The sequence below is a fragment of the Candidatus Allofournierella merdavium genome, assembly GCF_944382735.1.
GTDB classification, from domain to species: Bacteria; Bacillota; Clostridia; order Oscillospirales; family Ruminococcaceae; genus Allofournierella_A; species Allofournierella_A merdavium.
In genome coordinates this window covers 56556-97863 of record NZ_CALWND010000011.1, presented here as the reverse complement: position 1 = coordinate 97863, position 41308 = coordinate 56556, and the positions used below count along the sequence as shown (strand labels likewise).

The window sequence follows — 41308 nt, the reverse complement described above, 5'->3', positions numbered from 1 at the left end:
TGCACTCACTGCGTCCGGTCCCTCCGCACCGCACGCGACATCTCGGACATTTTCCACGACGAAGAAAAGTGTCCGTTCTGGGGCAAACGAAGGATGGCTCTCCCTGGCTGCCGGGCAGGGGGCAGGAGGGCCGGGCTTCGCCTCAGTCCGGTGGTGGCGGACAGTAAGCCGGTACCTGCCGCTTTGTTTGCGTTCGCCGAGGGCGGTGCCCCCGGCATGCCCGGTGAGGCCGGGGGCTGCGGACGGTACCCCGACATCCCCGCGCCGGGCTGAAACACGCCCCTCCCCGGCCTTTGTCCCCCTTCTCATTTTTCGCTGCCCATGTTATACTGTGGTCAAGATCACAGCATAAGGAGGCAACCTATGAACATCCGTGTCCGCACCCTGTGGCGGGTGTCTGTGTTCAGTCTTTTGGCAAGCCTGCTCTGTTACTGGCTGACGATTTTTCCAGGCTATCTGTTTTATGTAAAGCGGACGGAACTTGGGGACGGTTCCGTTGAAGTCTCCACCGACCCCCTGCGCACCCTGCTGTTTGAGGGCGTGCTGTTTCTTCTGGTGCTGCTGGTTGGCGGACTGTGGGCCTTTCGCCCGATGACGCGGCGGGAAATTGCCTGTTCGGCCGCGCTGCTGGTGCTGCCGCTGCTGGCCGTGGTGCTGGCGCAGCTTTTGCTTCCCTCCTTTCCGCTGAAGGTCAGCCTGTTTCTTGCCCGGTTTTATACCTGGACCGGCAGCCTTGCCTACCTGTTGACGCGGTGTTCCCTTCCCCTGCCCGCGGCGACGGTTGCCGCCCAGTTCGCGCCGCTGCTGTTCATCCCCTTTGGCCGGCGGCAGGCCTGACCGCCCGCGCTGAGAATACTTTTTTCTTCTTCGCCCCGGAGTTCGCCCCAGGGCTTTTTCATTGTTCCACATGGAACATTGGCAGAGAAAAACCCGGGGCCCCCGGCCGATGGAACGGTCAGAGGCCCCGGGAATGTTAAGGGCAATGATGATGAGAGCGGGCAAGGCCCGTTGCGGCAGCCGACAGTGCGCCTTCAAGAGGCTTAGCCCGGTTCGGGCAACACGTTGGCATCGCCGCGCACGGCGGCGGGCGAAGGCGCCGCCATCCCCTATGGACGGGCCGGGCGCATCCGGCGGAAAGCGGCGTCGCTCCTGCTCAGAGGCGTTTTTGCGTTTTGGGGCCGGCAATCGCCGGCCCTCAGGCGGAGCAGCCGGGCGCGCCCACCGTTGCCGGTTCATTTTGCCCCGCCGGGGCGGCCACCCCGCGGACGGCATCTTTCCGGGCCACAGAGGCGGTGGGGATGTGGACGGTGTACTCCACATACCCCTCCCCTTCCCGCCTGGTGGCGCTGGCGGGCACCCCCGCGTCCACCATCAGGCGCACCGCCTTGTTGATGGTGTTCACAAAGATGCGCACGTCCCTCACCATGGGCACCGCGCGGCGGCGGGCGGGCTTCTTCTGCAGGCAGCGCTCCACATACTCGTCCGCCTGGCGGGCGTTCATCCGTTTTGCCGCGAACTGCGCCAGCGCCCGGCTGCGCTGTTCGGCCTCCGGCAGGCGCAGCACCGCCCGGGCGTGCCGCTCGGTGAGGCCGTGGTCGACACAATAGGCCTGCTGTTCGTCGGTAAGGGCCAGCAGGCGCAGCTTATTGTTCAGGGTGGGCTGGGCGATGCCCAGCCGCCTGGCCGCCTCCTCCTGGGTGCAGCCCCAGAGGGCGATCACCTCCCGGATGCCCCGGGCCTGCTCGAAGGGGTCGAGGCCCTGGCGCTGCATGTTCTCCAACAGGCCCAGCGCCGCCGCCTGGCTCTCGTCCCGCTGGGCCAGGATGGCCGGGATCTCCGCAAGGCCCGCCAGCTTGCAGGCCCGCAGCCGCCGCTCCCCCGCCACCAGTTCGTACTCGCCCTTTTTCTTTCCCGGGCGCACGCTCACCGGCTGCAACAGGCCGTTCTGGGCGATGCTCAGCGCCAGGCGGGCGATCTCCTGCTCGTCAAAATGGGTGCGGGCCTGGTGCGCCGAGGGCACGATCTTGTCCACCGGCAGCAACAGCACCTTTCCCTGTACCTTCGGTCGCGCGTTCAGCATGGGGCATTCTCCTTCCCGGCGGCGGGCGCCTGTCCTCTTTTTTGCAAAAAAATCGGACGCCCGCGGCTCTTTTTCCCTTCCTCGTTCGAAAAGGCGGGCGTCTTCGCCCTCCTTCCCTTGCTGGGAAAAGTATACCACGAACATCCGATATTTTCCAGTATTTTCCATTTACAGAAAATGACACCAGCCGCCAGGGGGCGGGTCACTTCAGGGGAGCTTTTGCGATCTTTCCGCCGTTACGGGGGTAAACGGTCGAAGTGTGCGAAATCTTTTCACACAAAATCAAACACCGCTCGTCGCCGCCGGGCAGGCGCAGGGGCACCGTTTCCCTCCAGGCGCCGCCCAGTTTGGCGATGGCGTTTTTGGCGGCGGCCAGTTCTTCCTCGCCGCCGGAGCCTTTGAGGGAGATGAACACGCCCCCCACCTTTACCAGGGGCAGGCAGTACTCGCTCAGCACCGGCAGGGCGGCCACCGCCCGGGCGCAGGCCACGTCGAAGGCCTCCCGCCACTGCTTGCGGGCGGCTTCCTCCGCCCGCTCCTTGGCGAACTCCACGCCGGCAAGGCCCAGCCGGCCGCAGACCCAGCGCAGAAAATCCACCCGCTTGCCGGTGGGCTCCATCAGGGTGAGGGCCAGGTCGGGCTTGTAAATTTTGGCCACCACGCCGGGGAAGCCCGCGCCGGTGCCCACGTCCACCAGCTTGCCCGCCACCTCGGGCCGGGCGGCGAAGAGCAGGCTGTCCACAAAGTGCTTGTCCTCGATGCCCTCCGGGTCGGTGATGGCGGTGAGGTTCACTTTTTGGTTGTACTCCACCAGGCATTCGGCGTATTGGTCCAGCTTGTCCAGCATATCGCCGGTGAGTTCGATGCCCGCGGCGGCGCACTTTGCCGCCAGGCGCTGCTTGTCGATCATAGGTGGTTCTCCCCTTCCTGTTTTTTTCGGGCGGCGGCCACCGCCACCGACAGCACCGCCAGGTCGGCGGGCGACACGCCGGGGATGCGCCCCGCCGCCGCCAGGTCCGCCGGGCGCAGCTTTTGCAGCTTTTCCCGCGCCTCCAGCCGCAGGCCGGAAAGGGGCGCGTAGTCGAAATCGGCCGGGATGGCAAGGCTCTCCAGCCGCTTTGTCTCCCGGATGGCCCGCTGCTGCCGGGCGATGTAGCCTTCATACTTGATCTCGGTGACGATGCGGCCGGCCATGCGGCCGTCCACCCCCTCGCCGGGGCCGATGACCGCCGCGATGTGGGCGTAGGTGATCTCCGGCCGGCGCAGCAGCTGGGCCGCCGTGCCTCCCTTTTCCACCGGGGCGAGGCCCTCTTTTTCGGTGACGGCGTTCAGCTGCGCCGGGTGGATGGTGGCGGAGGCCAGCCGCTTTTCCTCGGCCGTTTTTATCTCCATGGCCTTCTGGAAGGCGGCCCAGCGCTCGTCGTCCACCAGGCCGAACTTGCGGCCGATGGGGGTGAGGCGCTCGTCGGCGTTGTCTTGCCGAAGGGTGAGGCGGTACTCGCTGCGGCTGGTCATCATCCGGTAGGGGTCCATCACTCCCTTGGTGACCAGGTCATCCACCAGGGTGCCCAGATAGGAGGTGTAGCGGGGCAGGGTCATGGGCTCCTTTCCCAGCACCGCCAGGGCGGCGTTGGCCCCCGCCAGCAGGCCCTGGGCCGCCGCCTCCTCGTAGCCGCTGGTGCCATTGAACTGCCCCGCGCCGTAGAGGCCCGCCACCGCCCGGCTCTCAAGGGTGTGGCGCAAAGCCTGGGGGTCGATGCAGTCGTACTCGATGGCGTAGGCCGGGCGCATGATCTCAAGGTGTTCAAAGCCCCGGATGGTGCGGTACATGGCGATCTGCACGTCCTCGGGCAGGCTGCTGCTCATGCCCTGGAGATACATCTCCTCGGTGTCCGGCCCGCAGGGCTCCACGAAAATTTGATGCCGCTCCTTGTCGGCGAAGCGCACCACCTTGTCCTCGATGCTGGGGCAGTAGCGGGGGCCGATGCCCTCGATGGCCCCGCCGTAGAGGGGCGAGCGGTGGAGATTCTGCCGGATGACCTCGTGGGTGGCGGGATTGGTCCAGGCAATGAAGCAGTCCACCTGGTTCTTCACCCCGCCGGGAGGCGTGAGGAAGCTGAAGGGCTCTGGCGGCTCCTCCCCCGGCTGGCGCTCCAGCACCGAGAAGTCGATGCTGCGCCGGTGCACCCGGGCGGGGGTGCCGGTCTTGAAGCGGCGCATGGGAAGACCCGCCGCCCGCAGGCTCTCGGCCAGCAGGGTGGCGGCGTGCTGGCCGTCGGGGCCGCTGGGCACGCTGGCGTCCCCCACGAAAATCTTGCCGGCCAGGTTGGTGCCGGTGCAGAGCACCACCGCCTTCGCGCCGTAAAAACCGTGGAGGCGGGTGCAGACCCCCTGCACCCGGCCGTTTTCAATCAGAATGTCCACCACCTCGGCCTGTTTGATGGCAAGGCCGGGGATGTGCTCCAGATACTGCTTTGTGAACCGGTGGTAGGCCTGCCGGTCGATCTGCGCCCGCAAAGAGTGCACCGCCGGCCCCTTGCCCCGGTTGAGCATCCGGCTTTGGAGGGTGGTGGCGTCGGCGGCCAGGGCCATCACGCCGCCCAGGGCGTCGATCTCGCGGACAAGGTGCCCCTTGGCGGTGCCTCCGATGCTGGGGTTGCAGGGCATGTTGCCGATGCCGTCCAGCCCCAGGGTGAACAGGCCGGTGGAGGCCCCCAGCCGGGCGGCCGCCGCCGCGGCCTCGATGCCGGCGTGGCCCGCGCCCACAACAATTACGTCAAAATCGCCCAGATGGACCAGGCCCTTTGTGTCGGAAGCCATGGACGGCCCCCCTTTCGGAAAGAAATTAAGTCACGCCGCCGCGGGACGAACCTGCAAACGGGTTTTGTTCAACTCAAAAGCGTGAACGTGAGCCGATAAAACATTCCGCAAACACCGCGGAAGGAACCTGCGGGCAAGTTCTGTTCATCACCGCAGCATGAACGTGAGCCGATAAAACTGCCCATACCCGCCGAGGAACGAACCTGTAAATAAACTATGTTTCGCTCCGGGGTGTGAACGCGAGCCGATAAAACTGCCCGCAAACACCAAGGGAGGAACCTGCAAATAAACTATGTTTCGCTCCGAGGTATGAACGTGTGCCGCTAAAACTTCCCACATTCGCTGCGGAACGAACCTGCGGGCAAGTTTTGTTCATCACCGCGGTGTGAACGTGAACCGATAAAACTTTCCACAATCGCCGAGGAAGGAACCTGCAAATAGGCTTTGTTTCACTCTGTGGTATGAACGTGTGCCGCTAAAACTTTCCACAATCGCCGAGGAATGAACCTGCAAATAAACTATGTTTCGCTCCGAGGTATGAACGTGTGCCGCTAAAACTATTTGCCCACGCAGAAGGTGGAGAACACCTCCTCCACCACGGCGTCGGAGGCGTCCTCGCCGGTGAGGCGGCAGAGGGCGGAGAGGGCGTCGTCCACGCAGACGCTCACCGCGTCCAGGCCGAAGCCGCCGCCGAGGGCGTTTTTCGCCTCGGCCAGCGCGTCCCGCGCCTCGCAGGCGGCGGCGTACTGCCGCCGGCTCACAAGGCAGGGGACGTTGGGGTCCAGACCGGCCACCCCCAGCACCCGGCGCACCGCCTCGCCCAGGGCTTCAGCTCCCTCGCCCCGGCCCGCGGCCAGGGTGACCACTTCGGAGAAGCTGCCGGCAACGGCCGCCGTGTCGAACTGCTGCGGCAGGTCGCTCTTGTTCACGATGGCGACGGCCGGGCGGCCGGCGCAGTCCGCCGCCAGCTGCCGGTCCGCCTCGGTGAGGGGGGCCGAGCCGTCGAACACCGCCAGGATGAGGCCCGCCTCCTCCATGGCGCGGCGGCTGCGGCGGATGCCCTCCGCCTCCACCACGTCGCCGGTGTCCCGCAGGCCGGCGGTGTCCCGCAGGGTGACGCGCACGCCGCCCAGCATCACTGCCTGCTCCACCACGTCCCGGGTGGTGCCGGCGATGGGGGTGACGATGGCCCGGTCGAAGCCCGCCAGCAGGTTGAGCAGGGTGCTCTTGCCCACATTGGGGCTGCCCACAATGGCCGCGTCCACCCCTTCCCGCAGCACCGCCCCCGCGCCGAAGTTTTTGATGAGTTCGGCAAGGCCGGCGGAAACTTCGTCCAGGGTGGCGGCAAGGGCTTCGGGAGCCAGGGCGGGCACGCCCTCCTCGGGGAAGTCCACCCAGGCGGCGATGTGCCCCGCCAGGGCCACCAGCCGCTGCTTGAACTCCTGGATACGCCTTGCCAGCGCGCCGTCCAGCGCCGTGCGGGCCAGTGCCGCGCCCTGCCGCCCCGCCGCGTCGATCAGGCTCATCACCGCCTCCGCCTGGGTCAGGTCGATGCGCCCGTTTACAAAGGCGCGCCGGGTGTACTCCCCCGGCCCCGCCGGGCGTGCCCCCGCGGCGATGCAGGCGTCAATGAGGCTCTGGGCCACCACCGGCCCGCCGTGGCAGCTGAGTTCCGCCACGTCCTCGCCGGTGTAGCTGTGGGGCGCCCGGAAAAAGAGGGCCACCCCGTCGTCCAGTTCCCGGCCATCGGCCATGAATTTGCCGTAGAGGGCGGTGTAGCCCTTCGCGTTTTCCACTTTTTTGGCGGCGTTGTGTGGAAAAAATACCTTCGCCGCCACCGTCAGCGCCGCCTCGCCGGACAGGCGCACCACGGCGATGCCCCCCACCCCCGGCGGGGTGGCCAGCGCCACGATGGTCTCGGCCATGAAAAACGCCTCCCTGAAACGCGGCATAAGGCCGCACAAATTTGGGTATATCCGATTTATTGTAGCACAGCGCCGCCGGCGGGGCAAGGGGGCGGGGCGGCTCTCCCCCTGTTTCGCCCGGACCGTTTGCTCCGCGCGTGGAGCAGCAGCGCACATACTGCGCCCGGTCCCTCCGCACCGCACGCGGCGTCTCGGACATTTTCCACGACGACGGAAAATGTCCGTTCCGATGCGCACTATGTGCGGAGGACCGGGCTTCGCTTCGGCCCGCCGGTCGCGGACAGTGTGCGGCGCCTGCCCCTCTCCCCTCCCCCGCCAAAACAAAAACCGCCCGGCCCAAACCGGGCCGGACGGAAAACCTTTGTTCTGTTTTTACAGCTCGATCTTGCCGTAGAGGGCAAAGCCCTCCGCGTCGTCGATCAGCTGGGTGCGCTTGGGAGCCATGGGCTCGGCGCCCTCGTCGCGGGGGGTGTCGGCAAACTCCCGGGCGGGCACGCTGGAGCGGCGCTCGCCGCCCTTGCGGGGCTTGTCGCCCCGGCCCTTGCCGCCGCGACCGCCCCGGCCGCCGCGGCCGCCCCGGCGCTCCCGCTCAAAGGCGGTGCCGCGGGCCTCGGGGTCGGTGGGGTAGATCACCACGCGGCGGTCGGCGCCCTCGCCCTTGGACTCGCTGCGCAGGCCCTCCATGCCGCTGATGGTGGAGTGGATGATCCGCCGCTCGTAGGGGTTCATGGGGTCCATGGCCCAGCTGCGGCCGGTGCGCAGCACCTTGGCGCCCATCCGCCGGGCCAGGGCCTCCAGGTCCTTCTCCCGCTTGCCCCGGTAGCCGGCCACGTCCAGCCCCAGCTTGATGTACTCGCCGGGCAGCCGGTTGGCCACCAGGCTGGCGAGATAGGACAGGCTCTCCATCGTCTCGCCCCGGTGGCCGATCAGGATGCCCACGTCGTCGCCCTCCACCCGGATGATGCAGGCCTCGCCCTGCCGGTGGGTGGTCATGGTCACCTCGCCCGCGCCCATGGCGGCGAACACCGTTTTCAGGTATTCCACCGCGGCGTCCAGCTTGGCCTGCTGGGCCTCGGTGAGGGACGCGCCCTCCCCCTGGTCAGGGGCGGGCTCTTGCTCCGTTTGCTCCGCCTCTACGGTCTCTTCCGCCGCGGGGGCCTGGGGCTTTTTCTCCGGGGCCTTCGGGGCCTCGGGGGCCTGCCGCTGCTCCGCCTTCGGCGCGGGGGCGGCGGGCTTTTGCGGCACGGCGGGCTGCTGTGCCGCGGGCTCCTCCGTCTCCTCGGCGGTGGCCTTCACCTTGGCGGGGGTGGATTTGAACAGCTTGCGGGTGGGCATCTCCAGGATCTCGATGCTCACTTCCTCCCGGGGCAGGCCCAGCTCCAGGCAGGCCTTCTCGGTGGCTTCTTCCACAGTCTTGCCGGTAACGATCACTTCTCGCATGATTCTTCCTCCCCGGTCTTGGCGTTCAGAGGCGTGGTGCGCTCGTCCTTGTACAGTTCGGCGTCCAGGGCGCGGGCCCGCTCCAGGCGCAGGCGGTTCATCTCCGCCTCGGTCACGTCCTTCAGCGTCTCCTCGCCGGTCTTTTCGTCCACGACCTTGACCTGTTTTTTGGCCTTTTTGGCCTTCTTCTTCTCCTCGATCTCCGCGGCCACCTTGGCCTTCATCTTCTCGGGGTCATACATCTTGCGCAGGACCATGCTGGTGATGAGCATCAGCAGGTTGGACACGGTGTAGTACAGCGAGAAGGCCACGGGCACGGTGAAGGCGATCCAGACGAACATCAGGCTCATCATCCAGGGCATCCACTTCATGCTGCCCTGCAGCTCCTGCCCGGTGGACCTCATCATGATCACGTTGCTCAGGGCCATGGTCACCACGCTGAGGATGGGGAAGATCAGCAGAACATTGAAGGCCAGCTCCGGCTTGACGGTGAGGTCCATGCCCAGGAACATGACGTTGAAGTTCTTGATGCTCTCCAGCTGCTCGGGGGTGAGCAGGGCGCTGGCCTCGGCGGGCAGGGTGCCCGCCTGCACCTGCTGGATGATGGCGGTGTTGGTGGTGTAGTTGTAGGCCATGCCCAGGATGCCGGCGATCTGGGTGAGCACGTCCTTGCTGATGTGCAGGATGTGCTGCAGCGGGTAATACACCGCCTCGATAACGCCGAACATGATGAAGAAGTTCACGAACATGGGCAGGCAGCCGGCGGTGGGGTTGTAGCCGTATTCCTGCTGCAGGCGCATGAGCTCTTCATTCTGCTTGTCCCGGTCTTTGGCGTACTTTTTCTGGATCTCGTCGATCATCGGCTTGTAGGCCGCCATGCGGGCGGTGTTCTTCTGCTGGCCGATCTGCAGCGGGAAGCTGCACAGACGCACCACGATGGTGAAGACGATCAGCGCCCAGCCGTAGCTGCCGAAGAGGTTGTACATCCACTGCAGCACATACCCCAGAGGGGTGCCAAGAAAACCCAAAAATCCCATAGTTGTTCCATTCCGCCCCGTTTGCGCGCCGGGACTGTTTATTTTTTGGTTCGAAGGACTCAAAGCGGGCGCAAACCGCCCGAGTCACAAGAGGCAGAGTAAAGGAGGGGGAAGCGCTTTCAGCGGAAGAGGTTCCGCTTATCGCTTTTCCAGCGGCCCTTTTCGGGCACCGGGTCGTAGCCGCCCTTTCCGAAGGGGTTGCAGCGCAAAATGCGCCAGACGCTCAGCACAAGGCCCTTGGCCGCGCCGTGCACCGCCAGCGCCTCCATGGCGTATTCGCTGCAGGTGGGGCGAAAGCGGCAGTTGTTGCCCAGATGGGGCGAGAGGTATTTTTTGTACCAGCGGATCGGGGCGATGAGCAGCCGGGCGATCATGGCACAAGGCCCGCCTTTTTCAAAAGCTGGGCCGCCGCGGCGGCCACCTCGCCGCTTTTGCAGCGCACCGTCTGGCCCCGGGCCACGAACACCAGGTCATAGGCCCCCACGTTGTAGGGCAGCGTCTGGTACAGCGCCGCCCGCATCACCCGCCTGGCCCGGTTGCGCTGCACCGCGCCGCCGATCTTTTTGGTGGCGGTGAGGCCCACCCGGGTGCGGCCCAGACGGTTTTTGTTCACATACAGCACCAGCTTGGGGTGCACATAGGCCTTGCCCCGGGCGTAGGCCCGGCAGAACTCTTTATTTTTTGTGATGGGCCGGTATCGCATGGTTCCCCCATATGGAAAAAGAAGGCCACCTGATAACCAGTGACCTTCGCGTGTTGCCTTTGTTCACAAGGCGCTATTTCAGGCGGACAGCTTGGCCCGGCCCTTGGCGCGGCGGGCGGCGATGACCTTGCGGCCGTTCTTGGACGCCATTCTCTTCAGAAAACCGTGCACGCCGCTGCGCTGACGCTTCTTGGGCTGGAAAGTTCTTTTCATGATGTATTCCTCCAATGTGTGACCCCGCGCGGCGCGGGGCGGATTTTTCATTTTGCCCGTCCCAGCTTTTAGGGATGGCCCTGCAACATAAAAGTATACTTGAAAAGCGCAAGGTTTGTCAACACTTTCTGAAAAGGTTTTTTGCCTTACAAAGCCCTTTTTGCGCATGAAACGGCCGCTGTTTGCCCATATTCCGCTATAATAGAAATAATATATATAATAGTAATTTAGAATTGTAAAACATAACCTTCTATGATATAATGAATCGGATACCAAATCATCAAATATTGGAGCGTTAAAAACCTATGGATTCTTTCAACGACGTTTTGGCCGCGGCTAAAGAATACTGCAAAGAGCGCCTGGTGGACGCCACCTACAACCTGTACATCGACGGGCTGGAGGCGGTGCGCTTCGAGGCGGGCGGCAAGGTGACGCTGGCGGTGCGCAACGACTTCATCTGCACCATCGTGCGGGACCGGTACACCCCCCTTCTGAAGGAGGCGCTGGCGGCGGTGCTGGGCTTCGACGTGGAGGTGGAGCTGGTGGTGCCCGCGGCGGCCCAGCCGGAGGCCCCCGTGCCCGCCGAGCCGGAACCGGAACCGGACGGCCGCTACGACTTCACCTTTGAAAACTTCATCAAGGGCCCCTCCAACCAGTTCGCCTACGCGGCGGCGCAGGCGGTGGCGTCCAATCCCTCGGGGGCCTACAATCCCCTGTTCATCTACGGGCAGTCGGGCCTGGGCAAGACCCACCTGCTCACCGCCATCGCCACCGAGATCAAGAAGAACCACCCGGAGTTCAACATCGTGTATGTGGACTGCGAGACCTTCACCAACGAGCTGATCAGCGCCATCCAGGCGGGCCGCACCGAGGAGTTCCGCCAGACCTACCGCCCGGCGGACGTATTGCTGGTGGACGACATCCAGTTCATCGCCGGCAAGGAGAGCACCCAGGAGGAGTTTTTCCACACCTTCAACACCCTGCACGCGGCGGGCAAGCAGATCGTGCTGGCCAGCGACCGCCCCGCCAAGGAGATCAAGAGCCTGGAGGAGCGGCTGCGCACCCGGTTCGAGTGGGGCCTCACCGCCGACATCCAGCCGCCGGACTTCGAGACGCGGGTAGCCATCATCCGCCGCAAGGCGGAACTGCTCAACCTGCGGATGCCGGACGACGTGGCCGAGTTCATCGCCAACCACTTAAAGAGCAACATCCGCCAGCTGGAGGGCGCGGTGAAGAAGCTGAACGCCTACTACCTTTTGGAGGGCATCCAGCCGGCCATCGGGGTGGCCCAGAACGCCATCAAGGACATCCTCAACGAGACCCAGCCGGTGCCGGTGACCATCGAGAAGATCATCAGCGAGGTGGCCCGCACCTACAACGTCTCCCCCGCCGAGATCCGGGGCATGCGCCGCACCGCCAACATCTCCGCCGCCCGGCAGACCGCCATCTATATGGTGCGGGAGATCACCGGCATGAGCATGGAGGACATCGGCCGGGAGTTCAGCGGCCGGGACCACTCCACCATCGTCTACTCCCTCAAGGCCATGGAGCAGAACCTGCAAAACGACCGCCGCCTCAAGGAGACGGTGGAGGACATCATCAAAAACGTGCGCACCTGAGCCGCCGGCAAGGGCCGGGTGTGAACGGAATGTGAAATTCAACCTTTTCAACATAGTATTCAACATTCAACATACCTTTTCCACACCCCGGTGTGGAAAAATCCGGGCCCCGCGCGGTTTCAACAAGTTGCTCACAGAGACGAAAAACTTGTCAACAACCCTTCACGCCGCGCCGCCAGAGAGCTCGTCCCCCTTTTTCACAAGATTCACACCCCCTATTACTACGGCTCCATTGAGGTTTGTTATATACGCCTTTTCGCGTTTTGAAAGAAAGGAGCGCAGAATATGAACATCGTCTGCGACAAATCCCTTTTGTCCGCCGCCATCGACGGCGTCAGCCGGGCTGTGACCCTTCGCTCGTCCATCCCGGCGCTGGAGGGCATCCTCCTGAAGGCCGAGGGCTTTCAGCTCACCCTCACCGGCTACGACCTGGAGATGGCCATCACCACCACCATCGAGGCCAACGTGCGGGAGCCGGGGGAGATCGTGCTGTCGGCAAAGCTTTTGGGCGACATGGTGCGTCGGCTGCCGGCGGGGGACATCGACATCACCACCGGCGACGGCGGCCACGCCACCATCAAAGGCGGCGTGGCGGAGTTCGACATCCTGGCCATGAGCGCGGCGGACTACCCCGACCTGCCGAACCCCGGCGCCGACCGCACCCTCAGCCTCAAGGCGGGCACTTTGCGGGACATGATCGACAAGACCCTCTACGCCGTGAGCCAGGACGACAAAAAGCCCGCCCACACCGGCGAACTGTTCGCCATCGAGGAGGACAAGCTCACCGTGGTGGCGCTGGACGGCTACCGCCTGGCCATCGTGGAGCGGCCCATCACCGCCCAAAAGCACATCCGCATCATCATCCCCGCCAAGACCCTCACCGAGGTCAATAAGCTGCTGGGCGACGACGACCAGGACGTGTACATCTCCGCCAACCGGCGGTTCGTGGTGTTCGAGGCGGGCAGCTACGTCATCCTCTCCCGCCTCATCGAGGGCGAGTTCCTCAATTACTCCAACGTCATCCCCTCCGGCTACAAGACGAGGGTCATTCTGGAGACGCGGGACTTCATCGACACCATCGAGCGGGCCAGCCTCATCATCACCGAGCGGCTGAAAAACCCGCTGCGCATCCTCTTTGACAAAAAGGTCACCGTGCGCTGCCAGACGAACCTGGGCAAGGTGGTGGACGAGTTCGACGCGGACATCGAGGGCGAGGCGGTGGAGATCGGCTTCAACAACCGCTACCTGCTGGACGCGCTGCGCAGCGCCCGCTGCGACAAGGTGGCCATGGAGATGACCGGCCCCTTGAGCCCGGTGAAGATCCTGCCGGCGGACGACAGCAACGACTTCATCTATCTGGTGCTGCCGGTGCGCTTCAAAAACGACTAAAAGAGAGCGAATATGGAAAAGATTCTGATTCACACCGAATACATCAAGCTGGACAGCCTGCTCAAGCTGGCGGGCCTGGTGGAGACGGGCGGCGAGGCAAAGCTGCTCATCCAGGACGGCCAGGTCCAGGTGAACGGCGAAGTGTGCACCATGCGGGGCAAGAAGCTGCGGGCCGGCGACACCGTCACCCTGGACGGCCGCACCGTGGCCATCGGCGAAGGGCGCTGAACGCCATGCGGCTGAAACGTCTCATCATGGCCAACTACCGCAACATCGCCAGCGCCGACTTCAGGCCCGGCGAGGAGCTCACGGTCATCACCGGGGCCAACGGCCAGGGCAAGACGAATTTGCTGGAGGCGGTGTGGCTGCTCACCGGGGCCAAGAGTTTCCGGGGTGCCAAGGACGCCCAGCTCATCCGCCAGGGCCAGCCCTTCGCGGTGATGGAGGGCCCCATCCTGCGGGAGGACAAAGGCGAGGTGTGGGTGCGCGTGGCGGTGGGCGCCAAGGACAGCCCCCGCCCCGGGCGCACCTGCAAGATCAACGGGGTGGAGTCCGGCCGGGCGTCGGAACTGGCGGGGCTGTTCACCGCGGTGGTGTTCGAGCCGGGCGACCTGGAACTGGTCAAGGGCAGCCCCCAGCGCCGCCGCCGCTTCATGGACGCGGCGCTGTGCCAGCTGTACCCCGGGTACCTGGCCACCCTGCGGCGCTACGCCCGGCTGGTGGCCCAGAAAAACAGCCTGTTAAAGTTCTGGGAGCGCACCCCCGGCGCGGCGGAAATGTGCGACGCCTTCGACGCCGACCTGGCCGTACAGGGGGAGGAGATCCGCCGCCGGCGGGCGGCGTGGATGGCGCGCCTTGCGCCCCTGGCCCAAAAGAATTACGCCGAGATCAGCAGCGGCAGCGAGGCGTTGAGCCTCTGCTACCGCTGCGGGTTTTCGCCGGGGGGGCTGGCCGCCGCCCTGGCCGACAGCCGCCTGGCCGACCGGCGGGCGGGCTTTTGCACCGCGGGCCCCCACCGGGACGACCTGGAACTGGTGCTGGACGGCCAGCCCGCCAAAAATTTTGCCAGCCAGGGCCAGCAGCGCAGCGCGGTGCTCAGCGTCAAGCTGGCGGAGGCGGCGGTGGCCGCCGACGTCACCGGCGAGCATCCGGTGATGCTGCTGGACGACGTGCTCAGCGAACTGGACCCCACCCGGCAGGAGTACCTGCTCACCCGGGTGCGGGAGAAACAGACCATCGTCACCGCCTGCGATTCCAGCCTCTTTCACAAGGCGGCGGGGGTCATGCTCCGGATGGAGGGCGGCCGGCTTTTGGAGGGATAGCATGTATCTTCATCTCGGGCAGGACTATGTGGTCCACACCAGGGACATCATCGGCATCTTTGACATCGACTCCAGTTCGGTGGCCAAGAACACCCGGCAGTTTCTGCGCCGGGCCGAAGAGGAGGGGGCGGTGGTCACCGTTTCCGGGGAGTTGCCCAAAAGCTTTGTGGTGACCGATTTCCCGGTGCAGACGGTGTTCGTCAGCCCCATCTCCGCCCGCACGCTGCAGCGGCGGTGCGAGCGGCTGGACAATCTGGACCAATACCAGCGCGGCAGCGCGCTTTGAAACACGGATAAGGAGAACGAGAGAATGGCAGACGAGTTGAACAAGCAGACAGTGGGCCAGGCCGAGGACTACGACGGCAGCCAGATTCAGGTGCTGGAAGGCCTGGAGGCGGTGCGCAAGCGGCCGGGCATGTACATCGGTTCCACCGGCCCCCGGGGCCTGCATCACCTGGTGTACGAGATCGTCGATAACTCCATCGACGAGGCGCTGGCCGGCTTCTGCGACCACATCGAGGTCACCATCAAAAAGGGCGACATCATCGAGGTCACCGACAACGGCCGCGGCATCCCCGTGGACATCCAGCCCAAGCTGGGCATCCCGGCGGTGACGGTGGTGTTTACCGTGCTCCACGCCGGCGGCAAGTTCGGCGGCGAAAATTCCGGCTACAAGGTGGCCGGCGGCCTGCACGGCGTGGGCGCCAGCGTGGTGAACGCCCTCTCCGAGTGGCTGGAGGTGAGCGTGCGCCGGGGCGGCCACGAGTACCGCCAGTCCTTTAGGCGCGGCATCGCCGACGGCGATCTGAAGATCGTGGGCCCCGCCGCCTCCAGCGGCACCACCGTGCGCTTCAAGCCCGACCCGGTGATGTTCACCGAGTCCACCGTCTACGACTACGACACCCTTCTCACCCGCCTGCGGGAGGAGAGTTTTCTCAACGCCGGCGTGCGCATCACCCTCACCGACGAGCGGGGCGAGGAGGTCAAGCGGGAGAGCATGTGCTACGAGGGCGGCATCCGCAGCTTCGTGGAGTACATCCACGAGAAGCGGCAGATGACCGTGCTCCACCCCACCCCCATCTACTTCAAGGGACAGCAGAACGACATCATCGCCGAGGTGGCCCTGCAATACAACGACAGCTTCAACGAGCTGATGCTGAGTTTTGCCAACAACGTCCACACCCCGGACGGCGGCACCCACGAGGAGGGCTTCAAGACCGCCCTTACCCGGGTCATCAACGACTTCGGCCGGGAGAAGGGTTATCTGAAGGAGAAGGACGACAACCTCTCCGGCACCGACGTGCGGGAGGGCCTCACCGCCATCATCAGCGTCAAGCTCACCGACGCCCAGTTCGAGGGCCAGACCAAGGCAAAGCTGGGCAACACCGAGGTGCGCAGCCTGGTGTCCGGCCTTGTGTACGACAAGCTGAAGGAATTTTTGGAAGAGAACCCCGGCGTGGCCAAGGCCATCTACGAGAAGGCCACCCAGGCCGCCCGCGCCCGGGAGGCCGCCCGCAAGGCCCGCGATTTAGTCCGCCGCAAGAGCGCGCTGGAGACCAGCCGCATGCCCGGCAAGCTGGCGGACTGCCGCGAAAAAGACCCCTCCAAGACCGAAATTTACATCGTCGAGGGCGATTCCGCCGGCGGCAGCGCCAAGATGGGCCGGGATTCCAACATCCAGGCCATCCTGCCGCTGTGGGGCAAGATGCTCAACGTGGAGAAGGCCCGGCTGGATAAAGTGTACGGCAACGAGAAGCTGATGCCGGTGGTCACCGCTCTCGGGTGCGGCATCGGCGAGGAGTTCGACATCTCGAAACTGCGCTACCACAAGGTGTTCATCATGGCCGATGCCGACGTGGACGGCAGCCACATCTGCACCCTGATGCTCACCTTCTTCTTCCGGTTCATGCGGCCGCTCATCGAGGGAGGCTATGTCTACATCGCCCAGCCGCCCCTCTTCAAGCTGGCCAAGGGCAAGGACGTGCGCTACGCCTACAACGAGGCGGAGATGAGCAAGCTGTCCGCCGAGATGGGCCAGGGCGTGAAGATCAACCGCTACAAAGGCCTGGGCGAGATGAACCCCGAGCAGCTGTGGGAGACCACCATGGACCCCAACAACCGGGTCATCGTGCAAATTTCCATCGAGGACGCGGTGAAGGCGGACGAGGCCTTCACCATCCTGATGGGCGACAAGGTGGAGCCCCGCCGGGAGTTCATCGAAAAGAACGCCCTGTACGCCACGCTGGACGTGTGAGAAGCCCAAATCAGAAAGAGACAGGTGAACACCATTGAACGAAGATTTTGTGATGATCCCCGGCACCGGCACCAAACTCATCGTGCGGGACGTGAAGGACGAGATTGAGAGCGCCTTTCTGGACTACTCCATGTCCGTCATCGTCTCCCGCGCCCTGCCCGACGTGCGGGACGGCCTGAAGCCGGTGCACCGGCGCATCCTCTACACCATGCACGAGCGGGGCAACGACCCCCAGCATCCCTACCGCAAGAGCGCGGACACCGTGGGCGCGGTGCTGGGCAGCTACCACCCCCACGGCGACGCTTCCGTTTACGACGCCATGGTGCGTCTTGCCCAGGATTTCTCCATGCGCTATCCCCTGGTGGACGGCCAGGGCAACTTCGGCAGCGTGGACGGCGACCCCCCGGCTGCCTACCGTTACACCGAGGCCCGGATGAGCAAGATGGCCATGGAGCTGCTCACCGACATCGACAAGGACACGGTGGACTTCGGCCCCAACTTCGACGAGACCAAAAAGGAGCCCAGCGTGCTGCCCAGCCGGTTCCCGAACCTCCTGGTCAACGGCTCCACCGGCATCGCCGTGGGCATGGCCACCAACATCCCGCCCCACAACCTCTGCGAGGTCATCGACGGGGCGGTGGCCCTCATCGACGAGCCGGACATCGACCTGGCCGGCCTGATGGAGCACATCAAGGGCCCCGACTTCCCCACCGGCGGCGTCATCATGGGCCGCAGCGGCATCCGGGCGGCCTACGCCACCGGCCGCGGCAAGATCACCCTGCGGGGCCGCGCCGAAATTGAGGAGAAGAAGAACGGCCGGTTCCAGATCATCGTCACCGAAATTCCCTATATGGTGAACAAGGCCCGCCTGATCGAGAGCATCGCGGACCTTGTGAAGGACAAGCGCATCGAGGGCATCAGCGATTTGAACGACGAGTCCAACCGGCACGGCATGCGCATCGTCATCGAGCTGAAGAAGGAGGCCAACCCTCAGGTGGTCTTAAACCAGCTCTACCGCTATACCCAGCTGCAGGACACGGTGGGCGTCATCCTGCTGGCGCTGGACGGCGGCGTGCCCAAGGTGATGACCCTCAAGACCATGCTGGAGCGGTATGTCCAGTTCCAGGACCAGGTCATCCGCCGGCGCACCCAGTACGACCTGAACAAGGCCAGGGAGCGGGCGCACATCCTGGAGGGCCTCGCCCGCGCCGTGGACATCGTGGACGACGTCATCTACACCATCCGCCACTGCGGCGGCGGCCAGGCGGAGGCGAAGGCCGCCATCATGGCCAAGTTCGGCTTTGACGACCCCCAGGCGGACGCCATCTGCAAGTTCCCCCTGGGCCGGTTGGCGGGTCTGGAGATCCTCAAGATCGAGAACGAGTTGAAGGAACTGAACGAGAAGATCGCCGACTGGACGGCCATCCTGGCGGACGACGCCCGGGTGCTGGCCATCGTCAAGGAGGAACTGCTGGCGCTGAAGGAGAAGTACGGCGACGAGCGCCGCACCGAAATTGCCCACGTCAGCGGCGAGGTGGACATCGAGGACCTGATCCCGGTGGAGGAGTGCGTCTTCACCCTCACCCACGCGGGGTATATCAAGCGCCAGTCCAAGGACACCTACCAGGTGCAAAAGCGGGGCGGCCGGGGCATCTCGGGCCTTAGCCACAAGGACGAGGACTTCGTGGAGGAGCTGTTCATCGGCTCCAGCCACGACTATGTGCTCTTTGTCACCGACCAGGGCCGGGTCTACCGGCTCAAGGGCTACCAGATTTACGAGGGCAGCCGCACCAGCAAGGGCACCAACATCGTGAACCTGCTGCCCCTGCAGAACGAGGAGAAGGTCATCCGCATGGTGTGCATGCCCGCCAGCGAGGCCAAGGGCTTTTTGACCATGGTGACGAAACGCGGCCTCATCAAGCGCACCCCCATCGAGGCCTACTCCAACATCCGCAAGAGCGGCCTTCTGGCGGTGAGCCTCTACGAGGGCGACTCCCTGGCCTGGTGCCGCATCACCAGCGGCAGTGACGAGCTGCTGCTGGCCACCCGGAACGGCATGGCCATCCGCTTTGACGAGCGGGGCGCGCGGCAGATGGGCCGCATGGGCCACGGCGTGCGCGCCGTGCGGCTGGCCGAAGGCGACGAGGTGGTGGGCGTGGGCATCCTGCGCCCGGGCGCCACGGTGTTCACCGTCACCGAGAACGGCAAGGGCCGCCGCAGCCGGGTGGACGACTACCGCCTGCAGAGCCGGGGCGGCAAGGGCATCCGCAACTACGCCAAGGGCGGCGTGGCCGGCATCAAGATCCTGGACGAGGAGGACGACGTCATCCTCATCAGCCAGGAGGGCATCATCATCCGGATGCACGCCGAGGACATCAACGTCCAGAGCCGCTACGGCAGCGGCGTGCGGGTCATGCGCCTGGCGGAGGGCGACCGTGTGGTGACGGTGGCCCGCACCGAGCGCAGCGACGAGGAGCCGGTGGAAAAGCCGGAGGACGAGCCGGAGGAGGCCCTCACCGACGAGGAGCTGGCGGCGCTGGCCGCCGAGGACGCGGCGGCGGACGAGGAGCCCGCCGACGACGAGGGCGACGAGGAGTAAGAAAAAACAGGGAGCCGTTCGGCTCCCTGTTTTTTCTTTTATCTGCCAAGGGGAATGATTGAAAAATGCGTATATGAATGATATGGTATAAGCAAACAAACTGCAATTGATGAATGGAGAAGAGCAATGGGATTTTGGGTCTATATGTTGGTTATGAATTTGCTGATTCCATTTACAATGATCGGGTTCGGAAGATATTTCGAAAAGGGAGGCCCGAAGGAGATCAATGGAGTGTTTGGCTATCGAACTCCTATGTCCATGAAAAATAAAAATACCTGGGAGTTTGCTCATAAGCATTGCGGCAGGATATGGTATATTTGCGGATGGATCTCTTTGGCGGCAACCGTGGTATGTCTGCTTTTGTTGCTCGGAAAAGATGAGGATGTTGTGGGAACAGCAAGCTCGATCCTGGTGGGAGCGCAACTGGCTGTCATAATCGCTTCTGTTTTGCCAACAGAGAGAGCGTTGAGAAAAGAATTTGATAAAAATGGGAACAGACGATAAAATCCCAGACCGGGCAAAGGTCTGAGATTTTCCAAAACCAATGAAAAAACCGACGGGGATACCGTCGGTTTTTTTTAGTGCGAGAGCACGGCGTTCACCCGGTCGGCCATGTCCTGGGCGGCGTGGGCCGCCCAGGCCGCGTCGCTGCCGGTGGCCAGCATCGCCGCCAGGGCGCTCTCGGCTTTTGCCGCCGCCGCCGCGCCCGCCTTCTGGGCCACCACACCGCTCTGGCACAGCAGCACCGCCAGCGCCGCCTCCCGGGGGGTGGGGCCGCTCTCGCCGCACAGGTGCACAAGCAGCCGCTCCAGCCGCCGGCCGGCCTCCCCCGCCGCCGGCAGGTAGAACACCCGCCCCGCCAGCGAGCGCTGGGGGCTGGCCAGCTTTGCGTCGTGCAGGCTCTCCCCCACCGCCTCCGCCAGTTCCTCCTGTTTGGGCCCGTCGGGGGCGAAGTCCCGCAGCACCATGGCCAGCGGCGCCGGCCGGGGCCGGTCGATGAAGTCATACAGCGGCTTCAGACACCGCAGCGCCGCGGGCAGCGGCCCGGCCAGCCCCACCCGCTCGCCGGAAAAGAGCACGCAGCCCGCCCCCTCCAGTTCCAGCAGCGCCGCCGCCACCAGGCAGATGGGCTGCTGGGGGTTCAGGGGCGAAAAGCGGCCCCGGTCGTTCACCGCCAGAAGAAGATATTCCTGTGTGATGGTCAGTTCAGTCATAAGCAATTCTTCCTGTTCCAAAATTTGCGGGGCAAGGGGGTCACTCCCCCTCCTCCATGGCGTGCAGCTCAAACACCACCGGGCGGATGCCGTCGGTGCAGCACACGATGGTCTGGCCTTCCCGGTTGTTCCAGGGCGCGTAGCTTGCGCCGGCGGCCAGGGCGCTGACGCTGTTGTAAATGTCCACCCATGCCCAGGGGCAAAAGCCCTGGGGCATCTGCGCGCCGCCCTCGAACACAAAGGTGTCGCCCACCTCCAGCATGGGGCAGGGGCCTACCTCCCGCCCCTCGGTGAGGTAGGCGTCGGCGTATTCCGGATAAAATTCCTTGCGCAGCACGGTGATCTTCACCCGCTTCATGGGGCATCCCGCCTTTCCTCTCCCATTATGCCACGCCGCCGGCCCGAGCGCAAGGGTGGTGCCGCCAATATGGGGGCCTGCCTGCCTTCCCCACCCGGCCCGGCAGCGCGGGGGAACCACCCTTCGTTTGCCTCAGAACGGACACTTTTCTTCGTCGTGAAAAGTGTCCGAGATGCCGCGTGCGAGGGTGGTGCCCCCGTGCGGACGCAAAAAGAGCGGGGTGCGGGAATTTTTTGGCGCGGAGGCATCGCCCTCCGGCGCATGCAAAAGGAGCGGCAGGCACCGGCACGCTGTCCGCCACCAGCGGGCTGTGGCGAAGCCCGGTCCTCCGCACATAGTGCGCATCGGAACGGACATTTTCCTTCGCCGTGGAAAATGTCCGAGACGCCGCGTGCGGTGCGGAGGGACCGGGCGCAGTATGTGGGCACGCGGCACGAAAGAAGCGAACGGTCCGGGGCGCGGGAGGGTATTTCGGTTTGGCGCGGGGGTGGCGCGTTGTTGTCCGCCGCCGCACGCTGTGATCCGGACACTTTGTCCTGGCGGCCAAAGTGTTCGTCTCAGGCGCACTACGCGGCGGCAGCGCCCCGCCCGGCACAGCCGGCGGCGAAGGGCTGGCCGGGCAAAACAGGCGGGCCGCGCCCCTGGCGGGGATGCTGTCCTGTACCGCCCGGCCCGGCAGCCGGGGGGCGCCACCCTTGTGCCCGCCCTCCCCCGCCGCCGCAATATCTTGTGGTGTTATCGCATTGGAACAAAAATTTATCGAAAAACGATAAAAAACACTTGAAATTCGATATACCCCGTGGTATACTGACCTCAAAGAGCGGGGCGGCTGGCCGCGCCGCGGACGGCCGGGCCGGGCGGAGCGTTTCTTCCTCCGCCGCCCGCGGCGGAAAAAACGGGGGGCCTTCGGCCCGTCGAAAGAAAGGTGGAGCGGTATGCTCACTGCCATCCTCTCTCTCAGCCAGATACGGGGCGCCGGTCTCTGGCTGGTGTTCTGGTTCGCCCTGGCGGCGCTGTATTTTGTTCTGCTGCTGGGTGTTCGCCCCCTGCGAAAAAAGGCGGGGGTCAAAAATACCCTGCTGGCCTTTGTGGCGGCGGAGGTGCTCACCGACCTCATCTGGGCGGGAGTCTACGGCTACCACCCGGTCTACCGCAACTACGGGATCGCCGCGGTCTACGGCCTGGCCCTCTGGCCGGTGGCGCTGGCGGCGGCGGGGGCCGCCGCCCTGGTCTGGGGCAGACGAAAGGCCTCAAACAAGGAGAAGACCCCCCTGTGGAACGAGCAGAACAGCCTCTCCCTCTCCAAGCTGGCGGTGCTGCTGTTCACCGGCGCGGTGGCGGTGTGCGACGCGGCCGGCTGGTGGCTGGTGAACTGGTTTCTGCGCACCAGCCGCTACGAGGGCATCAACGACACCGCCCATCTGGTGTGGGGCCTCATCACCCTCTATGCGGCCAGCGCCGCGGCCTATGTGCTGCTGTATAACCTGTTTCGCCTGCTGGCCAACATCGAGGCGGAACAGGTGTTCGTGCCCGCCAACGTCCGCCATCTGCGGGCGGCCAGCTGGTGCTGCATGGCGGTGGCGGCCCTCTGCCTCGCCGGCGCGGCGTTCTACCTGCCCATGGTGCTGGTTGCGGCGGCGGCGGCCTTCATGGGGCTCATCGTGCGCATCATCAAAAACGTGTTCCAGCGGGCCATCGGCATGAAGGCCGAGCTGGACCTGACGATATAAAGGGGGCGGTGGAATGCCCATCATCATCAACCTGGACGTGGTCATGGCCCGCCGCAAGATCGGCGCGGGAGAACTGGCCGAGAAGATCGGCATCACCCCGGCCAACCTCTCCATTTTGAAGAACAACAAGGCCAAGGCGGTGCGCTTTTCCACCCTGGCCGCCCTCTGCCGCGCGCTGGACTGCCAGCCCGCCGACCTGCTGGAGTATGTGCCCGGCGAGGACGAGGAGAAAGGAGACGAGCCGTGAAACAGAGGATCTTGTGTATCGCCGCGGCGCTGCTGGCGGCGCTGGCCCTGGCGGGCTGCGGCGAAGCGGGCAGGCCGGGCATCGGCGCGAGCGCGAAGGAGAAAGCCGCCTATGCCCTCGGGGTTTTGGGCCTGGAGGAGGAGGCGGTCACCAGCATCAACACCCAGACCGACCGGGGCGGCTTCCACGGCGACGGCACGCTGTTTATGGAGTTCACCTTTGTGGACGACGGCATGGAAGAGCAGATCGCCGCCGACCCGGCCTGGCAGCCCCTGCCGCCGGACGACACGGTGCAGGCCCTTGTCTGGGGGCTGGAGACGGCGGCGGGCAGCAACGGCCCCTTTCTGACCGATGAAGAGGGCGCGCCGCTGGTGCCGCCGGTGAAAAAGGGATATTACCGCCTCATCGACCGCCAGGAGCAGACCGATACCCCCCTGCTGGAACGGGGCTCCTTCAACTTCACGGTGGCGGTCTACGACGCCGAGGCCCGCGTGCTCTACTTCGGAGAACTGGACACCTGAACGAAGCACGCCATGGAACGCAAAAAATTTTCCCTGTCCGCGCTGTGCGCGTTGTAAAAAGGAGGCCGCCCATGGGACGCACCCTTTGGACATTGCTGCTGGCGGCGCTGCTGCTGTTTGCCGGCGCCTGCTCCCCCCTGGCCGAACCCCTCACCCTGCCCGACGCCCACGAGGTGAGCGAAGTGCGGCTGGAATACGAGGGCGAGAGCGCCGTTCGCACCGGCCCCGGCTGGATCGGGCTGCTGCTGGAGGACATGGCCACCGCCGCGCCCACTCGCAAGGCCACCGTACAGGATGTGCCGGACAAGGCGGACATGGCCTCGGTACACTTTGTGCTGGAGGACGGCAGCGAGCAGACGATTTTCGTCTACCCCGAAAAAGGCAAATGGTACATCGAACGCCCCTACCAGGGGGTGTATGAGACAAATGAACTTCTGTGGGGGATGGTCACCGACCTGAGCCAGTGACCGCCGCCCGAAAACTGAAAAGGAGGGTTTTGTGATGGACCCCAACAAAATGGAGGGCGGCGCCCGCCCCCCTTTCTTTGACGCACCCAAAACGCAGGGCGGGGAGGCCGCCGCGAATGCGGTCCCCCTGTCCGCCCGCACCGGCCCGCAGGCTCCCGCCGCGGCCAAAACCGTCCCGGAGCCTGCCCAGCCGCCGGTGAGCGGCGAAAAAACGCCCCTCACCTGCACACAACAGGCCGCCCCGACGGCAGAAGGCTGCGAAAAGACCGCCCCCGCCTACGGCCCGCAGCCGGCACAGGCGGAACGCGCCCCCGGCCCGCAGGCCGCCCCTTCCCCCGCTCCGGCAAAGGACGCCCCCCCGCCGGCATACGCCGGCCCGCGGCCCGCCTCCGCCACGGAAGTTCCCGGCCCCGCCCCGGTTGCGCCCGCTCCCGCCCGGCCCGTCTGGGCCAAATGGATGGCGCCGGCGGCGCTGCTCAGCTGGCTGTGGGGCTGGGCCTACGTCCGGGGCTGGCTGCTGGGCTTTGAGAACGGCCCGCTGTTCCGGGTGCTGTTCTGCGCCCTGTTTTTGGCGGGGGTGGAGTGGATGTGCCGCGCGGCGGGCCGCCCCGCCTCCAAAGAGAGCCGGCTGTGGCTGGCCTTGTGGGTGGCGCTGACGGCGGACTACACCTTCAAAACCGCCAGCCTTTTCTACAACGAGGCGGTGATGATGTGGGAGTTTGCCGCCCTGCACCTGGCGGCCGCCTACTGGGTGCTGGCCCGCGCCGGCGTGCTCACCGAGCAGCGCACCGGGCCCTTTTTGCCGCTGGACGTGCTGCGGGCGATGATCGCCGTGCCCTTCGGCAACTTCTTTCTGCGCGTCCGGGTGCTGGCGCGGGCGCTGGGCGATTTTCTGCAAAGCCTCGCCCACCGCAAAAAGGGAAACCTTTGGGCCGGGCTGGTCACCCTCTGCGCCGCGGCGGTGGTGGTGCTGCTGGCGGCCCGGCTGCTGGCGAGCGCCGACGACGCCTTCGGCGCGGCGCTGGAAGCCTTCTTCCGCTGGTTCACCCTGCCCGAGGCGATGGTCACCGAACTGGTGTATTTTCTGTTGGGCCTGCCGGTGGGGGCCTATCTCTTCGGGCTGGCGGCAGGGGCGCTGAAAACCGTCCCCGACCCCGCCCGGGGCCCGGCCCTGCGGGCCGGGGCGGAAAAGCTGCGCCTGGCCCCCGCCGGGGCCCTGGGCCTTTCCATGGCGCTGCTGCTGGCCCTCTACGCCGCCTTCTTCGCGGTGCAGCTGAACTACCTCACCGGCGGCTTTTTCGGCAGCCTGCCCGCCGGCTTCACCGCCGCCGAGTACGCCCGCCGGGGCTTTTTCGAACTGTGCGCCGTGGTGGTGCTGAACTTCTCGGTGCTCACCGCCGCCGCCAAGGCCAGCCGCATCCCCCTGCGCCAAAGCCCCGCCCTGAAAGGGCTGGCCGCGCTGCTGTGCCTTTCCAACCTGCTCTTCGCCGCGGTGGGCGCCTCCAAGATGTTCCTTTATATCCGCCGCTTCGGCTTCACCCCAAAGCGCATCGTCTCCGGCTGGTTCATCCTGGTGCTGGCCCTGCTCACGGTGCTGGCCCTGATCACCCTCTTCCGCCCCTTCCCGGTGGTGCGGGTCGCCGCCGCGGTGTTCTGCGGCCTGTTCCTGGCCCTCTGCCTCTCCCAGCCGGACCTCTGGCTGCGGGCCGCCAACCGGCAGCTGGTGGCCGCCGGCGTGCTGGATGAGGAGGACGTGGGCGACCGGCTGCTGTACGCCCGCCCGCAGTATTCCACCTGGGATTGAACACCGTGTGGAAAACCCGCTCCGAAAATTTCACAAATGCGCCGGGGCGGCGGGGGTTGTGTCCCCCGTCGCCCTCTGGTATGATAAAAGCAGGGAGAGATCCCTGCTTTTTTTCTCCGGGCACTAACTGTCTGGTTAGTAAATTTTTGGGAGGTGGCCGTTATGGAGGCCCGCAACTATTCCCCCCGCGCGCTGGAATTTCTGGAGAGATGCTTTGACGTGTTCTGCGAATACGGGCTGGAAAACACCACCATGAAGATGCTGTCGGAGGCCTGCGGGGTGACCAACGCGGCGCTGGTGTATTATTTCGGCACCAAGGACCGCATCGTCATTGAGGCGACGGCTCATTGCATGGCCAAAGTGGAGGACGACTTCATGGCCCTGGCGCCCCAAAACGCGCCGGACATCGAGCGCTTTCTGCGCCAGATGCCCCGCGTCACCGCCGAGATGCACGGCGCGAAATACCGATTCATGTATCAGGTGTATGCCAGCCCGAAATACCGCCAAAGCGGCAGGGAATTTTTCGAGGGCGTGAACCGGCGCTATGGGGAGTATGCCCGGCAGCTTTCCGGCAAGCTGGGCATGCCGGCGGACTACATCCAGGGCATGACCTATTCCTTTGTGCGGGCCTGTGTCCACTACGCCCTGTTTGAGGACGAGGAATATCTGAACTTGCAGCTGAACGCCATCCGCGCCTCGCTGCGCGCGGTGCTGGCGGCAAAAAACAACGCCCTGCCCGCCGGAAACGGCGGAACGGCGGCAGAAAGGGAGGAACCCACATGAAAAAGTCATCCATTCGCGCCGCGCTGCTGCGGGGCCTGGTGTGCCTCGCGGCGCTGGCCCTTGTGCTGCCCGGGGCGGTGTTTGCCGCCGACCACGGCGGCCACACCGATAGAGCATGGGGCGAGGTCAATGGCCCAGGCGAGTATAGCAACGGCACAAAATTTTATCTTTCCAACGACGTAACAGTAGAGGGCGCGCTCAAATTCTCAAACAGCGGCACGACATTCTGCCTTGCGGGCAACAAGTTATTGTTAAGAAATGGAAATTCAAGCGGACGAAATTTGCAGGTGGGCGCGTCCCTCGTCATTGAAGACTGCGTGGGCAGCGGATGTATCGAGGCGTCAGACGCAGAAATCACTGTTGAAAAAACCGGCGCGCTGACCCTTCACGGAGTGCGGATCACTGCCCCTGTAACTGTGTACAACACGCTGAACGTGGAAGACGGCAGCACGGTGCAGGGAAACGTCACGGTGAAAGACGGCGCCACGGTCAATGTCAGCGGCGCCTCTACCGTCAACCTCACGGTGGAAGCGGGCGGCACGGTGAACATTGCCGAAGGAGCCACCGTCAGCGGCAGCATCACCCTGAACGGCGGCTCCCTTAAAGCGAACAACGCCACCCTCAGCTGCAAGCTGTCGGTGAACGGCACAAGCATCGCAACCCTCACCGGCACCACCGTCACGGGCAATGACAATACGGTAACGGTGAACGGCGGCACCTGCACCATCAACGGCGGCAAAATTGAAAAGATCAGCAATAACAGCGGCAACGGCGGCGGCGTCTGTGTGAACGGCGGAGAACTCATCGTCAGCGGCGTCACCCAAATCAGCAGCAACACCGCCACTACAAACGGCGGTGGTGTTTATGTGGCCTCCGGCGGCACCTGCACCATCACCGAAGGCAGCGAGATGACCATCACCGGCAACAGGGCAGAAAACGGCGGCGGCCTGTATGTGGACGGCGGCGCACTCATCGTCAACGGCGTCACCAAAATCAGCAGCAACACCGCCAAGACAAACGGCGGCGGCGTGTATGCGGCAGCCGGCAGTGAATGGGCGTTCAACGTCAACACGGAGATCACCGATAACGAGGCAAACAGCGGCAGCGGCGGCGGCGTCTATCTGGCCGGGCCCGCGGCCAATAATGGCCTTTATGATATGAACAAAGCGGCCATCACCTACAACACCGCATGGAACGACGGCGGCGGCGTGTATGTGGGCAAGAACGTGAGATTCACGTGCCAGAAAGGCTCCAAGGACTCGTCGCGCGCGATTTCCTACAACACGGCATTGCACGGCCGCGGCGGCGGCGTGTATGTGGCCGACGGGGCCGTACTGACCGTCGGAGCGGACATCATGAACAACGCCGCCACCGACAGCATCGGCGGCGGCATCTACGGCATCGGAAGCTGCACTATCAACATCAACGGCAGTAGGACAGAAGGAGATTATCCTGTCATCTACTCCAACAGAGACATGAACGGTGAAAACGGCATCCGCATGGATGCGAACCTGAATGGTGTTGGCGCAAAGCAGTGGACGGTCAATTTAAAGGAAGGCTATCTGAACGACGATAGTGTCTTTTACGGCGTGACCGGCGGAGAAAAGGGCACGCTGAACATCATAGACGACGGTAACGACGGAGTGGGCATCGTCGATGCGGAGATGCACAGCGTTGCCATAACGATCAAGGGCGGTTCCGTCAAACCTGACAATGATTTCCTGATGACGGAAAGTACCTGCCAGATCAATGGCGGCTGCTGCAGGATCACCACATTCAAAATAAATGACAATTCGAAGGTTTGGGTCGGCGGCGGCTATTTTAATGTGGACCCAGGCTCTCAGGCAATGGTGTGGATCGACCCTCAGCACGTGGTGCTTCATATCGACCAAAACACCGGCGACCCTGCTTTTAATAAAGACTACTCCTACGCGGTTTACGATGAGAAACAGGGCGTGTCCGGCGCGAAGAACGGCAATCCCGTCTACGACGGCAGCCCGGTGGAAGCGGGGGTCGACTTCACCCTCAACAATGCCGACGGGGCCACGGTGAACTATTTTTACAAAGCCAGGGGGGCGGAAGACAGCGCCTATGTTTCCGGTCTGCCCCAAAACGCCGGCGACTACACCATTCAGGCCAAATGCCTGAACGTGACCGACCCGTCCGGCAAATGGTACGCCGAGACCAGTTTTGACCTGACCATCGGCAAGGCCGCGCCCGCTTACACGGCGCCCGCGCCCCTCACCGGCCTGCACGGGCAGCCCCTTTCCGGGGTGGCCCTGCCCGCCGGCTGGGCCTGGGAGGATGGAACGACCACCCTGGGCGCGGCGGGCGCACAGACCTACCCCGCGACCTTCACCCCCGCGGACACCGCCAATTACAACACCGTGGATGTGCCTCTCACCGTCACCGTGGCCCACGACTGGGGCGGCTGGGTCTCCGGCGGCGACGGCACCCACACCGGCATCTGCCAGCGGCCGGGCTGCGGCGCTCAAGACGCTCCCGCCCCCTGCTCCGGCGGCGACGCCACCTACTTTTTGCAGGCGGTGTGCCGGGTGTGCGGCGGGGCCTACGGCCCGCTGAAGGCGGACGCCACCCCGCCCTCCGGCGAGATCGTTCTGGGCGAAAACCGCTGGAACCAGTTTTTGAACGACGTCACCTTCGGCCTGTTCTTCAATAAGACCCAGACCGTGACCGTCACCGCCTCGGACGACAGCAGCGCCGTGGGCGGCTACACCCCGGAAAAGGCCCCCACAGCGGAGTATTATGTCCACAGCGGCGGCACGGCCCTCACGCTGGAGCAGCTGAAAAGTCTGGCGTTCACCCGGTATACCAGACCCTTCTCCGTCGACCCGCAGGCGCGGCTGGTGGTGTATGCGAAAATCACCGACCACGCGGGCAACGTGACCTACATCAACTCCGAGGGCCTTGTGCTGGACGCCACCGCCCCCGCCCTCACCGGCGTGGAAAACGGCGCGAGCTACTATGTTACGCAGGCGGTGCAGGCCAGCGATGAGAACCTGAACACCGTGACGGTGAACGGCGCGGCCGTCGGCGCGGGCTTCACCCTTGCCGGCGACACCGACGCCGTCTATACCGTGACCGCCGCCGACAAGGCGGGCAGCGTGACCGCCGTCACCGTGACCATGAAGCCCCTTTCCACGTTGGAAAAGGAGATGGAGGGCCTCACGGTGGAAAACGTCACCAGCGCCGCCCGGCCCCGGCTGCAGGCGCTGGAAGCGACCCTGAAGGGAATCGACCTCACCCACGCCACCCAGGCGGAAAAGGACAAGGTGGAAAACATGCTGGCCCGCTGCCGGGCGCTGCTGGCCCGTCTGGATCAGCTGGAGTGGACTCCGTCGCCCACGGCCACCCCCGTGCCCACGGCGGCTCCGGCGCCCACCCTCACCCCCAGACCGGCGGCCACCGCAAGGCCCACCCCGGCCCCCACCGCCACGCCGGAGCCTTCGGCCACGCCCGCCCCCACCGAAAGCCCCGCCCCCACGGCCACCCCTGTGCCCCTTCCCACCGAAAGCCCCGCCCCCACGCAGGGGCAGGAGCCGACCGCGGGCTTCCCCTGGGGCCTGGCCCTGCTGGGGCTGGCGCTGGCGGCGGTCATCGGCCTGGCGGTGACGCTGGTTTTGCGCAAGAGAAACGTGTGAGAAGCACGGGCAGAGCGGAAGGACCTGCCCCGGAAAGGACGGGGAGAAACAGCCCTGACCCGCCCGCCGCCCCGGCAAAAAGCCGGGGCGGCTTTTTTCGCGCCGCGCAAAAACAGCCGGGTCCCGGCCTGCCTTTTCGCGCAACGGTGGCCGCTTACCGCCCCTTCGTGGTATAATAGACCCAAACCCCGTGAAAGGAGGCCCCGCCCATGGCCCACCGCTTTTCCCTCGCCCCCCGCGCCTTCGGCTCCCGCCACGCCCGGGCGCTGGCGGGCAGCCTGGCGCTGCTGGCGCTGGCCCTCCTTTTGTATCACTCGCTGGCGGGGGGCACCCTGCTTGCCCCCAACGTCTACGACAGTTACCTGCTCCAGGCCCAAAACTGGCTGGCCGGCCGGGCGTACATCGACGGCGGCGAAAACTACCCCTGGCTGGAACTGGCCATCTATGAGGGGCGCTATTACCTCTCCTTCCCGCCGGTGCCCTCGGTGGCCGCGCTGCTGCCCGCCGCCCTGGGCCTCGATCTGGGCAACCTGTGGCAGGCGCTGTGGGCCCTGGCCGCCCTGGCGGGGGTCTACCTCTGTTTCTGGCGGGCGGGCCACGCGCCCCGCGCCTGCGCCTTCTGGGCCCTCTTCGCCACCCTTTCCAGCAATCTTTTCTGGCTGGCCTGCAGCGGCGGCGTGTGGTTCCAGGCCCAGGTGCTCAACTTCGCCTTTTCGGTGTGGGGCCTTTTCTTTTGGCTGCAAAAGCGGCGCGGCCCCGCCTTCTTGCTGCTGGCGCTGGCGGTGGGCTGCCGCCCCTTCACCGCCCTCTTCGCCCTCGCCCTCTGGCTGCCCGCCGCCCTGGCCGCGGTCAAAGAACGGCGCTGGGGCCGCCTGCTGACCTTCACCGCCCCCGCCGCCGCAGTGGCCCTGGCCCTGGGCTGGTACAACTTTATCCGCTTCGGCAGCCCCTTGGAGTTCGGCCATTCCTGGCTGCCGGAGTTCGTGCGGGACGGCGGCCAGTTCACCACCGAAAACTTCTGGCAGAACCTGTGGGGGGTGCTGCGCCCCGTCACCCTCACCCCCTCGCTGGACCTCTCCTTCTCCACCTTCAACGGCTTCTGCCTCTTTGTGGCCAGCCCCATCTTTCTCTTATGGGCGGTCGACCTCGCGCGCGCCGCGGTGAAAAGGGACCTCGCCCGCCGGGACCTGCTGGCCCCCGCCCTGGCCCTGGCCACCCTGGCGGGGCTCTGCCTCCACCGCACCATGGGGGGCTGGCAGTTCGGCGCCCGCTATACTGTGGACCTCATCCCCCTGGCCCTCTGGTGGTACCTCACCCGGCCCCGCCGCCCCTTCGGCGGCGGCGCGCTGTGGCTGGCGGGGGCGGGGGCGCTCTTCAATTTTTACGGCGCGGTGTATATGCTGAGCCACTGAAAGGGGGAACAGGCCGTGGGGCAGTTCATCGGCCATTTTGGCGGGGCGCTGATGGTGCTCTTTGTGGCGCTGCTGGCCCTGCGCTGCGCAAAGCGGCTGGGTCTTGTGTTCTGGCCCGCCGCCCCCGCCCGGCCCCTCGCCCCCCGCTGGGCCCCCGGCCCGGCGGCGCTGGCCCTGGCCGCCGGCGGGGTGCTGGCGGCCCAGCTGCTCTTCGCCTTTCTCTGCTGGCGGGACCTGGGCCAGGCGGGGGGGCTGGCCGCCTTCTGGCGGCACTTTCTGGAGCGGTTCACCACCGCCGGCGACAGCCCCCACTACCTGCTGCTGGCCCGCCAGGGCTATGTGAGCGAGGGTGAGGCGGCCAAATACATCGTCTTTTACCCCCTCTATCCCCTGGCCGTGCGGCTGCTCCACGGGGTGCTGGCCCCCTTCGCCGTCAGCCGGGAGGCGGCGGCCCTGGCGGTGAGCTGGCTGTGCTGGGGCGGCGCGGGGGCGGCGATGCTGGCCCTGGCCGGGCAGGACCTGCCTAAAGAGCAGGCCGTCTGCGCGGTGGCCCTGCTGGCCCTTTACCCCTTCGGCTTCTTTGCCCTGGGGGTCTACACCGAGAGCCTTTTCATCCTGCTGAGCATCCTGTGCGTCTTCTTCGGCCGGCGGCGGAACTGGCCCGCCGCCGGAGCCTTCGGGGCGCTGGCCGCCCTCTGCCGCAATCAGGGCCTGGTGCTGCTGCTGCCCCTTTTGTACCTGTGGCTGCGGGCGCGGCGGCAGCAAAAGCAGGGCCCCGCCTCCCTGGCGCTGGCTCTGCCCCTCCTTGGCTGGGGCGGCTACCTCGCCCTCAATTGGCGGCTTTTCGGCGACCCCTTCGCCTTCTTCGATTTCCTCGCCGCCCCGCCCTGGTACCAGACGACCCGATGGATCGGGGCGAATCTCGCCCAGCACTGGCAGATGGCGCTGGACTACCCCGGCCTCGCCCCCTTCATCTACCACGCCCAGCTGGCCCTCTATTTCATCGCCATGGCCCTGCTCTTTTTCGGCCTTTGGAAAAAATGCCCTACCCACTGGCTCATCTGGGGCGGGGCCTACCTGGGCATGTGCTACCTGGCCGGCTGGCTCATCAGCGGCGGGCGCTACCTCTTCGGCTGCCTGCCGCTGTATCTCATCGGGGCCAGCCTGCCCCGCCCCCTGCGCTGGATTCTGGCCGCCGTCAGCGCCTTTTTCCTCTGGAAAATGGGCGTGTGGTACATGCAGGGGCAAGCTATCATGTAGAATGTATTGCAGATAATACTATTTGTATATAAAGAAGGAATTACCGGCGACAGGGCCGACGGAAATGATCCCGCGGGAGGTGGAAGAAGAGCGCCGCCGGGGAGGTGACCGTCGGGGTGCGGGAGGCCATCCGGCAGACGCTGCACGAAAAAAAGCGAGGCGTGAAACGCCTCGCTTTTTTGGTTTGGTCAGGCCGCGCTTCAGCGGGGCAGCTTGCCCTGGCGGCGCAGCGCGTCGATCTTCAAAAGGGTGGCCGCGGTCTTGCCGTCCTTGATGCGGCCGTCCAGCACCATGGCCACCGTCTCGTCCAGGGGCAGCTTTTCCGGGGTGAGGAACTCGTCCTCGTCCAGGTGCATGGCGCAGGGGGAAAGGCCGGTGGCCAGCCAGGTATAGATGATCTCGCTGCAATAGCCCACGGTGGGGTAAAATTCGCCCAGGTCGGTGTAGTGCTGTGCCACCAGGCCGCACTCCTCCGCCAGCTCCCGCTTGGCCGCCTCGAAGGGGTCCTCCCCCTTTTCCAGCTTGCCGGCGGGCAGTTCCAGAACCTCCTGCTGCAGGGCGTAGCGGTACTGGCGCACCAGATAAATTTCGTCCGCGTCGGTCAGCGCCGCGATGCAGGCGCCCCCGTGGTGGTGCACCACCTCCCGGGTGCTCTCGGCCCCGTTCTCCAGCCGCACCCTGTCAAAGGTCACGGTGAACACCCGCCCCTCGAACACGGGGCGGCTGTCCAGCGTCGTCTCACTGTGATTCATGCTTCTTCTCCCTTTCCTTGCCGGCGTCGGCCGCGTCGGGCAGCCGGGTGCACAGCACCCGCTGGATGCGCCGCTCGCCCGCTTTCAGTACCTCAAAGCGCAGGCCGCCCCACTCCACCGCCGCCTTCTCTCCCTCGGCGGGGATGCGGCCCAGCTTGTCAATGATCAGGCCGCCGGGGGTGTCGAACTCCTCGTCCTCCGCGAGGGGCGGGCACTCCATGCCGAAGGCCTCGAACACGTCCGCCAGGTCGATGGCCCCGTCCACGGCGTAGCCGTCCCCCTGGGCCACCAGTTCGGCCTCCTCGTCGTCGTACTCGTCCTGGATGTCGCCCACGATCTCCTCCAGGATGTCCTCCATGCACACCAGGCCCGCCGTGCCGCCGTACTCGTCCACCACGATGGCGATCATGGTGCGCTCCCGGCGGAAGTCCAGCAGCAGCTGGCCCGCCGGCCGGCTCTCGGGCACGAACATCACCTTGCGGGCAAAGCGGCTCACCGGCCCGTCCAGGGCGGCGGGCTCGTCGAACAGGCACAACAGGTCCTTCACATACAAAACGCCCACGATCTCGTCGGCGGTCTTGCGGTAGATGGGCAGCCGGCTGTTGCCGCTTTCCACCGCCGCCGCGATCACCGACCGGCAGCTGGCGTTCTCCTCCACCGCCACCATGTCCATCCGGTGCGTCATGATGTCGCCGGCGGTCACCTCGCCCAGATCGAAGATGTTGGTGATCATCTCCCGCTGGTTCTCGTCGATCAGGTCCTGCTGGTCGGCGTCGTCCACCATCTCGTACAGGTCTTCCTCGGTGACCTGCTCCTCGTTGCCCAGGCCCGCCTTGTCCAGCAGGCGGCTCAGGGGCCCCGGCAGCTGCACCCCACGCTTGGCGGCGGCCCAGCCGCCAGCAAGGCCCGCGGCCAAAACCAGCACCAGCGCCGCCGCGCCCGCGGCGGCCCAGAGGGCGCCTGCCGCGCCCGCCGCCGCGAAAATGATCGCGCTCATACGATCCTCCCGTATCCCGCCCGTGTCCGGGCTGACAATGAATATATATACTCTACATGATACCGACAAACCGCCCCCTTGTCAAACGGGGGGCGAATTTTGCAAAAACGGGCGGGCGGGGCCGCGCCGGGCGGGATCTTTGCCCTTTTTTGCCCCTGGGGGCCAAAAAAGGGGCTGGAAAATGGTTTACTTTATACAGCGCTTTTGTTAAAATAATAGACAGCAGAAGCTGTCCGCGCGGGCGGAGCACCGGCGCTGCCGGTTTTTCGTGCGCGCGGGCGGAAATAACGCGTCCCGTCGGGAGCCTCCGGCGGGCAACGTTAAATCGAATGCTATGGAGGAAGAAAAATGCCAAGAGCAAAACAGTCGATGGATGGCAACACCGCGGCGGCGCATGTAGCCTATGCGTTCACCGAGGTAGCGGCCATCTACCCCATCACCCCGTCCAGCCCCATGGCGGACTATGTGGACCAGTGGTCCGCCGCGGGCCAGAAGAACATCTTCGGCACCCAGGTCAAGGTCATGGAGATGCAGTCTGAGGCGGGCGCCGCGGGCGCGGTGCACGGCAGCCTGGCCGCCGGCGCCATGACCACCACCTTCACCGCCAGCCAGGGCCTGCTGCTGATGATCCCCAACATGTACAAGATCGCCGGCGAGCTGCTGCCCTGCGTGTTCCATGTGTCCGCCCGCACGGTGGCCAGCCACGCGCTGAACATCTTCGGCGACCACAGCGACGTGTACGCCTGCCGCCAGACCGGCTTCGCCATGCTGGCCGAGACCAACCCCCAGGAGGTCATGGATCTGGCCGCGGTGGCCCATCTGGCCTCCATCGAGGGCCGCGTTCCCTTCATCAACTTCTTCGACGGCTTCCGCACCAGCCACGAGATCCAGAAGATCGAGAAGTGGGACTACGCCGACCTGGCCGAGATGGTCAACTGGGACGCCATCCAGCAGTTCCGCGACCACTCCCTGAACCCCGAGACCCCCTCCATGCGGGGCAGCCACGAGAACGGCGACATCTTCTTCCAGCACCGTGAGGCCTGCAACAAGTACTACGACGCTCTGCCCGCCGTGGTGGAGAAGTACATGGCCAAGGTCAACGAAAAGCTGGGCACCGACTACCAGCTGTTCAACTACTACGGCGCGCCCGACGCCGAGCGGGTGATCATCGCCATGGGCTCCATCTGCGACGTGGCCGAGGAGGTCATCGACTACCTCACCGCCCAGGGCGAGAAGGTGGGCCTGGTCAAGGTCCGGCTGTACCGCCCCTTCGTGAGCGAGAAGCTGCTGGCCGCCATCCCCGCCAGCGCCAAGAAGATCGCCGTGCTGGACCGCACCAAGGAGCCCGGCAGCCTGGGCGAGCCTCTGTTCCTGGACGTGGTCACCGCCCTGCGTGAGGGCGGCCGCGACATCGAGGTCATCGGCGGCCGCTACGGCCTGGGCAGCAAGGACACCCCGCCCTCCAGCGTCTTCGCCGTGTACGAGGAGCTGACCAAGGACCAGCCCAAGACCCGCTTCACCATCGGCATCGTGGACGACGTGACCGGCCTGTCCCTGGAGGAGAAGCCCGCGCCCAACACCGCTGCCGAGGGCACCGTGGAGTGCAAGTTCTGGGGCCTGGGCGGCGACGGCACCGTGGGCGCCAACAAGAACAGCACCAAGATCATCGGCGACCACACCGACAAGTATATCCAGGCGTACTTCCAGTACGACTCCAAGAAGACCGGCGGCGTGACCATCAGCCACCTGCGCTTCGGCGACAAGCCCATCCGCGCGCCCTACTACATCAACAAGGCTGACTTTGTGGCCTGCCACAACCCCAGCTACGTTGTGAAGGGCTTCAAGATGGTGCAGGACGTCAAGCCCGGCGGCGTGTTCATGATCAACTGCCAGTGGTCCGACGAGGAGCTGGCCCATCACATGCCCGCCGAGTCCAAGCGCTACATCGCCCAGAACAACATCCAGCTGTACACCATCAACGCCATCGACAAGGCGGTGGAGATCGGCCTGGGCAAGCGCACCAACACCATTCTGCAGTCCGCGTTCTTCGCCCTGGCCGGCGTGCTGCCCCGCGAGGACGCCCTCAAGTATATGAAGCAGGCCGCCGAGAAGACCTTCGCCAAGAAGGGCCAGGCCATCGTTGAGATGAACTGGAAGGCCATCGACGCCGGCTTCGACGCCTATCACAAGGTGGAGGTGCCCGCCGACTGGGCCAACGCCACCGACGACAAGGCTCCCGAGCAGCTGCACGGCAACCCCGCCACCGTGGACATGGTGCGCAGCATCATGGAGCCCGTGGCCCGCATGGACGGCGACAGCCTGCCCGTTTCCGCCTTCGAGAAGTACGCCGACGGCCAGTTCGAGCAGGGCGCTTCCGCCTACGAGAAGCGGGGCGTTGCGGTGAACGTTCCCGAGTGGAACCCCGACACCTGCATCCAGTGCAACCAGTGCGCCTTCGTGTGCCCCCACGCCACCATCCGTCCCTTCGCCCTCACCGCCGAGGAGGCCGCCAAGGCTCCCGCCGCCCTGAAGAGCAAGGCCATGAACGGCAAGGGCTGCGAGAATTACGTCTTCGCCATGACCGTCTCTCCCATGGACTGCATGGGCTGCGGCGTCTGCGTGAACGTCTGCCCCACCTCCGCCACCAAGGGCACCCTGAAGATGGTGCCCCAGGAGAGCCAGCTGGCTCAGCAGGAAGTGTTCAACTACTGCGTGGAGAACGTGCGCAAGAAGGACGGCATGATGGCCGAGACCACCGTCAAGGGCAGCCAGTTCAACCAGCCCCTGCTGGAGTTCTCCGGCAGCTGCGCCGGCTGCGCCGAGACCGCCTATGCCCGCCTGGTCACCCAGCTGTTCGGCGAGCGGATGTATATCTCCAACGCCACCGGCTGCTCTTCCATCTGGGGCGGCCCCGCTGCCACCTCTCCCTACACCACCAGCAAGGTGAGCGGCCATGGTCCCGCCTGGGCCAACAGCCTGTTCGAGGACAACGCCGAGCACGGCCTGGGCATCTACCTGGGCCAGAAGGTGATCCGCGAGTCGCTGGCCGCCAAGCTGCACGAGCTGGCCGAAGTGACCACCAAGGAGAGCAAGAAGGCTGCCATTGAGGAGTACTTCGCCACCTACGATGACGGCAAGGCCAACACCGCCGCCACCGAGAAGCTGATCGCCGAGCTGGAGGCCGACCCCGACTGCCGCTTCAGCAAGGAGATCCTGCCCAAGAAGAACTACCTGTCCAAGAAGAGCATCTGGATCTTCGGCGGCGACGGCTGGGCCTACGACATCGGCTTCGGCGGCCTGGATCATGTGCTGGCCTCCGGCGAGGACGTGAACGTCTTCGTGTTCGACACCGAGGTCTACTCCAACACCGGCGGACAGGCCTCCAAGGCCAGCCAGATCGGCCAGGTGGCGCAGTTCGCCGCGGCCGGCAAGTCCATCGGCAAGAAGAGCCTGAGCGAGATCGCCATGACCTACGGCTACGTCTATGTGGCCCAGATCGCCATGGGCGCCGACATGAACCAGACCATGAAGGCCATCACCGAGGCCGAGAGCTATCACGGCCCCTCCCTCATCATCGGCTACGCCCCCTGCGAGATGCACGGCGTCAAGGGCGGCATGACCAACTGCCAGGCCGAGATGAAGAAGGCTGTGGCCGCGGGCTACTGGAACATGTTCCGGTTCGACCCCCGCAAGAAGGCCGAGGGCAAGAATCCCTTCAGCCTGGACTCCAAGCCCGCCACCGCGGACTACAAGGAGTTCATCTCCGGCGAGACCCGCTACAGCCGCCTGAAGCTGGCCTTCCCCGAGCGCGCCGAGGCGCTGTTCGATCTGGCCGACAAGAAGGCGAAGGAGCGCTACGAGTTCCTGGAGAAGCTGGTCAAACTCTACGAGTGATCCTGTCGCTCCGCCGCAAGGCAGATAAAAAGGGCCCCCGCACACTGCGGGGGCCCTTTTTTGCACGCCCGGGATGTATCGGCCGGTCTGTCCCATGTTTGCACGCCCTGGTGCAGAAGGCCGGTCTGTCCCATATTTGCACGCCCTGGCGCAGGCGGTGGGCCCGTCCCATGTTTGCATGCCTGGCTGCAAGAGGCCGGCCCGTCCCCGGTTTTCCCAGGGGCCGTAAGGCGGCGGGCATTTTTTCGGTTTCCTCTCCCCTCCCCTTGCTTTTTGAAAAGATTATGTTACAATAAAATCATCCATTCTGTTCCAACAGAATGAACAGGACGGGGTGAAACACTCCCCGAAAAAGCAAGCGCCGCCCACCGGCGGCAGCAAAGGAGGAAGCGATATGAAAAAGTGTGCGGCGATGCTGGCGGCGGTGCTGCTGGCCGCCCAGCTGGCGGCCTGCGGCGCGCCGGCTGCTCAGAGCGGGAGCGGGGCTCCTTCTTCCCGGGCGGAGCAAGCGCCCTCGTCCCAGGCGGCTTCCCAGCCCCCGGAGGAGGCGGAGGCCACCATGGAAGAGGCGGTGCAGGCGGCGCGGCAGATGGAGCAGCAGATGATAGAACTGTTCGAGGCGGGCGACCGGGAGGGCATCCTGGATCTCTTTGTGGACCGCGGCGGAGCGTACGCGGACGCCGTTGTGGATTTTGCCGGCACGCTGCAGCAATGGTACACGCAGTATGACCAGCACATGATCGTGCCGCTGGCCCAGGTGGACGGTGAATACGCCGTGGGCCTCTACCATGCCATCTGCGCGGGCGCCTATCCCGACGTGAACTGCAATAGTTCCTTCGGCGTTATGCCCATGATGCAACAGGACGGCCAGTGGAAGTTCATGGCGGAGGCCGGCGACGCGCTGACGCGGCAGGTCAACCTGCTGGCTGTGGGCCAGGACGCGATGGACGCCCAGGACGCCGGGCGCAACATGAAGATGTTCGGCGCCTACTGGGCCTGTCTGGGCCCGGTGGTGGTAAAGGGCAACCTGAGTGTGGAACTGGCCAATCTGTATCAGGCCGAAAACGGCGATATGATCCTGCACTTGTACGCCTACAACGGCACCGACGCCAACCGCTCCATCAGCGACATACAGGTGGAGGTCACCGACTCCGAACTGGGCACGGTGATCTCCGGCCCCATGGGGGGCAGCGCCATCCTGCCGGCCGGAGAAGCCCACATGCTCACCTGCACCGTCCCGGCGGAGAATGTGCTCACCGGCACCCAGCCGCTGGGCGAACTGCGCTGCAGTGTGAACTACGACCACGAGTAAACAGAGCAAAAACAGCCCGCCCGCCCTTTTCGGGGCGGGGCGGGCTGCTTTTTCGTCCCTTCACAGCCCCCGGCACAGGTCCCGGATGCGCTCGAAGAGATACTGCTCCTGCCGCTCGAAGGGGCTGTCCGGCAGGGTGACGAAGGCAAAGGGCCGGGTGATGGAAAAATCCCCCTGGGCCAGCCGGGCCAGCCGCCCGCTCTCCAGCAGCGGCGCCGCGGCCACCTCGTAGGCAAAGGTCACCCCCCGGCCCGCCGCCGCCAGCTCCAGCAACACCGGCACGCTCTCAAACACATGGCAGGCGGCAAAGTCCTCCGGCGAGAGGTCCCGGGCCGCCAGGGCGCTCTCCAATATCTCCCGGCTGCCGCTGCCCGCCTCCCGCAGCAGCAGCGGCGCGGCGCACAGCCCCTCCAGCGTTTTGCACGCCGCCCAGGGGCCCGACGGGCTGCCCAGGGCGGAAAAGCGGGCGGTGTAAAAGGGCCGGCAGCAGTAGCGCCGGTGGCTGGCGTTGCCCTCGATCAGCGCGAACTCGATCTCCCCCTTCTCCAGCTCCTCCAGCAGGGTGCGGGTGTTCTGCAGCCGCATCTGCAGGGTGCGCCGGGGCAGCGCGTCCAGCAGCGCCGGCGCCAGCCGGGGCATCAGCCCCTCCCCGATGCTGCGGGTCACCCCGAAGTGCAGCGGCGCCGCCTCCCCCGCCGCCAGCGCCTGCCGCAGCTGGGCCTCCAGCGCCGGCAGCCGCCGCGCCAGCCGGTAGAACCGCGCCCCCGCCTCGGTCAGGGTCAGCCGCCGGCCCTCCTTGGCGAACAGCTTCACCCCGTATTCCGCTTCCAGCGCCCGGATGTGCTGGGTAACCGCCGGCTGGCTCAGGTGCAGCGCCTCCGCGCAGCGCACCGTGGTCTTTTCCTCCACCAGCGTGAGAAAGGTGTTCAGCTTCGGGTCCACCATCGCCCCGCTCCCCCTTGCCTTGATTTATAAGAAAACCTGATAGATTCTCGTGTACATCTAAATTGATTTTATATGAAACCGGCCGTATAATCAAGGCGTGCCTGCCCCGGAGGGGGCAAAAAATCAGGAGAAACGGGGAAAAGCAATGCTGAAGGAACAGATCTTGAAGAAGGTGCCGGGCTTTGCGGCCTGCCTGGTCATCGGGCTCATTGCCCAGGGAATCGCCAAATTCGTCCCCTCGGTGGGGGCGGCGCTGTTTGCCATCGGCATCGGCATGGTGTGCGGCAACACCTTTTTAAATAAGCCCGGCATGGACGCCGGCACCAAGTTCTCCGAGCGCAGCCTGCTGGAATACTCCATCGTGCTCACCGGCGGCACGCTGGCGCTCAGCGACATCGTGGCGGTGGGCCTTGGCGGCGTGGGCTTCATCGCCTGCCAGATGGCCCTCACCATCGCCGCCGCCTACCTGATCGGCCGGCGGTTCGGCTTCGGGCGGCGGTTCTGCCTCTTGATGGGCGCGGGCAACGCGGTGTGCGGCTCCAGCGCCAT

35 protein-coding genes (1 of these 35 running past the window's edge) are annotated in these 41308 nt (G+C 65.3%); 21 read left to right on the top strand and 14 right to left on the bottom strand.

Features of this window, described 5'->3' with window-relative positions:
* The first annotated feature begins 363 nt into the window (after positions 1 to 363).
* Positions 364 to 837 carry a hypothetical protein gene (locus tag ACH2A7_RS10430; RefSeq protein WP_394961863.1) on the top strand — a complete coding sequence of 158 codons (474 nt, stop codon included), beginning with the start codon at positions 364 to 366 and terminating at the stop codon, positions 835 to 837.
* 358 nt (positions 838 to 1195) lie between these two features.
* On the opposite strand, the gene ACH2A7_RS10425 is transcribed toward ACH2A7_RS10430, so the two are convergent.
* The 9 genes from ACH2A7_RS10425 to rpmH form a co-directional block, all read right to left on the bottom strand.
* Positions 1196 to 2080, bottom strand: coding sequence for a ParB/RepB/Spo0J family partition protein (locus ACH2A7_RS10425; protein ID WP_394961862.1), 885 nt, complete (start codon positions 2078 to 2080; stop codon positions 1196 to 1198).
* A gap of 202 nt (positions 2081 to 2282) precedes the next feature.
* On the bottom strand, positions 2283 to 2990 hold the full coding sequence (gene rsmG / locus ACH2A7_RS10420) for a 16S rRNA (guanine(527)-N(7))-methyltransferase RsmG (RefSeq protein WP_394961861.1): 708 nt from the start codon (positions 2988 to 2990) through the stop codon (positions 2283 to 2285).
* Positions 2987 to 4900 carry a tRNA uridine-5-carboxymethylaminomethyl(34) synthesis enzyme MnmG gene (mnmG, locus tag ACH2A7_RS10415; protein ID WP_394961860.1) on the bottom strand — a complete coding sequence of 638 codons (1914 nt, stop codon included), beginning with the start codon at positions 4898 to 4900 and terminating at the stop codon, positions 2987 to 2989. Before mnmG ends, rsmG begins: the two co-directional genes overlap by 4 nt.
* 557 nt (positions 4901 to 5457) lie before the next feature.
* On the bottom strand, positions 5458 to 6825 hold the full coding sequence (gene mnmE / locus ACH2A7_RS10410; RefSeq protein ID WP_394961859.1) for a tRNA uridine-5-carboxymethylaminomethyl(34) synthesis GTPase MnmE: 1368 nt from the start codon (positions 6823 to 6825) through the stop codon (positions 5458 to 5460).
* 372 nt (positions 6826 to 7197) lie between these two features.
* Positions 7198 to 8265 (bottom strand): RNA-binding cell elongation regulator Jag/EloR, encoded by a 1068-nt coding sequence (gene jag, locus ACH2A7_RS10405; protein WP_394961857.1) that lies wholly within the window; start codon positions 8263 to 8265, stop codon positions 7198 to 7200.
* The gene (locus tag ACH2A7_RS10400) at positions 8253 to 9302 is read right to left on the bottom strand and encodes a YidC/Oxa1 family membrane protein insertase (protein WP_394961856.1); all 1050 of its coding nucleotides are present in this window, start codon (positions 9300 to 9302) and stop codon (positions 8253 to 8255) included. The genes jag and ACH2A7_RS10400 overlap by 13 nt, the downstream gene beginning before the upstream one ends.
* Positions 9303 to 9421: 119 nt before the next feature.
* Entirely contained in the window at positions 9422 to 9676 is a 255-nt protein-coding gene (yidD, locus tag ACH2A7_RS10395) for a membrane protein insertion efficiency factor YidD (RefSeq protein WP_394961855.1), read from the bottom strand.
* Entirely contained in the window at positions 9673 to 10005 is a 333-nt protein-coding gene (rnpA, locus tag ACH2A7_RS10390; protein WP_394961853.1) for a ribonuclease P protein component, read from the bottom strand. The genes yidD and rnpA overlap by 4 nt, the downstream gene beginning before the upstream one ends.
* Positions 10006 to 10083: 78 nt before the next feature.
* Positions 10084 to 10218 (bottom strand): 50S ribosomal protein L34, encoded by a 135-nt coding sequence (gene rpmH / locus ACH2A7_RS10385; protein WP_058963434.1) that lies wholly within the window; start codon positions 10216 to 10218, stop codon positions 10084 to 10086.
* Positions 10219 to 10523: 305 nt separating this feature from the next.
* Between rpmH and dnaA the strand changes: the two genes are divergently transcribed.
* The 8 genes from dnaA to ACH2A7_RS10345 all read left to right on the top strand — a co-directional run bounded on the left by dnaA (position 10524) and on the right by ACH2A7_RS10345 (position 19905).
* Positions 10524 to 11837, top strand: coding sequence for a chromosomal replication initiator protein DnaA (gene dnaA / locus ACH2A7_RS10380; protein ID WP_394961851.1), 1314 nt, complete (start codon positions 10524 to 10526; stop codon positions 11835 to 11837).
* 285 nt (positions 11838 to 12122) lie between these two features.
* Positions 12123 to 13226 carry a DNA polymerase III subunit beta gene (gene dnaN, locus ACH2A7_RS10375; protein ID WP_394961850.1) on the top strand — a complete coding sequence of 368 codons (1104 nt, stop codon included), beginning with the start codon at positions 12123 to 12125 and terminating at the stop codon, positions 13224 to 13226.
* A gap of 12 nt (positions 13227 to 13238) precedes the next feature.
* A complete protein-coding gene (yaaA, locus tag ACH2A7_RS10370) occupies positions 13239 to 13454 on the top strand; it encodes a S4 domain-containing protein YaaA (protein ID WP_394961848.1) in 216 nt (71 codons plus the stop codon).
* Between the two features lie 5 nt (positions 13455 to 13459).
* Positions 13460 to 14548 carry a DNA replication/repair protein RecF gene (gene recF, locus ACH2A7_RS10365; RefSeq protein ID WP_394961847.1) on the top strand — a complete coding sequence of 363 codons (1089 nt, stop codon included), beginning with the start codon at positions 13460 to 13462 and terminating at the stop codon, positions 14546 to 14548.
* Between the two features lies 1 nt (position 14549).
* Positions 14550 to 14834, top strand: coding sequence for an extracellular matrix regulator RemB (gene remB / locus ACH2A7_RS10360; RefSeq protein ID WP_394961845.1), 285 nt, complete (start codon positions 14550 to 14552; stop codon positions 14832 to 14834).
* A gap of 24 nt (positions 14835 to 14858) precedes the next feature.
* Positions 14859 to 16802: a DNA topoisomerase (ATP-hydrolyzing) subunit B gene (gyrB, locus tag ACH2A7_RS10355; RefSeq protein ID WP_394961844.1), complete on the top strand. Its 1944-nt coding sequence runs from the start codon at positions 14859 to 14861 to the stop codon at positions 16800 to 16802.
* A 34-nt stretch (positions 16803 to 16836) separates the two neighbouring features.
* Complete coding sequence (gene gyrA / locus ACH2A7_RS10350; protein WP_394961843.1) at positions 16837 to 19401, top strand: DNA gyrase subunit A; 2565 nt, start codon at positions 16837 to 16839, stop codon at positions 19399 to 19401.
* A 126-nt stretch (positions 19402 to 19527) separates the two neighbouring features.
* Positions 19528 to 19905 carry an SdpI family protein gene (locus ACH2A7_RS10345; protein WP_394961842.1) on the top strand — a complete coding sequence of 126 codons (378 nt, stop codon included), beginning with the start codon at positions 19528 to 19530 and terminating at the stop codon, positions 19903 to 19905.
* A gap of 74 nt (positions 19906 to 19979) precedes the next feature.
* Here the strand turns inward: ACH2A7_RS10345 and ACH2A7_RS10340 are convergent, their stop codons facing one another.
* Together ACH2A7_RS10340 and ACH2A7_RS10335 are read right to left on the bottom strand one after the other, a co-directional pair.
* Entirely contained in the window at positions 19980 to 20615 is a 636-nt protein-coding gene (locus ACH2A7_RS10340) for a GPP34 family phosphoprotein (RefSeq protein ID WP_394961841.1), read from the bottom strand.
* 40 nt (positions 20616 to 20655) lie between these two features.
* Positions 20656 to 20973, bottom strand: coding sequence for a TIGR04076 family protein (locus tag ACH2A7_RS10335; protein WP_394961839.1), 318 nt, complete (start codon positions 20971 to 20973; stop codon positions 20656 to 20658).
* Positions 20974 to 21908: 935 nt separating this feature from the next.
* Between ACH2A7_RS10335 and ACH2A7_RS10330 the strand changes: the two genes are divergently transcribed.
* The 9 genes from ACH2A7_RS10330 to ACH2A7_RS10290 all read left to right on the top strand — a co-directional run bounded on the left by ACH2A7_RS10330 (position 21909) and on the right by ACH2A7_RS10290 (position 32859).
* Positions 21909 to 22703 carry a DUF2975 domain-containing protein gene (locus tag ACH2A7_RS10330; RefSeq protein ID WP_394961838.1) on the top strand — a complete coding sequence of 265 codons (795 nt, stop codon included), beginning with the start codon at positions 21909 to 21911 and terminating at the stop codon, positions 22701 to 22703.
* A 13-nt stretch (positions 22704 to 22716) separates the two neighbouring features.
* Positions 22717 to 22950 (top strand): helix-turn-helix domain-containing protein, encoded by a 234-nt coding sequence (locus tag ACH2A7_RS10325; RefSeq protein WP_394961837.1) that lies wholly within the window; start codon positions 22717 to 22719, stop codon positions 22948 to 22950.
* The gene (locus ACH2A7_RS10320) at positions 22947 to 23471 is read left to right on the top strand and encodes a hypothetical protein (RefSeq protein ID WP_394961836.1); all 525 of its coding nucleotides are present in this window, start codon (positions 22947 to 22949) and stop codon (positions 23469 to 23471) included. The genes ACH2A7_RS10325 and ACH2A7_RS10320 overlap by 4 nt, the downstream gene beginning before the upstream one ends.
* Before the next feature lie 71 nt (positions 23472 to 23542).
* On the top strand, positions 23543 to 23938 hold the full coding sequence (locus tag ACH2A7_RS10315) for a DUF5301 domain-containing protein (protein ID WP_394961834.1): 396 nt from the start codon (positions 23543 to 23545) through the stop codon (positions 23936 to 23938).
* Positions 23939 to 23972: 34 nt separating this feature from the next.
* Positions 23973 to 25742, top strand: coding sequence for a DUF4173 domain-containing protein (locus ACH2A7_RS10310; RefSeq protein WP_394961833.1), 1770 nt, complete (start codon positions 23973 to 23975; stop codon positions 25740 to 25742).
* 162 nt (positions 25743 to 25904) lie between these two features.
* Positions 25905 to 26525 carry a TetR/AcrR family transcriptional regulator gene (locus ACH2A7_RS10305; protein WP_394961831.1) on the top strand — a complete coding sequence of 207 codons (621 nt, stop codon included), beginning with the start codon at positions 25905 to 25907 and terminating at the stop codon, positions 26523 to 26525.
* On the top strand, positions 26522 to 30187 hold the full coding sequence (locus ACH2A7_RS10300) for a hypothetical protein (RefSeq protein WP_394961829.1): 3666 nt from the start codon (positions 26522 to 26524) through the stop codon (positions 30185 to 30187). The genes ACH2A7_RS10305 and ACH2A7_RS10300 overlap by 4 nt, the downstream gene beginning before the upstream one ends.
* A 209-nt stretch (positions 30188 to 30396) precedes the next feature.
* Positions 30397 to 31599 carry a hypothetical protein gene (locus ACH2A7_RS10295; protein ID WP_394961828.1) on the top strand — a complete coding sequence of 401 codons (1203 nt, stop codon included), beginning with the start codon at positions 30397 to 30399 and terminating at the stop codon, positions 31597 to 31599.
* A 15-nt stretch (positions 31600 to 31614) separates the two neighbouring features.
* Positions 31615 to 32859, top strand: a complete 1245-nt coding sequence (locus ACH2A7_RS10290) for a hypothetical protein (protein WP_394961827.1) — start codon at positions 31615 to 31617, stop codon at positions 32857 to 32859.
* A 200-nt stretch (positions 32860 to 33059) separates the two neighbouring features.
* On the opposite strand, the gene ACH2A7_RS10285 is transcribed toward ACH2A7_RS10290, so the two are convergent.
* Positions 33060 to 33611 (bottom strand): NUDIX hydrolase, encoded by a 552-nt coding sequence (locus ACH2A7_RS10285; RefSeq protein WP_394961825.1) that lies wholly within the window; start codon positions 33609 to 33611, stop codon positions 33060 to 33062.
* Entirely contained in the window at positions 33598 to 34608 is a 1011-nt protein-coding gene (locus tag ACH2A7_RS10280) for a hemolysin family protein (protein WP_394961823.1), read from the bottom strand. The genes ACH2A7_RS10285 and ACH2A7_RS10280 overlap by 14 nt, the downstream gene beginning before the upstream one ends.
* 348 nt (positions 34609 to 34956) lie before the next feature.
* Here ACH2A7_RS10280 and nifJ point away from each other — a divergent pair, with 348 nt between their 5' ends.
* Both nifJ and ACH2A7_RS10270 read left to right on the top strand, forming a co-directional pair.
* On the top strand, positions 34957 to 38502 hold the full coding sequence (gene nifJ, locus ACH2A7_RS10275; protein WP_394961822.1) for a pyruvate:ferredoxin (flavodoxin) oxidoreductase: 3546 nt from the start codon (positions 34957 to 34959) through the stop codon (positions 38500 to 38502).
* Between the two features lie 394 nt (positions 38503 to 38896).
* Complete coding sequence (locus ACH2A7_RS10270; protein ID WP_394961821.1) at positions 38897 to 39814, top strand: hypothetical protein; 918 nt, start codon at positions 38897 to 38899, stop codon at positions 39812 to 39814.
* Positions 39815 to 39874: 60 nt separating this feature from the next.
* Here ACH2A7_RS10270 and ACH2A7_RS10265 read toward each other — a convergent pair whose 3' ends face one another.
* The gene (locus ACH2A7_RS10265; protein ID WP_394961820.1) at positions 39875 to 40759 is read right to left on the bottom strand and encodes a LysR family transcriptional regulator; all 885 of its coding nucleotides are present in this window, start codon (positions 40757 to 40759) and stop codon (positions 39875 to 39877) included.
* A 145-nt stretch (positions 40760 to 40904) separates the two neighbouring features.
* Here ACH2A7_RS10265 and ACH2A7_RS10260 point away from each other — a divergent pair, with 145 nt between their 5' ends.
* Positions 40905 to 41308 carry the start of a YeiH family protein gene (locus ACH2A7_RS10260; RefSeq protein WP_394961818.1) on the top strand. The gene runs 607 nt beyond the window's last position, so 404 of the gene's 1011 nt are visible here — the first part of the coding sequence; its start codon is at positions 40905 to 40907; its stop codon lies off the right edge, out of view.

Excerpts from the sequence above, each read along its gene's own strand:
- ACH2A7_RS10430 (WP_394961863.1), top strand. The coding sequence starts at position 364 with ATGAACATCCGTGTCCGCACCCTGTGGCGGGTGTCTGTGTTCAGTCTT.
- ACH2A7_RS10425 (WP_394961862.1), bottom strand. The coding sequence starts at position 2,080 with ATGCTGAACGCGCGACCGAAGGTACAGGGAAAGGTGCTGTTGCTGCCG.
- rsmG (WP_394961861.1), bottom strand. The coding sequence starts at position 2,990 with ATGATCGACAAGCAGCGCCTGGCGGCAAAGTGCGCCGCCGCGGGCATC.
- mnmG (WP_394961860.1), bottom strand. The coding sequence starts at position 4,900 with ATGGCTTCCGACACAAAGGGCCTGGTCCATCTGGGCGATTTTGACGTA.
- mnmE (WP_394961859.1), bottom strand. The coding sequence starts at position 6,825 with ATGGCCGAGACCATCGTGGCGCTGGCCACCCCGCCGGGGGTGGGGGGC.
- jag (WP_394961857.1), bottom strand. The coding sequence starts at position 8,265 with ATGCGAGAAGTGATCGTTACCGGCAAGACTGTGGAAGAAGCCACCGAG.
- ACH2A7_RS10400 (WP_394961856.1), bottom strand. The coding sequence starts at position 9,302 with ATGGGATTTTTGGGTTTTCTTGGCACCCCTCTGGGGTATGTGCTGCAG.
- yidD (WP_394961855.1), bottom strand. The coding sequence starts at position 9,676 with ATGATCGCCCGGCTGCTCATCGCCCCGATCCGCTGGTACAAAAAATAC.
- rnpA (WP_394961853.1), bottom strand. The coding sequence starts at position 10,005 with ATGCGATACCGGCCCATCACAAAAAATAAAGAGTTCTGCCGGGCCTAC.
- rpmH (WP_058963434.1), bottom strand. The coding sequence starts at position 10,218 with ATGAAAAGAACTTTCCAGCCCAAGAAGCGTCAGCGCAGCGGCGTGCAC.
- dnaA (WP_394961851.1), top strand. The coding sequence starts at position 10,524 with ATGGATTCTTTCAACGACGTTTTGGCCGCGGCTAAAGAATACTGCAAA.
- dnaN (WP_394961850.1), top strand. The coding sequence starts at position 12,123 with ATGAACATCGTCTGCGACAAATCCCTTTTGTCCGCCGCCATCGACGGC.
- yaaA (WP_394961848.1), top strand. The coding sequence starts at position 13,239 with ATGGAAAAGATTCTGATTCACACCGAATACATCAAGCTGGACAGCCTG.
- recF (WP_394961847.1), top strand. The coding sequence starts at position 13,460 with ATGCGGCTGAAACGTCTCATCATGGCCAACTACCGCAACATCGCCAGC.
- remB (WP_394961845.1), top strand. The coding sequence starts at position 14,550 with ATGTATCTTCATCTCGGGCAGGACTATGTGGTCCACACCAGGGACATC.
- gyrB (WP_394961844.1), top strand. The coding sequence starts at position 14,859 with ATGGCAGACGAGTTGAACAAGCAGACAGTGGGCCAGGCCGAGGACTAC.
- ACH2A7_RS10345 (WP_394961842.1), top strand. The coding sequence starts at position 19,528 with ATGGGATTTTGGGTCTATATGTTGGTTATGAATTTGCTGATTCCATTT.
- ACH2A7_RS10340 (WP_394961841.1), bottom strand. The coding sequence starts at position 20,615 with ATGACTGAACTGACCATCACACAGGAATATCTTCTTCTGGCGGTGAAC.
- ACH2A7_RS10335 (WP_394961839.1), bottom strand. The coding sequence starts at position 20,973 with ATGAAGCGGGTGAAGATCACCGTGCTGCGCAAGGAATTTTATCCGGAA.
- ACH2A7_RS10330 (WP_394961838.1), top strand. The coding sequence starts at position 21,909 with ATGCTCACTGCCATCCTCTCTCTCAGCCAGATACGGGGCGCCGGTCTC.
- ACH2A7_RS10325 (WP_394961837.1), top strand. The coding sequence starts at position 22,717 with ATGCCCATCATCATCAACCTGGACGTGGTCATGGCCCGCCGCAAGATC.
- ACH2A7_RS10315 (WP_394961834.1), top strand. The coding sequence starts at position 23,543 with ATGGGACGCACCCTTTGGACATTGCTGCTGGCGGCGCTGCTGCTGTTT.
- ACH2A7_RS10310 (WP_394961833.1), top strand. The coding sequence starts at position 23,973 with ATGGACCCCAACAAAATGGAGGGCGGCGCCCGCCCCCCTTTCTTTGAC.
- ACH2A7_RS10305 (WP_394961831.1), top strand. The coding sequence starts at position 25,905 with ATGGAGGCCCGCAACTATTCCCCCCGCGCGCTGGAATTTCTGGAGAGA.
- ACH2A7_RS10300 (WP_394961829.1), top strand. The coding sequence starts at position 26,522 with ATGAAAAAGTCATCCATTCGCGCCGCGCTGCTGCGGGGCCTGGTGTGC.
- ACH2A7_RS10295 (WP_394961828.1), top strand. The coding sequence starts at position 30,397 with ATGGCCCACCGCTTTTCCCTCGCCCCCCGCGCCTTCGGCTCCCGCCAC.
- ACH2A7_RS10285 (WP_394961825.1), bottom strand. The coding sequence starts at position 33,611 with ATGAATCACAGTGAGACGACGCTGGACAGCCGCCCCGTGTTCGAGGGG.
- ACH2A7_RS10280 (WP_394961823.1), bottom strand. The coding sequence starts at position 34,608 with ATGAGCGCGATCATTTTCGCGGCGGCGGGCGCGGCAGGCGCCCTCTGG.
- nifJ (WP_394961822.1), top strand. The coding sequence starts at position 34,957 with ATGCCAAGAGCAAAACAGTCGATGGATGGCAACACCGCGGCGGCGCAT.
- ACH2A7_RS10270 (WP_394961821.1), top strand. The coding sequence starts at position 38,897 with ATGAAAAAGTGTGCGGCGATGCTGGCGGCGGTGCTGCTGGCCGCCCAG.
- ACH2A7_RS10265 (WP_394961820.1), bottom strand. The coding sequence starts at position 40,759 with ATGGTGGACCCGAAGCTGAACACCTTTCTCACGCTGGTGGAGGAAAAG.